Raw genomic sequence first — 57,671 nt, forward strand, 5'->3', positions numbered from 1 at the left:
CACGGCGATCACGGATTTCGTGAACCTCATGCTGGCTAAAATCAATTTCATGCTTCATATCGGCAAAAATTTGCTCAGGATTTTCTGTACGCGGATTATCTGATGTGATGATCACAGGATTGGCTTGTTCCAAAGCTGCTTTGGTCATCAATGGGCGTTTACCGCGATCTCGATCGCCACCACAACCAAAGACAGCCCAAAGCTGATTTTCAACATGACGTTTTAAGGTTTTTAAAACCTGAGTTAAAGCGTCTGGTGTATGTGCATAATCCACCACAAACAGACGATCTTGATCACGAATCACTTGCATACGTCCAGGTGCACCTTTTAGGTTAGGTACAACTGCGATAAGTTGCTTTAAATCAAAACCTGCTTGCTCAGCAACAATTAAACTGGCCACCAAATTTTCAATATTAAAATGCCCAAGTAATGGGCTATTCACAGTAAATTCAGCTTTGGCTGTTTTTAGATGGAATGTTGCTCCATCTAGGCTATATTTAATCCCAAATACTTGGTAATCAGCCGCTTTAGAAGTTGAATAGGTCAATACTTTTGGATGTGACAGATTGCTACTTGCCGCATTCATCATTAGATCTGCATGCGCATCGTCTATATTAATTACCGCAACTTTTAGCGTAGCAAATTTAAACAGTAACGCTTTTGCTTCAGCATAGGCTTCAAGCGTCCCGTGATAATCCAAGTGATCTCGACTCAGATTACTATATGCAGCAATCTCAATATCACAACCATTTAAACGACCTTGTGCCAAACCATGTGAACTTGCCTCAATAGAAGCGAATTCAGCACCTTGCATAGAAAATTCATGCAAAAGACTTTGTAAATGTAAAGCATCTAAAGTGGTATGTGAAGACGCTTCTAGGTTTGGCAAAATCCCATTACCTGTGGTTCCCATTACTGCACATTTTTTATTTTGCAATGCCAGTAATTCAGCAACGAGGCGTGAAATCGTAGTTTTACCATTGGTTCCTGTGACTGCAAGAATTCGCGCAGCTTTTACAGGGGATGTTGCTTGTAAATATTGTTTTTGCCATTGACCCATTAACTGACGAACATCTGGGCAGATCAATGCAGATTCAAAACCTAAATCTGTTTCACTAATAATCGCCAATGCGCCTTTGTCTAAAGCAATTTGAGCGAATTGTGCTGTTTTTTCTGGTTGCGAATAACTGGTTAAAGCAATAAAAATTTGTCCTTGTTGTACATAACGACTATCTAGAGAAAAGCCATTAAATGACTCAGACATCCACGTCTTTGTATTATCAACTTTATAAATATCTTGAAAATTAATCATTATGGTTTACCTATGGCTTGGCCTTAGCCGTTTCAAGAGGTTTATCTAAAGGCACATTCATTAAACGTAAAGATTCTTGCATAATTCGAGCAAATACTGGGGCTGCAACCAAACCACCATAATATTGTCCCCGCGGATTTTCGACTACAACAATAACTGCTAAACGAGGATCGCTAATCGGTGCCACACCAGCAAATAAAGCACGGTATTCAGTATTCGAATAGCCTCTGTGGTCAGGACGCAACTTATGTGCTGTACCTGTTTTACCACCCACGCGATAACCAGGAATATTGGCTTGTTTTGCAGTACCACCGGGCATCGTGACTTGCTCTAACATCAACAAAACTTCATCAGCAATTTTAGGAGCTAAAACCTGTTTACCTTTGGGCTGATCATTTAATTTATAGAGACTTAAAGGATATTCCACACCATGATTGGCCAACATTGCATAGCCTTGCGCCAACTGTAAAATAGTAGCATTTAAACCATAACCATAGGCCATTGTGCCAATTTGTGAAGAATTTAACTTTTCAGGTGGAAGTACTAAACCTCCACTCTCACCTGGGAATTTAACTGCAGAACGCTGACCAAAACCCACTTTTCTAAAGAAACTTGGTAAAGTTTCTTTTGGTAAAGACAAGGCAATCTTTGCCGATCCCACGTTCGAAGATTTGATAATCACACCAGTGACGGTCAACGAACCATAATTATGCGTATCACGAATAGTATGGGAGCCTAAACGCATCGAACCAGGACTAGTACTAACCACAGAGTTAGGCGTATATTTGCCACTTTCTAAGCCTGCGGCAATAGTAAAAGGTTTCATGGTTGAACCAGGTTCAAACATGTCAATTGCACCACGGTTCCGCATAGCATCTTTATTACTTAAGCCATTTTTATCATTGGGATTATAAGAAGGCCAACTCGCCATAGCCAGAATTTCGCCCGTTTTTACATCCACAGCAATTGCAGAAGCGGAACGTGCATTATTGGCAACACCCACCGCAGTCAACTCACGATACATAATATATTGCAAACGTGAATCGATACTTAAGGTGATGTTCTCCCCTGCTTTAACTTCTTTCACCACTTCAGGCGTGGTAATACGGTTACCATGTTTATCACGAGAAATCTTTTGCTCACCATCTTCACCCGCCAGACGTGTGTTCAATTGCATCTCTAAACCCTCAATCCCCGTTCCTTCACTATTGGTGAGACCAATAATTTGCGCATTGGGTTGTGGCTGAGGATAGTAACGTTTGTAGGTTTTCTCTGCATAAACACCAGCAAATTTATGCTGTGTAATAAAATCAGCCTGAGGTGGTGGAACTTCTTTTTTGAGTACCAAATAACGAGAACGAGGACGTTCACTTAATCGCTTTTTTAAATCTGCGCGATCAAGACCAACTGCATCTGCTAACTCATCTAGATTTAAATTTTCATCAGGCAGTTGACGTTTAAGCTTGCGACTATTGGGTGTTTTTTGTAATTCAGCCGTAATAGTATCAAACTGTTTTTTAGTCTCAAAATACTCCCGTGGATCAATCACTACTTTCATGATTGGGGAACTGATTGCCAGAGGCACGCCATGACGATCACTAATCACACCACGCATGGCTTTTAATGTTTCAGAACGTAGGATATTGGCATTGGCTTTATTTTGTAAAAAGTCTTTGTTAATCACTTGCACATAAAATGCGCGACCGACCAAACCCACAAAACATAAAAGAACCACGCCCCACATTAAATAGAAACGCCACATATCTATCGATACAGTACTTTTCTGGGTAATTGAAGGCTGCTTTTTACGCGGCTGCCGGGTTGGTTTAGTTTGCTTATCTGCCATACAGATGCCTTACTTCTTCTGCTCTGATTCAGTTGGTAATGAAATGACAACTGTTTGCGCAGCTGGCGGTGAATACATTCTCAATTGTGTCACTGCACGCGTTCCAATTTGTGCAGTTGCACCAAATGTTTGTTGTTCAATGAGCAAACGTCCCCATTCTGCATTGATATCTTCACGTTCACGCATGTAGCTATTTAGATCACGGAAATCATGACGATAGGCAAAGACTTGCAACACCACCATAAAGGCACTGATCAACACAGCAGCAACCAATACACCATAAACAATGGTTTTTTTAATGGCCAGCTTATGACTTGATTCTTCTATAATTTCTTGTTTCATTCTGCGCCTTTTTGTTCTAAGCGTTCTGCAACTCGAAGCCATGCACTACGTGAACGAGGATTGGCTTTGACTTCTTCCTCGCTGGCACGAATTCTGTCTACTTTTTTCAGTCGACGAGTATCTTGTACTTTTTGAGGTAATCCCCAACCATTATCTTCTGGCAACGTTGATTCTTTTTGAATAAATTGTTTAATAATCCGGTCTTCAAGTGAGTGGAAACTAATGACAGCCAAACGTGCATTTGATTTTAACAAATCTACGGCTTGAGGTAAAAAGGTATGTACGTCATCGAGTTCTTTATTAATTTCAATACGAATAGCTTGGAACGTCCGTGTCGCAGCATGTTTATTCTTTTCCCACTTTGGATGCGCAACTTTAACAATTTCCGCTAATTTTCCAGTGGTTTCGATATAACCTGCTTGCTTAATCGCACGTGCAATACGACGACTATAACGTTCCTCACCATATTGAAAAATCACATTGGCCAAATGTTCTTCATCGACATCCAGTAGCCAATCTGCGGCTGTTTGTCCTTGAGAATTATCCATACGCATATCAAGTGGTCCATCTTTCATAAAACTAAAACCACGATCTGCTTGATCTAGCTGTGGTGATGACACCCCTAAATCTGCCATAACCCCATCGACTTGATAAATATCCAATTGATTTAATTCTTGTTGTAAATCTGCAAAACTGGCATGAATAATTTTAAAACGAGGATCTTCTTTTTCTAACTGATATGCTACTTCTAACGCTTGTGGATCTTTATCAAAAGCATAAACTTTTGAATGTTCATCTAATTTAGATAACAATAAACGCGTGTGTCCACCACGTCCAAATGTCCCATCCACGTAAATTCCTGTATTGCGATCTGCAAGTAAAGCATCGACAGTTTCATGTAGTAATACAGAAATATGAGACATAATTATGGTTTCAGTTTAAGCAAAAAAAGTAACTGCACATTATTACCTTGTTTTGCCAAAGCTCCAAACGACTTTTTGTAGGGAAATATTACTTTTTATAGAGAAAACCGTTTTAAAGTGCATTTTATAAAAGTTCAGTACAAAAAATGGCTCATTCATTCTGCTACAAAGCGTTATTGTGTCTTGACCATTTTCACATCACCCTTGTCAAAATACTCTGAAACACGCCAATCCTGTCGGAGATAAAATTCAAAAGTACGACTTTTTTGATCAGTTTCTAAGCAAATTTCGTGAAAAGATTCAAATAATAAATCTTATGATTTTTTCAAAAGCGCAGTTTCGACACCTTTGGCTTCAAAATCGGGCTGGACAAACATGGCAAATACACTGCTCTCAGTTAAATCTGCGATCGAAAAACCACACGCTTGATGCTGTAGCTCTGTAAGCTAGACAGTCGAAGTATTTTGAATCAAATCTAATATTACCAACTCAGTGATACCAAGTTCAGTCAGTTGTTGTTTTGACAAATGGTTGTCTTTGACTGACGTTCGTATATCAAAAATAATCTCAATATCATCTTCAGTTGCGAGCCTTAGTACAATATCCATAGTTAAATTGATTACTCAGTTTAATATTAGTCTAAATGATTCATAACAGAATGAAAAAACCTCCTAAAAAGGAGGTTGATTCAATCAAAATAGTTGATGTTTAGCGCTTGCTATTATAAATCTGATCAAAAACACCGCCATTGGCAAAGTGAGTTTGTTGCGCTTTTGCCCAACCACCAAAGACTTCATCAATCGTAAAAGTTTTCAGTTCAGGGAATTGATTGGAATATTTAGCTAAGATTTTTGCATTGCGCGGGCGATAGAAATGGCGTGCTGCCATATCTTGACCTATTGGAGAATACAAATAGTTAATATAACCCGTTGCTAACCATTTATTGCCATTCTTCTCTACTGTTTTATCAACAATTGCCACTGATGGTTCAGTCAAAATTGACATTGAGGGGTAGACAATATCAAACTTATTGCCAGATGCTTTCTTACTCACCATGGCTTCATTTTCCCACGTCAGTAAAACATCACCAATCCCACGTTCAGCAAATGTGGTCATCGATGCACGTGCAGCTGGATCCATAACTTTTACGTTATGGTACATCTTAGAAACAAAATCACGTGCTTTAGCATCATTACCACCTGGTTGTTTAAGTGCATAGCCCCAAGCTGAGAGATAGATCCAGCGAGGTAAACCACCTGTTTTAGGGTTAGGCGTAATGATTTGTACCCCAGGTCTGGTCAAATCTGTCCAATCCTTGATACCTTTGGGATTACCTTTGCGTACCAAAAACACAACGGTAGACGTATACGGTGCTGAGTTATTTGGAAATTCTTTTTCCCATCCTGGGTTAATTTGACCTGATTTCACAATTTCGTTGATATCATTCGCCAAAGCTAAGGTCACCACATCACCTTTTAAGCCATCAACCACGGCACGCGCTTGTTTTCCCGAACCACCATGCGATTGTTTAAAATCAACAGTCTTACCTGTACGAGATTTCCAGTAAGCACCAAATGATTTATTAAACTCATCATAAAACTCACGCGTTGCATCATAAGACACATTTAAAAATTCACGGTCAGCAGCATAACTTGCTGTCGTTGCAACAGTTAATCCCGTCACCATAACCACAGCACTCATCAGTGCTTTAAAATTAGTTTTCATATTATGAGTGCTAACATCGCTAAAATTATTCTAAATATATGAAATAAGCGAATAAACTTCAATCAAAAAGCGAAATACCCGCAAACTTAGAACAGATTAAAAATCCATCTATGGTTTTAATTGATGAAAGCGCTCAACATCACTGTGGCTTATATTTTGTCTGTTTTATTTGTTTTATCACAAATATTTCAAGCTAAAAAAGCCCCCCTTTGATCAAAGAGGACTTGTTTGTATTTGATTCAAATTACTTTTCAGCCGTAAATTGATCGTAAATCCCCCCATTGGCAAAATGGGTTTTTTGCGCTTTTGCCCAGCCGCCAAAAACTTGATCTATGGTAAAGAGTTTAATTTTTGGAAATTTTGCCGAATATTTGCCCGCAGCTTTGGCATTACGCGGACGGAAATTATATTTTGCTGCCAAGTCCTGCCCTACTGGTGAATAAAGATAATTTAAATAGCCTTTTGCTAAATTACGATTGCCATCTTTATCAACCACTTTATCGACGATTGCGACTGAAGGCTCGGCTAGAATTGAAATCGATGGATAAATAATTTGATATTTATCTTTATCTGGACCAGACGTCGCCAAAATTGCTTCATTTTCCCAAGACAACAAAACATCGCCAATACCACGATCCGCAAATGTTGTGAGCGAGCCACGAGCGCCTGAATCTAACACTTTGACATTTTTATATATTTGTTTGACTAATTCACGCGCTTTTGCATCATTACCACCCGGTTGTTTTAGTGCGTAACCCCATGCTGATAAATAAATCCAGCGTGGTGCACCGCCTGTTTTAGGGTTTGGTGTAATAATTTCAACTCCTGGTTTTACCAGATCATTCCAATCCTTAATTGCTTTCGGATTGCCCTTACGCACTAAAAAAACAACAGTAGATGTGTAGGGTGCAGAATTATTCGGAAATTCTTTTTGCCAGCCTTTTTCAATCAAACCTGCATTGACAATTTCATCAATATCATTAGCCAAAGCCAGTGTCACCACATCTGCTTGCAAACCATCTACTACTGAACGTGCTTGCTTGCCAGAACCACCATGAGACTGTTTAAATTCAATATCTTGGCCTGTTTTTGATTTCCAAAATTGACCAAAACTTTTGTTATATTCTTGATAAAATTCTCGGGTAGGATCGTAGGATACATTTAAAAATTCTTTCGCTGCATAAGTATTCCCTGTGACGATTAAACTGATCGCACTTAAAAGCAGTAGTTTTTTCATTTCTTTCTCAGTTTCTAATGATTTAGAAGCACTATATTTTTATTATTTTGATTTAACAATCAATTACTTATAAATATTTAAACTAACTTATTCATAATTTAATATATCTAAAAATGTGTATTACTCATGTAAATTATTTAGTATGTTTTTTACACAAATTAACCTAAACTTGAATTCTTCACGATTCATCCACATTTATATGTTATCAATTAAAATATTACATTTCGTTTCAATGATTGTTTTTTAAACATTTTTTGTGTAGTATTATTAAAAAATGTGACGTAGTTATGCTTTTTGTAAGTTGTTTTGCTACAATAAACATGTTCAAGAACAAAAATTTGACCATCAAGGGGAGCCGATGGAATGAATGATTCTTATTTAAAGATCTTGGGCTTAAGTCTAGGACTCGCAGTGATGGCACAGACAGGCCATACTGCTGCAATTAAAGATACAACCAAGCCAATACAATCATTAATTGTTGTGGTAGACAAACAATCACCGATTGAAAAAGCGCTTAATCAGCAAAAGCGTGGCGAGAATAAATTGATCTCAGATAAAGATCAGCTTAAAGTTTTAACCTCAATTAAAACCACAGCCTCACAAAACTTTTTAGCTGAACAACATCAGAAATTCTCCTGTTTTGTACAAGCTTTATTCCAACCACATACTTTGTAAAAATTTGATTTAGAAAAATAAATTCTACGCTCCTCAAAAGAATTTAGAAGCCCAATCGTTTATTGGTGAATTAACCCTTAAGCAGTTGGGCTTTTTCGTTATAATAGTTTCAATTTACATTCTGAATAATATTTAGTTATGAAAGTCCGTACTCGTATCGCACCCTCTCCAACTGGTTTTCCACATGTGGGCACTGCCTATATTGCCTTGTTTAACTTATGTTTTGCACAACAACATGGTGGCGAATTTATTCTTCGTATTGAAGATACCGACCAACTCCGTTCAACACCTGAATCTGAAAAAATGATTTTAGATTCACTGCGTTGGTTAGGTTTAAACTGGTCAGAAGGGCCTGATATCGGCGGACCTCATGCTCCTTATCGCCAATCTGAGCGAATGGGAATCTATAAACAATATGCTTTAGAACTTGTTGAAAAAGGGCATGCCTTTTACTGTTTCGCAACAGCGGAAGAGCTTGATCAAATGCGTGCTGAACAACAAGCCCGTGGTGAAACCCCTGGTTATGATGGTCGTGGCTTAAAGCTTTCTCCAGAAGAGGTACAAAAGCGTTTGGCTGCGGGTGAAGCCCATGTGATCCGTATGAAAGTCCCTGAAGAAGGCGTTTGCCAATTCAATGACTTACTTCGTGGTGAAGTGGAGATTCCTTGGGCGCAAGTCGACATGCAAATTCTACTCAAAACAGATGGTTTGCCAACTTATCATTTAGCCAATGTAGTCGATGACCATTTAATGGAAATCACCCATGTGATTCGTGGTGAAGAATGGATTCCATCTGCACCAAAACACCAGTTGCTCTACCAATATTTTGGTTGGGACATGCCAACATTGTGCCATATGCCATTGTTGCGTAACCCAGACAAGTCAAAATTGTCTAAACGTAAAAATCCAACCTCAATCAACTACTACAAAGACATCGGTGTGCTACCTGAAGCCTTACTGAACTATTTAGGCCGTATGGGTTGGTCAATGCCAGATGAAAGAGAGAAATTCTCTTTGGCTGAAATGATTGAACACTTTGATATCCAGCGTGTGTCTTTGGGTGGTCCAATTTTTGATGTTGAAAAATTAAACTGGCTAAATGGACAATGGATTAAGGCACTCAGCCCTGCTGAACTGTTAAATACACTTCTGGCTTGGAAATCTGATCGCCAAACGCTAGAAGATATTGCTGCTGCCATTCAGCCACGTATTAACTTACTGTCTGAAGCGGTAAATTGGGCTGGTTTTTACTTCAACCAATTCCCAACATTGACCAAAGAACAATTTGACAGCAAAAAGCTGACTGAAGAACAAGTTCGTCAAAGCTTACAATTTGCAATTTGGCGTTTAGAAAGCTTATTTACATGGAACAACGATACTGTGAGCCAAACCTTGATGGATTTGGCGAATCAAATGGAAATCAAACTCCGTGATTTCATGCCAGCATTCTTTATCGCAATTGCAGGTTCAACATCATCTACTCCTGTGATGCAATCGATGGTCACCATTGGCCCTGATTTAACCTTTGCCCGTTTACGTCATGCACTTGAAATCGTGGGCGGTCCGAGCAAAAAAGAAGCAAAAGTTTGGGAAAAACTGAACGAAAGCATCAAATTGCCGAAAAATGATGCAGTTGATGAAGCTTAATTAAATTTTCTGTTGACGTGTGAGTGCAATATCCCTAATATTGCGCTCACACAGACTGGGGGTTATAGCTCAGTTGGTAGAGCGCTACAATGGCATTGTAGAGGTCAGGAGTTCGATCCTCCTTGACTCCACCAAAAGTTTTACCTGTGTTGCCTCACTTGTCCCTATCGTCTAGAGGCCTAGGACATCGCCCTTTCACGGCGGTAACCGGGGTTCGAATCCCCGTAGGGACGCCATATTCAAGATGGCGACATCTTTGTAAAAAACCCAAGCATAGTGACTTGGGTTTTTTATTGTCTAAATTTTGATTTAAGCTGCAATTCAGTCTTTTTTGCATTCTAAAATAGAACGATTAGAATATGCTTAGATTATAAATGTGGAGCCACCATGCAATACCAATGCCCAAAGTGCCAAAGTCGAAAAATCTTGCCTGTTACCCACGGGAATACACCTGCTGTACGTCCTGTTGTTCCAAAAAGCTTGGTATTTTTGATTCCGTTACTTTTTATTTTGTTGTTATTGGTTGTCATTAGTATTGTGATGTGGATTTTCAGCAACGGCGCAGGTCAAACATTGCAAATTGCAACCGTCGTGATCTTCATTGCAGCTGTGATTGCAGGGGTAATGTTTTGGCGTGATCTGCCCGATTTTAAAATATCAATGCAATCATTTATGCAAGCCAATAAAAGCTGGAAGTGCCGTGACTGCAATCATGAGTGGCAAATCTAATCCTTCAGCTTTGCCTCATGTTCAAATTAAACCATTCACCTTAATGTGAATGGTTTTTTGCTTCATCTGTATGTGTTTCATCAGCGTTACTGTAATCATTCCCATCTGATTCATTATGCGAGTGTACCATACACTCATTATCTTCAATTTGTAGCGTCATCTCAGTAATCCCATGTTGATGGCTAAGCATTTCCATAACCTGTTGATACAGTTGATTTCGATCCGCTTCTGGTGCAAATAAATGTACTGTCAGATGCACATTTTTAGATGTAATGGCCCAAACCTTAAGTTGATGAATACTTTCTACACCTTTAACGGATAAAAGATCATTACGTAATTTTTCAATATCAATTTCCTCAGGCACACCTTCCAGTAAAATATTGATACTTTGTTTTAGCAAAATCCATGTTCTTGGTAAGACCCAAAAGCCGATGAGTACAGCAATAATCGTATCCACCCACATCCAGCCAGTGAAATAAATAATTGCGCCCCCGATGATCACCCCCACAGAACCCAGTGCATCACTCAATACTTCCAGATAAGCACCTTTTATATTAAGGCTTTGCTTTGAACTGGAGAATAAAATCTTCATTGAAATAAGGTTAATCACCAACCCAACAACCGCCACAATCATCATACCGACACTCTGAATTTCAGGGGGTTGGCTAAAGCGCCGATACGCCTCGTAGAGAATATAAATTGCAACGACAAACAGCATCATGGCATTAAACAGTGCTGCTAAAATTTCAAAACGCTGATAGCCAAAAGTCCGTTTATCATCTGCGGGTAATTTACCAATTTTGATGGCAACCAATGCAATTGCCAATGCTGCTGCATCAGTAAACATATGTGCTGCATCGGACAACAAAGCCAAGCTTTGTGTTATGAAACCGGCAATCACTTCAACAATTAAAAAGGTACTGGTTAATGCCAATGCAAAAGTTAGTTTTTTTACATTTCCTTCTGTGACGACAGCATGACTATGATCATGCCCTTGTTGTTCACTCATGTTCATACCTCTGATTTTGTTTTATCAAAATATTGAATATTCTTTCTATTTACTATTGATAATAATAATTATTATCAATAGTAAAATTCTTCTATATAATGGCTACTCTATTTTCCACAGTTAAAATACCCCTGTTAATGGAATATCGACAATGAAAAAATACCTCTACCTTTCTGTACTTCTTTGCTCTTATAGTTATGCGCATGAACCCTATGTTGCACCTCTGGGCTATAACACCACAAATACACAAATCCCAGTGATTGCATCCTATGCTGAAGAAGCACTGAATGCAGAACATGCCATGAAACAAACCGCTCTCAACGTAATTCAACCAGATCAGAGCAAGTTACAAGTTGAAGCTGCAAGCACATTAAAATCGGCGACGGTGTTTGACTTAGCCTTACCACAAGCTGGGACCTATCTCATCTTCAGTAAAGCGTCTTTCCCACTCAAATATGTCCAACATAATAAAGAATGGAAAATGCTTTTTGATGTACCTGCTGAAAAAGCAGGTAAGATCGCTGAACGCGAATATGTGATTCCTGCTGACTTTAAGAAACCGCCTGTACCGATCACCATTAACCGAGAATGGTCAATCCAAAGCTATATTTCTAAAGAAAGAACTTCACCAGCCCAAAACAACACTGATGCAGCAATACAAGTTGAATTTAAAACGCATCCCAACAGCATTACTGCGCAGCAACCTGTGCAAATCTTGATTAAAAAATCAGGACAAGCGCTCAAAAATGCTGAACTACTTATCCGGGCTCAAGGGCAAACCGATAAACAAGCACAAAAAGTTCCAGTTGCTCAAGATGGTTCAGCGACAGTCACTTTTCCTTATTCAGGGCAATATCTGGTTGAAGTCAGTGAAGCATTTAACAAAACCATTCAACCTGTGAATCAAAATTACACCATCATCAGTCTAGGTGTATTGCCTACCAGTTAGTAATAAACTGCAAATAGAGTTTCAATACCTCACCGTTCTAAGCGAAGAACGGTGAGGTTATTTTTAAATTAACGATCAAGCATCAGTTTGTGCTTTAACTTTACGTTCATTCATCCAGCGATAAATCACCGGTAAAATCACCAAAGTCAATAAGGTGGATGACATGATGCCGCCAATCACGACAGTTGCCAGTGGGCGCTGAACTTCAGCGCCTGTCCCCGTAGCCAGTGCCATCGGCACAAAACCTAACGATGCTACACAAGCAGTCATCAATACAGGTCTTAATCGTAAAATTGCACCTTGCCATGTGGCCTGATAAATATCGAGTTGTTGACGTAATTCCTTGATAAAGGTCAACATCACCAAACCATTTAATACCGCTACACCCGAGAGCGCGATAAAGCCAACACCTGCAGACATCGACAATGGTATACCCCGAAGCCACAGTGCAATCAAACCACCACACAACGCAAATGGCACACCTGTAAACACCAACAAACTTTCCTTAAAGTTATGGAAAACGGCCATTAACAGCACAAAAATAGTCATCAGTGCCAGTGGAACGACCAGTTGCATACGGGCTTTCGCAGAGGTTAGGTTTTCAAACTGTCCACCATAGCTCAACCAATAACCCGCTGGCATTTGCTCTTTTGCCAGAGTCGATTGTAATTCGGTGACAAATGAGCCCAAATCACGCCCTTCAACATTGGCTGTCACGACTACACGACGTTTACCATTTTCACGACTGACCTGATTAATACCCAAGATATTTTCAACTTTAGCCACATCCTGAAGTTGGATTAGACCACCGTTTGGTGTTTGAATAGGTAAAACGGCCAAATGCTCAGGTGTACGTTGAGCATCATCCAGACGAATCACAAAGTCGAAACGGCGGTCACCTTGTAGTATTTGCCCAACATTCTGACCACCAACGCTAGTCGCCACCAAGTCTTGAATCGCCCTCACTGACAAACCATACTGCGCTGCCGCAGCTTTGTTCACTTCAACATTTAAAAGCGGTAGGCCTGAAGTCTGTTCCACATTGACGGCGGTTGCGCCAATAATACCTTTGATTTGTTGTGCAATTTTAGTGGCTTGTTGATTCAACACCTCCATATCATCGCCAAAAATCTTGATTCCCACATCGCTTCGTACACCAGAAATCAATTCGTTGAAACGAAGCTCAATCGGTTGAGAAAATTCACTATTATTTCCAGGTAATGTACCAAGAAATACAATCATACGTTGACGTAGCTCATCAATTGTTTGCTTTGGATTCTTCCATTCATCACGTGGCTTTAACAGCACCACAGCATCGGAAATATTAGGCGGCATGACATCTGTTGCCACCTCTGCCGTCCCTGTACGGGCAAATATAGCTTTGATTTCTGGAAACGCTTTGAGCAATAACTTTTCAGTATTCTCCTGCATACGTAAAGACTGCTCTAGGCCAGTACTTGGCGAACGCATTTGTTGCACTGCAAAATCGCCCTCACTCAAGGTGGGTGCAAACTCACTACCAATTTGTGTGGCAAGCACGCCCGTTAAAAACAGAATACTCACCGCAAGGGTGACGACTAACATTCGGAAGTTATAGGCTAAATTGAGTAGCTTTTCATATTTTTGCTTTAACCACAGCATCCAGCGACTTTCTGTTTCTTTAACTTCACCATTAACAAATAAAGCCACTGCAGCAGGAACAAAAGTAACTGAAAGAATGATTGCACCCACCAGTGCCAATACCACTGTCATAGCCATCGGGTGAAAAAGCTTTGCTTCAACACCAGACAAGGCGAAAATAGGTAAGTACACCACCAAAATAATTAATTGACCAAAGATTAAAGGGCGACGTGCCTGTTTAGCCGCAAGAAAAACTTCTTTAAAACGCTCTGCCCGTGAAAGTAATCTGCCTTTTGCATGTTGTGCCTCTGCCAGTCGCCGAATACAGTTTTCAACAATAACGACCGCACCATCTACAATGATCCCGAAATCCAGTGCGCCTAAGCTCATTAGATTGGCACTAATTTTCTGCTCAGCCATACCCGCCAAAGTAAATAGCATCGATAATGGAATCACACATGCAGTAATCAACGCTGCACGGAAATTACCAAGAAATAGGAACAGAATAACAATAACCAGAATCGCCCCTTCTACAAGGTTCTTCTGTACTGTACTAATCGCACGCTCAACCAAAGCTGTCCGGTCATATACGGTTTGAATCACAATACCTTTCGGTAAAGATTGCTGAACTTCCTTGATTTTGGCATCCACTGATTTCGCCACAGTACGGCTATTTTCACCCATCATCATCATGGCGATACCAAGTACAGTTTCCTCGCCATTGTAAGTTGCACCACCTGTACGTAAATCATGTCCAATCGATACAGTCGCTACATCTGCAACTCGGATCGGAAAACCATTTTTATTGCCTATACTTACATTTTGAATATCTTCAATATTGTTCAAGGTTCCCGGAACACGTACTGTCAATTGCTGCCCATTGGTTTCAATAAAACCAGCACCACGGTTTTCATTGTTTCCAGTTAAAGCATTTTGTAGGTCACTGACAGGGATTTGTAATTGTTGCAAACGATTTAAATCAGGCGTGACCACATAAGTTTTATTAAAGCCACCAATCGAGTTGACCTCTGCAACACCAGGAACACGTTGTAACTGCGGTCGTACAATCCAGTCCTGAATTTCACGTAAATCCATCGCGGTATAGGGCGTATCATCAGGTTTTTTTGCATTCGGCTCTGCCTTGATCACCCACTGATAAATCTCACCCAATCCTGTCGATACAGGAGACATTGTCGGTGCAATATCATCTGGCAGTTCGGTTTGGGCTTCTTGTAAGCGTTGATTAATCTGTTGTCGTGCCCAATAAATATCCGTCCCATCTTTAAAAATAATGGTCACTTGGGATAAACCATAACGGGAAATGGAACGAGTCAACTCTAGCTTGGGTAAACCTGCCATCGCAGTTTCAATAGGATAGGTAATCCTTTGCTCAACTTCTAATGCGGTAAAACCAGCAGCTTGTGTGTTCACTTGTACTTGGGTATTGGTGATATCGGGTACAGCATCAATTGGTAATTTTTGATAGCCGTAAATCCCCACGCCAATCCACGCCACAATAAACAGCATAACCCAAATGGCATTTTTAATCGAAAATTGAATCAGTCGATCAAACACCCCTTCAGGTTGAGGTAATGCTGAATCCGCATCTCTGTCTAACTTAGAATCAGAAGAATCATTAATGCCCATGGCTCGCCTCTCCTTTTTCCAATTCAGATTTCAGCAAGAAGCTACCCTGACCAGCATATTGCTGGCCTTGGGTCAGACCAGTTTTCACTTCAACCCACAGACCATCTCCTGACACCTGACCCAACACAACAGGCTGCGCAGTAAACTCGATTTTCTTATCATGTTCGCTGGAAATAAACACTACGTCTTTTCCTTCAACTTTCTGTATAGCACTTTTGAGTACACGCAATGCTTGAGAAGTGCCTTGCTGTTGTAGTTGAACGTTGACCATCAAATTCGGACGCAATTCAGCTGCATTCGACAACACTTTGGCACGGACTTGTAAACGTCCTGTCTGCACATCAGCTTCACTGTTTAAACTTTGAATCTGTGCTTTAAACATATTCCCCGTCTGCAGTGACTTAAATTCAAGCTGTTGATTTGGAGCAATCGCTGAAAACTCTGAACTTGGTACAATAAATTCAAGCCATAGCTGATCCAGTTGATCAATGATAAATAGCTGGCTAGCAAGCTGCACATTTTCACCCATAACCAAATCTTTTTTACTGATAATGCCTGCAATTGGTGCTGTGATAACATAACGACCATTACTGCTTGATGAGGCACCAAAAGCAGATAAACGTGATCTGGTGGCTTGCACCTGAATCTGTGCTTGTTTGTAGGCATTATAAGCCCGTTGATAATCCTGCTTGGCAGAAATACCTTGTGACCATAACTGGCGCTCTCGTTCATAGTCCTGACGTGCCAGCTCTAGACTTGTCTGTGCAACCTGTAAGTTTGCCTGCTGATCGACCAAATCAGGCACTACTATAGTGGCCAGCGCTTGCCCTTTTTGCACACGCTGTCCCAATTCAACATTCACGGCAACTACCTGCCCACTAAATGCAGGTGATACATGTGCTTGACGATCTGTATTGACTGTGACTTTTGCAGGATAAGAAGCTGATTTGGTAACAGTACCCATCTCTACTTTAGCTAGTTTAATCCCTTGTTCTGTGATCTGCTGAGCAGTCAAACTAATGGCTTCAGCATTCTCTTTCTCGCCACCCTCTTCTTCACTGTGCTTCGCTTCTTCGGAACCATCTTTGGTGGTTCCCTTAGCATTTTCATCATGTGAATGTCCTTCTTCAGCATGCTCTGCTTCTTTCTCGCCACCTTCTTTGCTCGTGCCTTTTTTGGTTGAAAAGAACAATCCCATGGCAATAAGAGCAGTCATTACAAGCGTAATGATGATCAGTAGGCGTTGAGAAATTTTGCCTTTCTGAAGTTTAAAAGATTTAAATTGATTCAGCATATTAATTTCCCCCGCCCACAATTGGTAAAGCTTGTGTGTCCTGCCATAAACTCTGATTGATCTGCGCTAAAGCATCTTTTGCCATGATTTGACTTGGTTCAATACCGAGGCTCAAACTTTCCGCTTCAATGGCACGTTGCCAGCCATCTTTCAATAATTGCACTTTTCTCAAACGCACTTCTTGCAACTGTAATGTTGCGAGTTGCACATCGTTAACGGCAAATTTACCGACAGTAAACCCCTGCAAAGTTTTACGTTGAACCTGAGCTGCAAGCGGAATCTGAGACTCATCGACTGCTTTAAACTGTACTTCCAGTCCTTGCAATTCAGTCAATAATGTTCCCACCTGCAAAGCATTTTGGCGGAGATAAAACTCCTGTTGTCTACTGAGTAAATCCTGCTTAGCTTGCGCAATTTGCACACCGTATTGCTGGCGGTTGAAAATATTCAATGGGATAGAGACCCCCACAACTAAAGCATTGTCAGTCGAGGTTTCAGGTGATCGAGTACGATTCACGCCTAAATTCACAGTCGGATTAGGCCGTGCCGAAGCTTTTAATTGCGCCACTGTCGCTTTTGCTTGCAACACCTGTAACTGACGTGATTTTTCAAAAAGATTGTCCGCGAGATATTCTTGTACCTGTTGGTGTGTCGAAGACGGCCATAAGGATTGAGGATTTAAACCGATACGAATCGATTTATCAGCATCGCCCCAAAGGTTGGACAATTGCTGCTTGGCAACTTGCACCTGCAAATCGGCTTGACGATATAAGCGAGCATTTTCTGCATGACTCAGTCTGGCACGATCTACATCAACCTGCGCGACACTCCCCGCTTGATAGCGCTTCTGAATCGCATTCAGATTTTCTTCACTGACGTTGAGCTGCTCTTGGACCACGTTGCGTTCTAATTCAAAAATCGCCAGCTGTGACCATTGGTATTTCACAGCCAATTCAAGTTGAGCCTGATAAATTCGCTGATTTAAGTCACTTTGATCTTTTGAAAGTTGTGCCAACCTCTGTGCTGACTTACGTTCACCAAAAATATCCAATCGTTGAGAAACACCAATTGAAAGCTCTTGATCTTGATTGGAACCAAAACCCGTTTGCGATACGGATAACTCTGGATTTGTCCACAGTTTTGCTTGTTTAATGTTCGCTGTTGCAATTTGCTGCTGCGTTTGCCAGACCTTCTGCGTCTGCTGATATTGCTCAGTTTTTGCAATTGCCTGTTGTAACGTTAATGCTTGAGATGTGTTGTCTGCCCAAGTAACAGATGACATCACACTGAACATCAGTGCACCGAGCAAAGACGGCCTAAAACCGAATGCAGTTTTTTGTACTAAATTACGTATTACTTTTGACATGAAAATGCCCCACTAAATTAAACCATTAGCGGTGGGCAAGATTTTCGGCTACCCCACCTTATAGCGGGGATGAAAGAGGGGGAGGATTGGGCAAATATAGATCAGGGGACTGATACAAATTATTCCAGCCAATAAAGATAGATTCAGGATAGCCTACAAATTTAGGCTGTGCTGTGTGTTGCTGATTATCAACCACAATGAAATGCGCAAAAGAAGGCAAATGATCACGATGATCATCATTTATATGATTGAGGAAATCATTGGAACGCACATCTTGGTGTGCTGGTAATTGTTTTGATACAGACTGATCAGAAATCGGTTTATCTATCCCATATATATCTAACAGCTGCGGATGTTGCTGTTGATCCTGGGTACAATCAGGCGCATTATGGTGTCCAAAATGCTGACTAATTATACGTTGTGATGGAAGCTTAGTGCTTTCATGATCACAAAAAGCCGCCGCTACATTCCAAAGACTTTGGAACATAAACAAACTAAGCAAGACTGTGATGAAAACACTTGAGCGTTTCACAGATTCTATCCGAAATCCAAAACAACCTAAATATAGCAAGTTTTCTTCATGTAATAAAATTACAGTGAGTAATTTTATGCTTTAAATAGAATTGATAATTTGTTAAATAATGTGTTTTTTAACAAATATGTAAAAATCGCAATTGACAAATTACATTTAACTATTTGCAAACTCTAAAAAATCAGCTAGATTAATTATATCTAATCATTTTTTTGTGATTAGCAGTCTCTTTTACTTTGTTAATGGATTAGCAAGGAGGTTGTATATGTTGGTACATATTTTTAACCGTTTTTTAGGAGATTCAACATCTCGTCGCGCATTCGAACAGAATGCTTCTGAAGCTGCTCTCGAAAAGGCTCAAGCACATGATTTTGAAGACAAAAATCTAAGCTTAGATGAAATCGCAAATCGTAATGCAATGTGGTGCTATTTAAGGGCTGCTTTACGTGGAGATCAAGAAGCTCAGTATAAAATGGGTCTCAGCTACTTGAATGGACAACTTGGTTTAGACCGAAGTTATAGCCATGCAGAAAAATGGCTTGAACAAGCTGCTCACCAAGGTCATACCCCAGCCAAAGAACAATTAAAAAAAGCATATGATGAACTTGCTTTTTCTTAAAGTAGGTTAAATATATTGTATATATCCTCCTTATAAACAGAGTTGTAAAGCAGCTCTGTTTACTTAAAAATATATTTAATTTTCAAGTAAATTCACTTGATTATATTTTATGCAATAGATTTGTTTTTTGCTTTCAAAACTCAGTTATATATGGTAAAAATCACGAAATAAGTAAAAATATAATAGAGTATTTACTCTAAAAATATTTTATAAATTCAGCCACTTAATGCTAGTATTTTTATTTTTTTGTATATTATTGCCTTCCAACAAAAGTGATCATCTTTTAAACAAAGATCCAATCACCCGAAACAAAAAAATACAGCATCTGTTCATGTCGGTAGGCTCAGGAAAATAGCTATGAATCAAAAATTAGAGCAACTTTTTCAAAAAAAGGTTCAAGGTAAAATTGCACTCATCACAGGTGCCTCTAGTGGCATTGGTTTAACAGTTGCAAAAAAGCTTGCAGCAGCAGGTGCGCATGTACTTTTAGTCTCTCGTACTGAAGAAACACTGAAAGAGGTTCAAGCTGAAATTCAAGCTGAAGGTGGTCGAGCTGATATTTTCCCTTGTGATTTAAATGACATGAACGCAATTGATGAAGTATCTAAACAGATCGTTGCTTCTGTTGATCATATTGATATTTTGATTAATAACGCTGGCCGTTCGATTCGGCGCGCTGTGCATGAGTCTGTTGATCGTTTCCATGATTTTGAACGTACTATGCAACTCAATTACTTTGGTGCAGTTCGTTTAGTATTGAATATTTTGCCAGAAATGATGGTTCGTAAAGACGGCCACATCATTAATATCAGTTCAATTGGTGTATTGGCAAATGCAACTCGCTTCTCCGCTTATGTTGCATCAAAAGCCGCATTGGATGCATTTAGCCGCTGCTTATCGGCGGAAGTACATTCACATAAAATTGCCATTACTTCAGTCTATATGCCTTTAGTACGCACCCCGATGATTGCACCAACTAAGATCTATAAATATGTACCAACACTCTCGCCAGAACAAGCCGCTGATTTAGTTGCATATGCAATTGTAAAACGTCCTAAGAAAGTTGCTACAAATTTAGGTCGTTTAGCCTCTATTACTTACTCAATTGCACCTGGAATCAATAACAAATTAATGTCAATTGGCTTCAATCTGTTCCCAAGCTCAACTGCATCTGTCGGTGAGCAACAAAAATTGAACCTTATTCAAAGAGCATATGCTCGTTTGTTCCCAGGTGAGCATTGGTAAGTTTAAGAGCTAATAGAAAGTTTACGTTTGAGTAGACTTTCTAGCCAATCAATAAAGAATTGAAAATATACTGGTCGATATTTGCTTTCTAAAAAAAGAAAATTGATTGGTATTTTTAAGCATGATTCTTGCTCAAATATTTTAGTTAATCTTTTGCTTTCTATAAAAGGAATTGCATCAAATGCTGGAATCTGAATAACCCCCAATCCTTGCAACCCCGCATGTAAATAACTTTCTGTATCCTCAACTAAAAGTTGGTAAGGAAGTTTTATCTGAGTATCTTCAAATACTAGACTTGCAAAATCTGAATCCATATTTTTCATTTGATAACCAATCATAATATGGTGATTTGAATGCCCTATTTCTAAATTGCTAGTCAATTTATGCAAATATTCTGGAGAGGCAAGTGTATATAAATCAACTTTTGTAATTGGTCTCACAATTAAATTTTCATTCGTCACATTTCCAACACGAACCACACAATCTAGTCGCTGTTCGATTAAATCTGAATAATGATCATGACTATGAATTGAAATTTTAATATTTGGATACTTCTCATAAAATTCATGCAAATAAGGGATCAGATATCCTGTGGCTATTCTTAACGGTAATCCAATTTTGATTTGACCCGTATACTCACGGTTTTTTAATTTGAATTTATCCAACCCTTTAGCCTGAAGAATCAGTTGTTTAACCTCTTGAAAAAATTGAGCCCCTTCATTGGTTAAATTGACCTTTCGTGTTGTTCGATTAAATAACAATACTTGATATTCTGTTTCTAAGCCTTTTATTGCATAGGTAATTGTTGAACGTGGTAAATCCAGCGCTTTAGCAACCTGAGCAAATGAATGCTTTTCCGCAACTAAGCAAAAAATTTTGAGACGTTCAATTTTATCCATCTATTATTCAATTTTTTCAAACAATCTATTCGATTCTAATCACTATCTAGAATAAAAAATAGCATTTAACATTCCATCATCACTTATCAAGATGGGAAAATAAAAATGAAACAGCATAGTTTAAAAGATAAAACCGTCATTATTACAGGTGGAGCAAAAAATTTAGGTGGTCTGATCGCACGTAAGTTTGCAGAACAAGGTGCAAATCTTGTCATTCACTATAACAGCTTAGAAACCCAAAAAGATGCAGAAGAAACACTCAAAGCTATTGAACAATTAGGTGTTAATGCAACTTTGATACAAGCAGACCTCTCCAATATTCAAAATATCGAAACATTGTTCATCAAAGCCAAAGAAATCTTCGGTGGCATCGATATTGCGATTAATACCGTAGGGCGAGTACTTAAAAAACCGTTGATTGAAACAACTGAACAAGAGTTTGATTCAATGAATGACATTAACAATAAAATTGCCTATTTCTTCATCCAATCTGCGGGTAAACATCTTAATAATGGTGGAAAAATTTGTTCTATCGTGACCAGTCTTTTAGCAGCCTACACAGGATTGTATTCAACCTATGAAGGCTTAAAAGCGCCTGTAGAGCACTATACCCGTGCAGCATCGAAAGAGTATGGCGATCGTGGTATTTCCGTCACGGCTGTTGCACCGGGTCCAATGGATACGCCATTTTTTTATGGTCAAGAAGCGCCTGAAGCAGTGGCCTATCATAAATCTGCATCTGCACTAGGTGGTTTAACCAAGATTGAAGATATTGAGCCTTTAGTGCGCTTTTTGGTAACAGAGGGTTGGTGGATTACTGGTCAGACTATTTTTGCCAATGGCGGTTATACAACACGATAATATTGAATGCCCATTTATTGAAATGGGCATTTTTATCGCTAGATCTAATGATTCTGGCTCACCCATTTAGCAGTCAACTCAATGGTCTGCTTAAGATTGGTTTCTGGTATTTTCCATTTTTGATTTAATGTTAAAAACTGATCTATATTTAATTGCTCAGTTCGGATGAAATCCAACATCTCAGCAGATAGATCTAGCTTTTGAGCAAGCCACTTCCATTTTAAAATCAATTTTAAAATGTTCAGTGAGACGAAGTATTGCGGTGCTTTTAGATTTAATCTGTGAGCCGCATTGTGAATAAGAGTTTGTAAAGAAATCTGAGTAGGATTGGCAATCAATATATCTTGATAAATTGTAAGTTGATCCTGTGATGCGTTGCATATCGCATTGACCAACATTGTCACAGAAACCAAAGGTAAATAATGCTGAGGAGTTGCAGGAATAGCGGTCAACTTCCCCTGTTTAAGCTGGGTAATCAGATGAGCAATCGGTTGATTTTCAGCAATCTCACCAGAGTTTTCATCCCCTAACACTGTTGCAGGATGGATCACTGTCCAGTCAACTTTCAACTGTTGAGCATATTTCACCCAAGTAAAATGAGCTTCAATTTTAGAAGCCTCGTAAGCACCCAGTTGTTGGTACACCCGTTTCCAATTTGTTTTCTCAATATTTTCCAAATAGACTCCAACATCTTGTAAGTGCTGAGTGAGTGTTAACATATAGCCAGAAAGATGAATTGCACGTTTCAATTGGCAATGTTCGTTTACGCATTCAAGCAAATTGATTAATCCCTTAACATTGACTTCTCTTGCCTGTTGAGTCGAAAGATTCCATGCAAATAAGGCACTGGTATTAAATAAATAATTCACCTTAGCAAGCCCTTGCCAATCTTCAGCTGAAATACCTAATGCAGGTAAAGTAACATCACCTTGTATACAGAATAATTTTTGATGACTTATTTCTTGTTTTTCTAGCCAATTTCTCAAATTTGACTCTTGCTGATCAAGGTTACGACACAAGGCAAAAACTTGATCATTGCTTTGAAGTAATCGTGCAACAAGAAATTTACCAATAAACCCTGTTGCACCAACCACCAAGGCAATTTTTTCTACGCTTTGATTCTTTTGCATCACTTTATACACCCTTTATATGTTCACACTTAAGCTAAAGGATGGAGTACACTCCACAGTCAAGTATTTCTTGCAAATACATAAAATTTGGAGCAAGTGATGTTAATCGGTGAATTATCAGAGCAATTAAATCTCAGTCGGGATACGATTCGTTTTTATGAAAAGCTTGATCTTATCTGCCCATTGACACGAAATAATGGTTATAAGGATTATTCAAAACAAGACTTACAGCAATTACAACTGATTCAGGTCGCTAAAAATTTAGGCTTTACTTTGGCTGAAATTAAACAGATTTTAGACTTGGTCAACATCAATGAAATTCCAGCAGAACAATTTCATATGATTTTAAAAGACAAACTCAATGTCATTCGTGAAAAAATTATCCAATTACAGAATATTCAGAACCTACTTGAAAATCTTGTGGTTGGGGAAGCATGTCCATTTAAAAAAGATTGTAATCTTTCCGCAATTGTCTAATCCATAAAAAAACCGCCTAACGGCGGTTTCTTTATTGAGAAATTATAGCTTATTTAGACCCTTTAATCCCTGCTTGTAATAACAATGCACCTAAACCACCAATTTTGTTCTCTTGAGGTTTAGTTGCTTGTGGTTTCTTGTCATGACGTGGTGCTTTGTCTTTATTATCATGGTTTGGACGACCTTGCTGTGGACGTTTACCCTGAGGCTTACGCTCACCACGTTGGTCATTGTTATTGAACTCACGCTTTTGACGTGGTGCTTTAGCTGGTGCTTCTGAACCTTCTGGGCGCATCGATAAATTCACACGATTTCGCTCAGCATCTACAGTCAACACACGTACTTGTACAATTTGCCCTGGTTTCACAACTTTATGTGGATCAGAAACAAATTCATTGGCAAGCTCTGAAATATGTATTAGACCATCTTGATGCACACCAACATCGACGAATGCACCGAAGTTAGTCACATTGGTAATCACGCCCTCAAGCTGCATCCCTTCAGTCAATTGACTGACTTCAGTGATATCTTCACGGAATTTTGCTGTACGGAATTCTGGACGAGGGTCACGACCCGGTTTTTCCAACTCGCTTAACACATCTTGAATCGTCGGTAGACCAAATTTGTCGTCGGCAAAATCTTCTGCTTTCACTTGACGAATAATTTCAGTATTACCAATGATATCTTTCACTGTAGTCGCTTTTGCTTCAACAATCTTGTTGACCAAACCATACGATTCAGGGTGAACAGAGGAAGCATCTAGAGGTTCTGAGCCATCTTGAATACGTAAGAAACCCGCAGCTTGCTCAAACGTGCGCTCACCTAAACGTGGTACATTTTTCAATGCTTGACGATTATCAAAACGACCATTTTCTTTCCGGTAATCTACAATTTGCTGTGCAATGGCTTTATTTAAACCTGCGATATAGCCCAAGATTGCTGGAGAGGCCGTATTTACATCTACACCTACCGCATTCACACAATCTTCAACAACAGCATCCAGTGTTTTTGCCAAATTGGTTTGATTCACATCATGCTGATATTGACCTACACCGATAGATTTAGGGTCAATTTTAACCAGTTCAGCCAATGGATCTTGTAAACGGCGGGCAATTGAAACAGCACCACGAATCGCAACATCAAGCTCAGGCAGTTCAGCAGAAGCCAATTCTGATGCTGAATAAACAGATGCGCCCGCTTCACTTACTGAAACACGCGTTAATGTAAGATCCGCATTTGCAGCCATCATTTCTGCAACAACAGCTTCAGTTTCACGACTCGCAGTACCATTGCCAATCGCAATTAAATCGACATTAAATTCACGACAAAGACGTGCAAGTTCAGCAATCGAGCCAGCTTTATCTTCTTTTGGTGCAAATGGGTAAATCGTGCTATGTGCAAGCACATCACCTGAATCAGAAACAACCGCCAGTTTTACCCCTGTACGAATACCAGGGTCAACACCTAAAGTTGTACGTGAACCAGCAGGAGCAGAGAGCAATAAATGACGTAAGTTTTCTGCAAACACGTCCATTGCTTCTGATTCAGCTACAAGGCGTTTTTCAGTCAACAAAGAATGTTCAATCGTTGGGCGAATTTTACCTAACCAAAACAGTTTTGCGATTTGCTTTAAGAAATCTTGACGTGCTCGTGGTTGAACACTTTCAAGCGCGTATTCAGTTTCAATACGTGCAAGTGGTGCATGATCATCACCATCAACTTTAAGACCCAATACATTTTCTTGGCGGCCGCGTAGCATTGCCAATAAACGGTGTGAAGGAACTTTATTTAAATTTTCAGAGAAATCAAAGTAATCACGGAATTTCTTACCGACTTCTTTTTTCTCATCAGATGCCACCAAACTTTTTAACACTGCTGTTTTGGCAAATGTTGATTTAAGTTCTGTGGTTAATGAAATATTTTGTGCCCAGTCATCAATGATGATGTGTTGAATCGCGTCTAATTGACTTTCAACATCTGGGTATTCTTCATGGCTAAAACCAGCCAAAGCTTCAGTCGGATCAATTTGCTCTGCAATAATTTTCTCAGCAAACTCCCCTAATCCCGCTTCTCTAGCTTTAAATGATTTACTGGTACGTTTTGGACGATACGGTGCGTAAAGTTCTTCTAATGCATTTTTTGTTTCAGCGGCATTTACCCGAGCAAGTAAGTCATCAGAGAGCTTATTTTGTTCTTTTAATGATTCGATTACTTTTTCACGGCGTTCAAATAAATCACGTAGATAAACAAGGCGTGTATCAAGTTGGCGTAATTGGATGTCGTCTAAGCCTTGCGTTACTTCTTTACGGTAACGTGCAATAAATGGAACACTAGAGCCTTCATCTATCAGTTTAATGGCAGCTTCTACTTGGTTTGGACGTACGGCAAGTTCACTTGCCAACTGCTGAACTAAGTCAGTCATCGTGTTTAATTCCACAAGGATAAGGACTAAAAGTTAGTGATTATAAAGACCAAGACCATAAAATCCACAATTGTTTTGCAAATTAGCAGTGAAAAAAGTGATAAAAGATCATTTTTCTTGAGTTTTTACAGTGCAATCGTGTATTTCATCCTGCTTAGCTGTATTTAAATTGCTTTGTAAAATAATTTTTCCAACGTCCCACTGCGCACCTTTACGTTGCCCACCGCCATGTGAATTGAAATATTTTAAATAGCATTGCTGATAGCCCTGTTTATTGAGTCGTTCTTGCACCCATATCGGTGGCGCTTCCATATACATGATTTCTTTCAGTAAAAATGCAGAATAGCGCCGTTCTTTGAGTCGAAAGTTGCCTTGCATATCCGTTTGGGCTTCACCGACCTGGACTAGAGCAATTGGTTGGTCAAATTCGTCAATCACTTGTCCTAAGATTTCAGGTCTGGAAAGTCGGCTAATACATGCACTTAAAATAAAACATATTGCCAAAATACATAAAACTTTCATTTGCATATGGTATATCTTTTTATTTATAAACATAGAATCATCTCAATTCGTTATAGATGTTGTTTTTTGGTTTCAAAACAGCCTGAAAATTGTATTTTTGAGCAATTTGATACATAGTCTTAACAAGAGCTTAGGCAGTATACTGAGATTGACGAATATTTATAATTTACAACATTAAGGGAGTACATCATGAGTTTGGTTGTACCTGCTGAAAATACAGATATCGTACAAAACGAAACTGACCGTGTCGAACGCATTTTAGTGGTCGATGATGATGTGCGTTTACGTACCCTTTTACAGCGTTTCCTTGAAGATAAAGGCTTTGTGGTAAAAACGGCCCACGACGCAACGCAGATGGATCGCCTATTACAACGTGAGTTATTCTCACTCATCGTTTTAGACTTTATGCTTCCTGTAGAAGATGGTTTAAGTATTTGTAGACGTTTACGCTCATCAAATATAGATACACCTGTCATCATGCTCACTGCACGAGGCAGTGACTCTGACCGTATTGCTGGTTTAGAAGCTGGTGCGGATGATTATTTGCCAAAACCATTTAATCCAAATGAGTTATTAGCACGTATTCGTGCTGTACTGCGTCGTCAGGTTCGTGAAGTGCCAGGTGCGCCAAGTCAAAATGTAGAAGTTGTATCTTTCGGGCCTTGGTCTCTAGATTTATCAACACGCACCCTGACACGTGAAGGGCAAGTGGTCACATTAACCACAGGTGAGTTTGCAGTCTTAAAAGCATTAGTCCAGCATCCACGTGAACCATTGACACGTGACAAGTTAATGAACCTAGCACGTGGTCGTGAATGGGGTGCTATGGAGCGTTCAATCGATGTTCAAGTGTCTCGCTTACGTCGTTTGATTGAAGAAAACCCTGCACGTGCACGTTATATTCAAACAGTTTGGGGCGTAGGTTATGTGTTCGTTCCAGATGGTGCCGAATAATAGATTTTGATTCGATAGAATGAATCTAGCTTGAAAAATACTGGTCACATGCTCGGTTTTAAATGTGCCAGTATTTTTTTATCCATTTTTATAGAATTACAGCCGTGATAGCTTTTCCATAGCCCTGAGCTTTACTTATGACTTGGCTACTGTTTTATTGTTTGGATATCCTGCAAAAAGATATGTGATCTCAACATAGTAATAATCCTTATCGTATTAAGTATAAATATCAAATATTTATACTAACTAACAAGTTAAACCAAGACAGCCTAACACTTATAATATTGCTATAAATCTACCATCCTTTAAACTGAAATCAATAGATTAAGAATATCGCACAGATTGGAATGCTCCTGTGAAATTAGAACCCATAGATCCACAAGAATTTACCGACTTTGTTACCTACAAAGAACGGAAACGTACACATTGGGAACGCTTCCTCGATAAAGTCAAACCTCGCTCGGCAGCCATGCGGACCACCGTATTGGTCGTATTTGTAGTGTTCTTTAGCCTGTTTATGTCATTATGGTTTTTCTGGAAAACGCTTTATTTACCTGAAATTCAGCAACATGCACGTTTTTTAGCAGTTGAACTTGAAATGGTTAACAATCCACGTTTGCAGATTTATCATGACGAAATACAACTTGATATTGACGAGTGGTTAAAGCAACGGGTAGGTGTAGAATATGTTACTGATCCCAAAGAATATCCAAATGTAAAAGATAAAATTATTGCCGATTTTTTTACCAATCGTATTGAGAACCAGCTTGCAGAAGAATTAAAAATCAAAGACGTGACGGTTTATTTCCAGTTTAAACCCAGTCCACGTATTTGGGTTCAAACACCTGAAATGAATGGCAATTGGGTGCGTGAACCTCTGAATACTTATGCCAACTATAGCCCTGAACTGATTTTAGGTTGGTTACTCGGTATTCCACTGATTGCCGCAGTGATCATCTTGACATTGGTAAGGCAGCTCAATCGTCCATTGCGTCGTTTACAACATGCAGCAAATAACTACAGTAAAACAGGAAAAGCGCCTTATTTAGAAACCAATCATGGTCCTCAAGAAATTCGTGAGGTGAACCAAGCCTTTAACCATATGGTCTATACACTGGAACAAACTGAACGTGATCGTCAAATCATGTTGGCAGGTATCTCTCATGATTTAAGAACACCGCTGACACGGATCCGTTTAAGCGCAGAAATGATGTCTGATGATGACTTTTTAAAAGAAGGTTTGATTTATGATGTCGATGATATGGATGCCATTTTAAGCCAGTTTATTTCATATATGCGTGATGGCTCAGATGAAGAGCTTCAAGACACCAATATCAATGCTTTGCTACAAGAACTGATCATTCAGTTTAAACCTTTAGATATTCAGTTCACGCCGCAAGAACTACCTGTCATTACTGCTCGCTCACTGTCGTTAAAACGTTTGATTGGTAATCTCATCAACAATTCAAAACGCTATGGTGCAGAACCAATTGAACTCAGTGCTTTTGTAGAAGATGAGCATATTAAAATCTGTGTAGCAGACAATGGGGAAGGAATTCCCGAAGACCAAATTGAAGGGCTTATGCAACCTTTTGTGCGTGGTGATGCTGCACGTACGGTGCAAGGGAGTGGTTTAGGTTTGGCCATTGTCAAACGAATTGTCGATATTCATCAAGGTGAACTGTTGATTTCCAACCGTCCTGAAGGCGGGCTACAAGCCATCATTTCACTACCAACGTCAATAAAAGTTGAGGAAGAACCGACACCTACAAATCCAATTCAAAAAATCAAACAAAGTTTGAGTGATCACTTTTAGTGATTGCTCAATAAACCAACACTTAACTTTGTTTATTTAACAAACAGCTATCATTATTTTATTAATAAATAATAACTTAAAAACCATCACCAAAATTTATACCTACATTTATTGAAAAAATTAGACCTTAGCATTAGAGGCATGCACAATTCAGTTTGAGGGCGGTACAATCCGTCTAGTTTTGAACAAGAATTGAGCGTAAACCATGTCTTTAGATCGTATTCGTTTAGCATCTCTCCATGACAAAGTCATGAGCGCAGAACAAGCTGCAACTTTTATCCAAGATGGGATGACTGTGGGGATGAGTGGATTTACTCGTGCAGGTGAAGCAAAAGCTGTACCTTTAGCGCTGGTAAAACAAGCCAAAGTGAATCCGTTGAAGATTACTTTAATCACAGGTGCAAGTTTAGGTAATGACCTAGACAAACAATTAACTGAAGCTGGTGTCCTTGCGCGTCGTTTACCATTCCAAGTCGATAACACTTTACGTAAAGCCATCAATAATGGTGAAGTGATGTTCATTGATCAACATTTGTCTGAAACTGTTGAGCAAATGCGTAACCTTCAGTTGAAAAAACCTGATGTTGCGGTGATTGAAGCGATTGCGATTACTGAAGATGGTGGCATCATTCCAACAACATCTGTGGGTAATTCTGCAAGCTTTGCAATTTTCGCTGAAAAAGTGATTGTTGAAATCAACACCAACTTAAGCCCTGCTTTTGAAGGCTTACATGATATTTACATCCCAACCTATCGCCCAACACGTCAAGCTATTCCATTGACGCATGTTGAGCAACGTATTGGTACACCTGCAATCAATATTGATCCTGCAAAAATCGTGGGTATCGTGATTAATAGCGAATATCATGACTCTCCATCAACTGTAACACTACCAGATGACGAAACTCAGGGTATTGCGAACCACTTAATCGCATTCTTCGAAAAAGAAGTTGAAGAAGGCCGCTTACCTTCGAATCTTGGTCCTTTACAAGCAGGCATCGGTTCAATCGCCAATGCTGTATTGACAGGTCTTAAAGATTCTAACTTTGAAGATTTAGTGATGTATTCAGAAGTACTTCAAGACTGTACTTTCGAGTTGATTGATGCGGGTAAAATGAAGTTTGCTTCAGGTTCTTCAATTACTCTTTCTGCTAAATATGGTGAAAAAGTATTTAACAACCTTGAACAGTACAAAGACAAATTGGTTCTCCGTCCACAAGAAATTTCAAACCATCCTGAATTGGTTCGTCGCTTAGGCATCATTGGTATCAATACCGCGCTTGAGTTCGATATTTATGGCAACGTAAATTCGACACATGTTTGCGGTACCAAGATGATGAATGGTATTGGGGGTTCTGGTGATTTCGCACGTAATGCACATTTAGCAATCTTCGTGACCAAATCGATTGCAAAAGGTGGCGACATCTCTTCTGTTGTCCCATTTGCTTCACATATCGACCATGCTGAGCATGATGTAGATATTCTTGTGACTGAGCAAGGTCTTGCTGACTTACGTGGATTAGCACCCCGTGAACGTGCTCGTGCAGTCATCAACAACTGTGCTCACCCAATGTATCGTGATGCATTGAATGATTACTTTGATCGTGCATGTGAAAAGGGTGGTCAAACACCTCATATTCTTCGTGAAGCACTTTCTTGGCACTATAACTTTGAAGAAACAGGCCATATGCTTGCTTCTGTAGATCAAGCTAAAAAATCTGCATAAGATTTTAAACCTGATGTAAAAATAAAAACGCCCTGAATGAGGGGCGTTTTTTATTGAGCTATTTTTGCTTGAATGCTCATTTCCCCATTTTTAAATTCACGCTATATCTACTGTTCTATAAAAAGTATCTTTAAGTTTATTTGAAATTTCAATAATGAGTTCTCTTCATTTTTAAATATCTAAAGACTTAAATTGCGACACGCACTTTGTCTTTCTTTTGAATAAACGCCACACTGGCTTGATCCTGATTAATCATCTCAACCGCTTTCTCTGCAATCATAATTGCAGGGGCATTGGTATTGCCATTCACCACTTTTGGCATGATTGACGCATCGACCACACGCAAGTTTTGAATACCATAAACTCGCAAACGTGGATCAACCACAGCCATCTCATCCACTCCCATTTTACAACTTCCTACAGGGTGATAAACGGTATCTGAGCGATCTCTTAAAACTTGTCGAATCTCCTCATCTGTTTTTACAGTGGCTGTAAATAAATCTTCTTTAATCATGCTTTTAAAAGCATCAGATTGCATTAATTTCTGAGTGAGTTTAAAGCCTTTGACCATTTCCTCTAAATCAGACTCTTCCCCATAGAAATTAGGGTCAATCAATAAAGGATCATCGATACTTGGTCCACTCATCTTAATGGAACCACGACTGACTGGATTGAGCAGGCAGACATGACAGGAAATACCATGTCCTGTATGCATTGTTCGTGCATGATTATCCACGAGCGCAATGACGAAATGTAACTGTAAATTCGGTAGGCTTTGTTCGTTTGAACTTTTAATAAATCCGCCACATTCAGCAAAATTCGTAGTCATCAAACCACGGCGTTCTTTACGGTAACGCCCAATTTGTTTAAATAGATCAATCGAACCTGGCAAGGATAATCCAAATGTCCCTTGAATTTCACTGACTTTATAACCAAAAATAAAATCAGGATGATCATGAAAATTTTTACCCACACCAGGTAAATGCTGTTTCACTGCAATTCCATGTTCAGCAAGTTCTTGTTGGTCACCAATACCTGAGAGCATCAGAATCTGTGGCGACTGCATCGCTCCCGCACTCAATAACACTTCTCGACGTGCAAAAATTTGTTTGAGCTGCCCACTCTGCTTATATTCCACCCCCACAGCCACCCCATTTTCAATCAAAATCCGCTGAGTCTGTGCATGGGTTTCGACCGTTAAATTTTTACGATCTCGATGTGGAAACAAATAAGCCCGCGCGGAGCTGCACCGCTCCCCATTGATATGGGTCACTTGATAAACCCCTAAACCTTCCTGCTCTTCACCATTGAAGTCATCCAGAATTCGATAACCTTGTTCTTTAGCGGCTGCGATATATTTTTGCTGTAATGGGTTATCACTGCGTAAATCAATAACTGAAAGTGGGCCAGCATTACCATGATATTTGTTTTTAATTCTTTGGTTATTTTCAGATTTAATAAAATAAGGCAAGACCTCATCATATGACCAACCAGTATTGCCTAAGGCTGCCCAATCGTCATAATCTTGTCGATGTCCACGGATATACACCATGGCATTAATTGCCGATGAGCCACCCAAGCATTTTCCACGAGGCTGGTAGCCTTTACGACCATTTAAGCCCTTTTGCGGTACAGTTTCAAAGGCCCAGTTATTGATCTTGGTTGGAATACTAATCACCGCTGCACAAGGAACTTCTACTTTCCAGCCCTCTCCAGCCCCTCCTGCTTCAAGTAGACAAACAGAAACTTGCGGGTTTTCTGATAAACGCCCAGCCAACACACAGCCCGAGCTTCCGCCACCGATAATAATATAATCAAATTCCTGTTTATTCACGTGAAGTTCCTTTTTTGTTTTAAATTATGCCTCCATTATTATGCACACTTTCAATCAATAAAAAATCACTATTCTCAGCCTATAACGTTTTTATAAGTTAACAAACTCAGCAAAAAGCATTTACGCATTGTCTAAAAAATAAACTTATCAACTGCGGTTTTTTATATTAATCTGCTGTAAAGATTGTTTTAAAAAACAAGAGATAAAAATTCTATGTTTATTATCAGACAGTTTCAGGAAACCGATTTAGACGAAGTCATCGCACTGTGGGAAGTCTGCGATTTAACCCGTCCTTGGAACAACCCAGAAATTGATATCTTCCGTAAAGTCGCACAAAAAGACGGATTGTTTCTATTGGCGGTCAAAGATGAACAATTGATCGCTACGGTTATGGGGGGGTATGATGGGCATCGGGGCTGGGTCAACTATCTTGCCGTGCACCCTCATGATCAACGTAATGGTGTTGCGACCGCACTGATACAACAACTTGAAAAGCGCTTAGTTGCATTAGGCTGCCCAAAACTGCAACTCCTGATCCGCAAAGATAACATTGATGTACAAAGCTTTTATGAGCAACTTGGCTATGAAGAAATTGAAGTCGTGTGTTTAGGTAAACGCCTTATCCCAGATTAAAATAAGCCCAATAGAATTAATCTCATAGTTATTTACAAAAAATTTTAGAATTTATAGCCATATGATAGACCTAGAATATCCTGACTCATTTTGAGTTTCGCTTCACCACTACCAAACGCAGGGGAAATTTTTCCTTTTACCTCATCTTCTAAAGCACGTGTATAGGCAATATTGATTTCTTGATGTTGATCGAAATTCCAAGTTGCACCTACGCTGAGGTGGTCTTGAATCACCCCTGGAGCAAGAATATTTAAAAAGACTTCACTGTCTGGAATCGGTTGATCATTATGACTATAACCGGCTCTTAGTGTGAGCTTTGGATGTGCTTGATAAGACACACCCAGTTTATAGATATTGATATCGTTCCAGCCAAATCCAGGCCCTTGTAGTGTACCAAAAGCATGACCTTGTTGTAATTGTGCAAGATCAAAAGGATTTCCTACCGATTTCACATCCGAATAGTTAATCCGTTGCACATCCGCAGCTACTGTTAATAAAGGTGTGATTTTGACAGCTACACCAACACCATAACTTTCAGGAACATCAAAGTCACCTCGTTCAGCAAATAACCCACGATATCGATCAAAGCGATCTGCATTAATTTTTGAAGAATAATTTGCACCAAAAGTTAAGCGTTGATCAAAGAATTTTCCAGCCCAACCAATACGTGCACCAAAGCCAGTCGCAGAATCCTTACCACGATTGCTTAAATTTAAACTATCGGCTGAAAATGCGCTAAACCCACCAATTCCCTGCGCTTCAAAACGTTGATAGAGAATATTGGTTGCAATTCCAATAGATTGATTTTCTGAATATTTCCAAGCAACTGCTGGAGTAATGAAAACCTGTGTTAAATCCACTCCTGCTGTTCCAGTGTTGCCAAATGCTGCAAATGGATTATTTTTATACCCCGTATTCATTCCGCCATTCCCATATATTGCTAAACCTAAAGCTACTTGGTGACTAATTTGGTGATTGAAGGCAAGCTCTGGTAGTACAAAATATTTGCGTCCATTGCCGTCGTATGTACCATTGGCATTAGGATAATCTTGTGGTATTTGATTAGCCACAAACTCAGCTGAACGATCAGGTGAAAACACAGTTGCACCAACATCAATACGATCACCAACCCAGCTTAACCCTGCTGGGTTATTAGCAATCGTTAATGCATCTTGAAATTGAGCAATGGAAGTTCCTGCATTGCCTTGGGCCTTTACCCCATAGCCATGCATAAAATAACCTGTCGTTGCAAAAGATGTAGAGCTGAATACCGATACCCATACAGTAAGGGATAATATTTTAACAGGAGTTTTCATCAATTATCTTACTTTTAAATAATATATAAGTAAGTATATTGTTAGCAATATTTGTTGTAATCAAAGATAAAATGCGATCCTTATTTTATTTGTGCATAAAGCATTTTTTCTTTGATTTTTTAATTTTGCCCACTCTTAAAAAAACCGGGAATGTGATGGTCAAATCTGCAAGCTCGTTGGTTAATGCTTCAGCTAAATCAAGTAATGGATGATCCTGATTTCTTTCGCAATAGTGTTTAATTGCAGACCAAGTGGATAAGTACTTTAATAATTGCGCAGACGACCACTGGTACTGCATCTTAAACTCAGCAACATTTATTTCTTCAAAAGGAAATGGAATGGTTTTATATTCTTCATCGATATAACGGCGCTCTGTATCCCAATAGCCTTCTAGTTTTTCAGTATATAAGTTTTGAATCATTGTATTGATGGCTGAATTTTCGACATGAATTAAGCCGTAACCGATCACCGCAAGAATACCTTGGGGTTTTAGTGTGCGTTCAACTTCTTTATAAAATTCTACAAAATCAAACCAATGAATGGCCTGAGCAACAGAAATCAAATCAAAACTCTGTGCTATAAATGAGGTTTTTTCGGCAGATTGGACTTGATAGCTCACATTATCAAAATAAGGTGCAAGACTTAATTGTTTTTCGCTCATATCTGTTGCAACAATATGATCGAAATAAGGGCTGAGCAGTTGAGTAAATTGGCCTGAACCTGCACCACAATCCCAAGCAAAACCACGTTCTGGAACATGATTTAAAATTTCCTGAACCACTTCAGGAGGATAACTCGGTCGGGCTTGCTGATAAAGCTGGCTACCTGATGAAAATAAATCTTTCATTGTTCTTATAACAATCTATTTCACTTACCTAAGATTTATCTTACGACATTTATAAGTCATGACAAGATATTTTGTAAGACAATGGCTTCAATTTACAACTTCTCAGTGACATTTTTTAATGATGAGAATCAATTTTTGAATTCCCAAAAAGTAAACAGACAATAAAAAACCTCAAACAAGGTTTGAGGTTTTTCAAATATGGTGGCGAGACCCAGGATCGAACTGGGGACACACGGATTTTCAATCCGTTGCTCTACCTACTGAGCTATCACGCCGATGCGGTGTATTAAGCCGTATCTCAGTTCAATAGTCAATAAAAATCATGACTTTTTTATTCAACCGAATATTTTTCATCCAAAAAAAATCCCTGATGGGATCAGGGATTGAAATCTCAAAGATTTTTAAATATGGTGGCGAGACCCAGGATCGAACTGGGGACACACGGATTTTCAATCCGTTGCTCTACCTACTGAGCTATCACGCCGATGGGGCGTATTAAACAATTTAATGGTTTAGCCGTCAAGCATTGAAATCACAAAAATCATTCAATAGTTTATTTTTACAACAAAAACCACTCATTCACGCTGAATAAGGTTGTTTTCCATACACTTTTAAGTGATGGGGTGCCAATTTCTGCATTTTCTATTTAGAGACCAAGGTATTCATCCAAAATTTAATTTGTCTAAAGTGTTTCTCTGAAAACTAGAATATTCTGCTTCAAGATTAGCCCAAACTTATTTTTCCTAAAATATCCAAATAAAAAAAGCAACCTAATCAGGTTGCTTCAATTGATTAAAGACTCTTGATCATCTTAGATTTTGCCTAAGTGAGCTAAACAACGGTGGATTGCTCCACAGCCCGGTTCAAAATTTTTAACGCCCTTTTCTTCCTCGATCCGACAAACTTCTTCGACTAAACGTTCTGCAACGCCTCGTCCTCGGTTAGCAGGATGCACCACAATATTTTCTAGAGTCCGACTTTCACCTTGCCCTGTACACCATAATGCACCAATAATCTTTGTATTAAATTCTGCGACATAAAGTAAGGTATAATGAGCCAAGTTTTGCTCAAGTTGTTCTATGGCATCATGACCATCCCCAAATTCAGGACTGGTGTCATATAATCGCTCAAGCTGATCGCGAACTTCTTCATTTTCGAGTGAAGTTTTAGCATGTACGGTAATAGGCATTGATTAACCCTCCTGAGCAATCTAATATGCTGTGACTTTCGTCACAGCGAAATATCTTTACATCAAACTTTTAATTTTTGACGTTTTTTGAGGAACGTGTCTATGGCGCAACGTATCAGTGAAGTGGTAAGAAACACCAACGAAACTAAAATTCGAGTTCGTGTGAATCTTGATGGTACTGGTCAAGGCACGCTCAATACAGGTGTTCCCTTTTTAGACCATATGGTTGATCAAATCAAGCGTCATGGTTTATTTGACATCGATATTCATTGTGATGGTGACTTAGAAATCGATGATCACCATACTGTAGAAGACTGTGGAATCACACTAGGCCAAGCATTTGCGCAAGCACTAGGTGATAAAAAAGGCTTAAAACGTTATGGTCACTTCTATGCGCCGCTTGATGAAGCTTTAAGCCGTGTCGTAGTGGATTTATCAGGTCGTCCGGGCTTATGGATGGATATCCCTTTTACACGTGCTCGTATCGGCAGCTTTGATGTGGATTTATTTTCCGAGTTTTTTCAGGGCTTTGTAAATCACGCTTTAATGACTTTGCATATTGACAATTTAAAAGGCAAAAATAGCCATCATCAAATTGAAAGTGTGTTCAAAGCATTTGCACGTGCACTTCGTATGGCATGTGAAGTTGATCCTCGTGCAGAAAATACTGTTGCATCGACCAAAGGAACCTTGTAATGACCCGTATTGCCCTTCTTGACTATGGCATGGGAAATCTTCATTCAGCAGCCAAAGCACTCGAACATGTTGGCGCAACTGTAGATGTCACAAATGATCCAAAATTAATCGCTCAAGCAGATAAAATCGTATTTCCTGGTGTAGGTGCAATGCGTGATTGTATGCAGGGTATGCATGAAGCTGGTATTGATGAAGTTGTACGCCATGCGGCGTTTAATAAACCTGTACTTGCGATTTGTGTCGGTATGCAAGCTTTGCTTGAATCATCAGAGGAAAATGCAGGTACTCCAGCACTGGGGATTTTTGATGGAGTTGTAAAACATTTCCCAGATATGAAAGACTTAAAAGTCCCACATATGGGATGGAACCAAGTTCATCAAATAGATCCGAATCATCCTATGTGGAAAGATATTAATCAAGATACCCGTTTCTACTTTGTACATAGCTATTATGTCGAACCACAAGAGCAGTCTCTTGTTGCTGCAACATGTGATTATGGTTTGCAGTTCTGCACAGCCATTCATAAAGAAAATTTGTTTGCGACACAATTCCATCCAGAAAAGAGCCATACAGCAGGTTTGCAGTTACTGAAAAACTTTGTGGAATGGAAAATCTAATTCATTCGTCAGTTTCATCTTGATTTATATCTCTAAAAATCAAGCCAATTGCAGTTGGCTTGATTTTTTATTCTATTAAGACTTTATTTTTTATCCTCTGTTTATTATGATTCATTCAAATTGAATAAAAATCCAACAATTCATTTTAAAAACTGATTTAAACCTTAATTCATTCTAGGAAAACAAAAATGCCCTCTAATTTTCAAACCCATGATTCAGCTCTAAGCGCCGGTGGCCGTTTCGGCAGATTATCCTATTTAGGATGGAATATGCTATTGGGCCTATCTATGTGCGTAGTGGGTATTATCGCTGCATTATTCATCCCTGCTTTAAGTAATTCACCTTCTATGGCACTCTTATTTATATTAGGTGCAGTTGCAATTATTATCTACATTGCTCTGATTTACTTCAGTTTTATTTTTATAATCCGCCGCTTACATGACAAAAATCAAAGTGGATGGCTATCTCTTCTCATGTTTATACCTTTGGTTAACTTATTCTTTTTTATTTATTTAAGTTGTGCAAAAGGAGATACAGGGGCAAATAACTATGGCGCACCTCGTATTACTCAGGGTTGGGAAAAAGTACTCGGCTGGATTTATATTGTAGTATTACCAATCAGTATTCTAATTCTTGCAATTACAGCAATTCCAGCATATCAAAGTTATATAGAGCAAGCACAACAACTACAACAATATCAACAGCAAATTAATCAATCTGAATAAAGCATCTGGAATAACCACCCTATGTTTATAAGGTGGTTATTTTACTCTTTGGTGACAAAACCACCTTCCAACGGTTCAACACTAATTTTAATATCCGCCTTTAAATTTAAAGCTGCGTACCGGTCTTTAATTTCATTGATCAATTGTTCCATTGTGACATGACTTAAATCCAATTCAGACTCAGCATACGCTTTGGTCACCAGATCTGCTTTATCTTGGTGTTTAGATTCCATATTCCAGCGTTCAGTCATCCCAACTAAACGCGCCAATTCAATTAAGCTTTGCGCACTCGACGGTGTTGAGTTTTGCAACCATTTGGTCATGGTTCCTTTTGAAGTCTCGAGTACGTTAACAATATCACTGGCTTTTATATTTTTATCCTGAATTAATTGCTTTAAACGCTTGGCGCCTTCTATAAAAAGATCATCATCTTTTTCAACCATACAATTTATTCCTGTGTTTTTGACCCACAAAACTATCATCTTTTATTCAAAGTTTGTTATAACACAATATGGTTAATATTTTTAATGCTTAAACTGGTCGACTAAAATTTGTGAGCTTTAATTTGTGAATATTCAAACTCAGCAACTTCCTAGTAAAGAACAAATTCAGAGCTTTCCCCGTTTTCAAAATTTGCCTTTGAGTAACATCGTTGTGGTCAATAGCTTACAACAATGCCAAGCAATTGAAGCAGAATTAAAAACGGCGCACATTTTTGGTTTCGATACTGAGTCAAAACCTACCTTTAATAAAGGTGAAATACAAACTGGTCCACATCTTATTCAACTGGCGACATTTGAAAAAGCCTATTTATTTCAAGTTTCAGCAGATATTTTGGCTTTTCTAGCGCCCTTTTTTGAAAATCCTGATCAAATTAAAGTCGGTTTTGGCTTAAAAAATGATGCACATCTATTTCGTAAAAAAGGCATACAACTCAACAGTGTTATCGAACTTTCAAAATGCTTTTCGAGTTTTGGTTTCAACAATCCTTTGGGGATTAAAAATGCGATGGCATTGTTATTCAAGGTCAACTTCCCTAAAAGTAAATCAATTAGCACTTCAAATTGGTCACGTAAAATCCTCACAACACCTCAAATTGAATATGCGGCAGCCGATGCTTATGCTGCTATATTAATTTTCAAAGCCTTACTGGATTTAGGCTTAATACCTGACACGATCGCGCATACTCAGCTTAAATTGAGCATTCAGCCCAATAAAAGCCTAAACTGACACTTAGAAATTGATCAAGTTTTTGCTAATATGAAGATCAATAAATTCTTAATTGAGATTAAGCAAGGAGCGAAAGCATGCTGATCATCCCGGCAATTGATCTGAAAGATGGTAAATGTGTTCGTTTAAAACAAGGTCGTATGGAAGACGATACCGTATTTTCTGATGATCCTGTCGCAACAGCACAGCATTGGGTGAATGAAGGCGCTCGTCGTTTACATTTGGTTGATTTGAATGGGGCTTTTGCGGGAACACCAATTCATAAACCAGTAGTTGAGGCAATTGCTAGAGCACAACCTGAACTTCCTATTCAAATTGGTGGTGGTATTCGCTCTTTGGAAACAATTGAACATTACCTAGATGCAGGTGTTTCTTTTGTAATCATTGGAACTAAAGCAGTTCAAAATCCTGAATTTGTTGAAGAAGCATGCAAGAAGTTTGCAGGACACATAATCGTTGGTATTGATGCAATAAATGGTATGGTTGCAACAGATGGTTGGGCAAATGTCACAGATGTAAAAGCCACTGATCTTGCAAAACGTTTTGCAGATGCTGGGGTTTCGAGCATTGTTTATACCGATATCGCGCGTGATGGTATGATGCAAGGCGTAAATGTTGAACAGACTGTAAATCTTGCGCAATACTCAGGTCTTCCAGTGATCGCGTCAGGCGGTGTAACCAATCTAGACGATGTACGTAATTTAAAAGGGAAACCAGGTATTTTAGGTGCGATCACAGGTCGTGCAATTTACGAAGGCACACTCAACCTACGTGAAGCTCAATTGTTATTGGATGAACAAGGGTTTTAATGTCCAAATCAAGATCTGATTAAAAAAGAGAACCTAAGAGGTTCTCTTTTTTTATATGTGAAAAATAGTGTTTGAATTGCTATATTTTTATTTAAACCAATGTATTTTCAAAATGTTGCATTTCAATTTTACTGGCTAAAAAGGGTTTCATTGACATAAACCACTGTTTGAATTCATCCGTTTTCATAAAAATATCTGTATGGGTTTGAAGGTCAATCCAATGAATTTGAAGAATATATTTTTGATTATCTTCTATACATCGGATCAATTTAAATTTTTCACAACCTTGAGCACTTCTAAAGGTATCCGATAGTTCATAAAATTTCTTTTCAAAAGCCATTTGTTGACCATCAACAATATGAAATAAAGCCTGTTCGATCACCATGATTTATTTCTCTTTATCAAAATTTTGATTCAATAGGCTATCACTATTGCATGACAATTGAATGATTTAAATACCCGATTACTCAGCTTAACATCTGCACAATCCTGTGCTTTCACGTAAAATAGCCCTGCCCTTCCACATTACTCTATTTTATGTCTTCCTCTCCCCTCGCTTTATTTTTAAAGTCCAGAACACCTCAAATTGCGTTGATACTTATGACCATGATTTGGGGTGGTACATTTGTCATTGTACATTGTGCCCTAAACTATAGTTCCCCTATGTTTTTTGTCGGTTGTCGTTTTGCTGCGGCCACCATTGCTGTTGGATTATTATCTTATAAATATCTAAAAGGTATAAATCTAAAAGAGCTAATCGCAGGTGCGCTCATTGGTGGCATGATTGCTGCAGGTTATGGCTCACAAACGGTAGGTATGCAAACTATTAGTAGCAGTGAGTCTGCATTTTTAACTGCTTTATATGTGCCACTTGTTCCGATTCTTATCTGGGTGATTTTTCGTAAGAGACCACAAATCATGATCTGGCTTGGTATTTTTTTAGCATTTATCGGTTTAATTTTTCTGACAGGAAATGGTTTTGATCAAATTGATTTAAATACAGGGCAAATCGTCACATTAGTTGGCTCATTTGCAATTGCTATGGAGATCATTCTCATCGGGTACTTTGCTGGGAGCGTCAATATTCAGCGTGTAACGGTGATTCAGCTTGCCTTTGCTTCATTGATTTCATTTGCCAGTATGCCTTTTGTGGATGAGTTGCATATTCCACCCTTTTCGTGGCAATTGGTGATGCTTTCAGTTGGGCTAGGCTTAACCAGTGCTCTATTACAATTGACAATGAATTGGGCACAACGTTCTGTCGATCCTTCTCAAGCTGCCCTGATTTATGCTGGCGAACCAGTTTGGGCAGCTTTATTTGGGAGAATTGCAGGTGAGCGCTTACCATTGCTGGCTCTTTTTGGCGGTTTACTTGTAGTATTGGGGGTTATCATCAGTGAATGGAAACCCAAATTTTTATACAAACGACAGCTTGAAGAAAATTCGGCTGAGATAGAAAAACAGCGTTCTTAATCAGAACGCTGTTTTTACTAAAATTACCGTTTGATCAAGCTGTATTGCTCAAGAACAAGACTTACCAAACATTGTTCATTCAGTTATATCGGTAAGGCTTGATCATCATTCAGCGCAATAATGCCTCGAATGGCCCGATAGACAATCCATATCCAAGAAATAAATAAAGTGGCAGCACAAAAGATCGTAGCACCCACCGCAACACCAGCAAAGGCATTGACATTATCCATGGTAAAAAATAGAAAAATAAACGGAATAAATGCAATTACCGTCCAGACTAAATACCACCAAAAAGTGCGGATTTGCCATCTAAAATGACTTTCGAAAATCGTACCACGGACCGAATTCAATTTTACATAATTGATAATCAATGCAATGATTGCAAGAATTCCCGCAGAAAAAATTGCAACAATATAAAGGATATATAAAATTAAAGTCAGAGATTTACTATTATTTGGATCAACATAATTATTCATTGTAAGCCCTTTTAAATTTGCTAACGCCCGTTTAAATCTTAAACATATTCAAAGGCGAAATTAACCATAAAATCAATAAAATATTAAAGAATATGGTACACAAATAAATCTTTTTAAAGGGTTGTTTTTGTGTTTTATGTCGTAAGCGTTGCTGGGCTAGCCAAGCTGCGGGCCAACCGCCTAAAAAAGCTAAAATATGCAGGGTATTTTCAGGAACACGACGCTGATTGCTCTGCGCAGCCTCTTTATCTTGTGCATAAAACCAATAGGTCATCACATTGATGATACTGACAAAAAGAATAAACATGCCATTGAGCAAACCACTTATGCTCATGATTGCCAAAACAATAATATAAACAGCGCACAGAATTTGCATCGGCTGTAATTTAGCCTGCTTTGTTGCATGTAAATGTTTGGCTTTAGCCGCTTGCGGGCTTGTCACTTTCGCCATTTGTGTAGCTTTTAAATACGTGACTTGTTTTGCTTTATAACGCCCTTGACCATCTAATTGCACCACATATTCAAGTGCACAGCCAACGATTGGGCGTGGCCCTTTTTGTGCAAAATCTTTGATGTGTAAAAATACGCGATCTTTTACACCATCATTTGGTTGAATAAAGCCATAGCCTTTATCATCAAACCATTCAACTAAACGACCTTGATCACGCATTTTATTTCCTAAAAAAACTATTAAGCAGTAACAAACTTTAATCTTTCGATCAACATATTACGCATTTCTTGCGGATTTTTCTGCAAAATATCATCACCTGTACGTGCTTCAGCAGCATTCATCTGAGCAATTTGTAAACGCATCATCCAAAAGCGACCTGCGGCCATAGCCAAATATAACTCTAAACAAGCTCTTTCATCTTCAGTCAAAGGACGAATCGAGGTATATGCACTTAAGAAAGCCATTGCTTTGGCTTCATTCAAAGTAACACTCGGATATTCTGTACAAAAATCATTTAACGTAATCGCAATATCAAAAAGCAATTCATCTTGATTCATTTCATAAAAATCAAGAATGCCTTTTAACTCATCGCCTTCAAACAAAGTATTGTCACAGAACAAATCCGAATGAATAAAACCTTTAGGTCGATTTGGATACATCATTGTCAGTGCTTCATACAAACCTAAAAGATTATTCAGCAAAGCACTATCAGCTACATCTAAAGTCGGTTTAATTTGTTGAGCAACGTTGTACCAATAAGCATGATCACGCACCACTTGACGCTGTAATGGGAAGTCTTGTAACGCCACATGCATTTTGGCCTGTGCCACAGCAATTTGCTCAACTTGAGCGGTTGTAGAGGGCATCGGATGTTTACCTGACATCCGTGGCGCAATTTGTGCAGGTTTATCTTTTAAACTATGAATCGACTGACCGCTATGTTTTAACGGAACAGGAACTGGCAAACCTTGTTGACCCAAGTGTTCTAAAACAGGAATTAATTCCCCTGCTGCTTGCGCATCCATATTTTCAAATAATGTTAATACGAACTGTGTTCCATCAGCACAAATGATAAAATAGTTGGTATTTTGCACACCGCCTTGAATTGGTTTAAGTTCAACCACCTCTAATCCATAAGGTGCTGCAAAGTGTTGAACTTCTTTTAAACTCAAAGTGGTATAAACCGACATAGAAAACCTGCGAAAAAACTTACATAAGTTTGATAGAATAACCGCTTCGACTATCGAGGTGTAGCACCTAAGTCACGAACTTTCATAATCGCCTGTTATTTTTGGAAAAAATTATGCTCGCTAAACGTATTATTCCTTGCCTGGACGTAGATAATGGTCGTGTGGTGAAAGGTGTCCAGTTTTTAGATATCCGTGACGCAGGAGATCCTGTAGAAGTTGCCCGTCGTTATAATGAGCAAGGTGCAGATGAAATCACCTTTTTAGACATTACCGCAACATCGAATGGCCGTGATACCACTTATCGTACTGTTGAACGTATGGCTGAAAGTGTGTTTGTCCCCCTTACAGTTGGTGGTGGTGTTCGTAAAGTTGAAGATATCCGTTTGTTATTAAATGCAGGTGCAGATAAAGTCAGCATCAACTCTGCTGCAGTATTTAATCCTGAATTCGTTCAAGAAGCTTCTCAGCGCTTTGGTGCACAATGTATTGTTGTAGCAATCGATGCAAAAAGAACTGGTGAAAATAAATGGGAAATTTTCACCCATGGCGGCCGCAAACCGACAGGCATAGATGCGATTGAATGGGCTGTGAAAATGGCACAATTCGGTGCAGGTGAGTTATTGGTTACCTCTATGGATGCAGATGGGACTAAAGCGGGTTATGACATTGGTTTAATGCGTCAAATTAATGATCGTGTCACCATTCCGACCATTGCATCAGGTGGTGTGGGTAATTTACAACATTTAGCAGATGGTATTTTAAAAGGTGGTGCCGATGCTGTATTGGCAGCCTCTATATTCCATTTTGGTCAATACTCTATCCCTGAGGCGAAAAAATATCTTGCTGAGCAAGGAATTGAAATGCGTCTTTAATTGATAATGAGTACATATATAGAAGAATGTTATTTTGCATTCTTTTATATATTATTTATTAAACCCTATTAAAACACCTAGATAGAATACATAAATAATAGGTATTATTTTAAATAACGACTAACAACTCATTTTATATAAATTATCAATTATTAAACTCACTGATATCAAACTGAATAAGAATTAAAACTGAATAAATTATTTATTTATCTTGAATCACTTTTTAAATACTTTTATATGGAAAAATCCTGATCACTGGGTATTTCTTATTCTATTTATTTCCTTTAATCTTATGATAGGAACTTTATAAAAAATAAGCGTGAGTCATTATGGATTTAATAAAAACAATACGAAAATTAAAGGAAATCTTCAGTTATAAATACCATTATTCCAACCCATATCAATCATTTAATATCTCTGAATCAATACACATTTACCATCGCGCAACCAGTTATGAACATTTAGCGCTGAATCAGCAGTATAAACTTGATATTGATTACCATCACAATGAAAAAATATATAAATATCAACGTAATGCGATTTGGTATTTTTTACATTCAGCACTCAAAGGGTATAGCTCAGCACAATATAAATTAGGCATGATTTACTTACAGGGGCAACTTGGATTATCTCCAGATAAAGTCAATGCATACAAATGGTTATTACTTGCTGCAAATCAGGGTCATCTCGAAGCACGAGACCAACTATGTCATTTCTATCAGCAATAAAAAACCAGCTCGAAAGCTGGTTTTTTATCAACAAAATGAGGAGTTAACCCCCAATTTTTTTGTATTTGGTCCGTTTTTGCACAGCAGCATCACCCAAACGAGCTAAGCGATATGCTTCATATTCAGCATAGTTACCTTCGTAAAATTCAGGCTGTTCATTTTCAAATGACAAGATATGTGTCGCAATACGGTCGAGGAACCAACGGTCATGCGATACCACCATAACAGTACCAGGGAATACAAGAATTGCATCCTCTAGTGCACGTAAAGTTTCAATATCCAAATCATTCGACGGTTCATCGAGCAAAATCACGTTTGCGCCCATCTGAAGAATCTTCGCAAGTTGTAAACGGTTACGTTCACCACCAGACAATTCACCTACACGCTTTTGCTGATCTTGACCTTTGAAGTTAAAACGACCGATATAGGCACGAGATGCGATCTCATATTCGCCAATTCTTAAGATATCTAAACCGCCAGAAACTTCTTCCCAAACGGTTTTATTGTTATCTAAAGTGTCACGAATCTGACCAACATAAGCAACTTTTACAGATTCACCTAATACAACGCTACCCGTATCCGGTTGCTGTTCGCCTGTCATCATACGGAATAATGTAGTTTTACCCGCACCGTTTGGACCAACAATACCAACAATTGCCGTTGGTGGCACCGTGAAAGATAGGTTTTCATAAAGTAGACGACCATCAAACGATTTACTGATGCCCTCAACTTCTACAACCTTATTCCCTAGGCGTGGACCAGGTGGAATATAGATTTCAGACGTTTCATTACGTTGTTGGAACTCACGTGAGTTAAGCTCTTCAAAGCGCTCCATACGTGCTTTGTTTTTCTTTTGCTGACCTTTAGCATTTGAACGAACCCATTCCAATTCTTTTTTCAATGCTTTAGCAAAAGATTCTTCTTGTTTATTTTCCTGCTCTAAACGAGCATTCTTTTGTTCCAACCAAGAAGAATAGTTACCTTGATAAGGAATACCATGTCCACGGTCAAGCTCAAGAATCCACTCTGCAACGTTATCCAAGAAATAACGGTCATGGGTAATTGCAACAATTGTACCGGCAAAGTCTTTCAAGAAGCGTTCTAACCAAGATACAGATTCTGCATCCAAATGGTTCGTCGGTTCGTCAAGCAGTAGCATGTCTGGTTTAGACAATAACAAACGACATAATGCAACACGACGACGTTCACCACCTGAAAGTAAGCTTACGTCAGAATCCCATGCTGGGAGATTCAATGCTGCCGCAGCCTGATCCATTTGGTTACTTAGGTTATGCGCATCCCAAGCATGGATAATTGCTTCTAATTTCTCTTGCTCTTTTGCAAGCGCATCAAAGTCAGCATCTTCAGCTGCATATTCAGCAAAAACTTCATCTAAACGTGCCAATGCATCCAATGGTTCCCGTAAACCATCTTCAACGTTACCACGAACATCTTTATTTGGATCTAATGGTGGTTCTTGCTCAAGATAACCGATTTTAATACCTGGTTGCGCACGAGCTTCACCTGAGAAATCTTTATCTACGCCAGCCATAATACGGAGTAGGGTAGATTTACCTGCACCGTTTAAACCAAGTACACCAATTTTTGCACCTGGGAAAAATGATAAAGAGATGTCTTTTAAGATTTCGCGTTTAGGCGGAACCATCTTCGACACACGGTTCATCGTGTAAATATATTGGGCCACGTAGGACTCCTCTATAATGAATAGAAATTCGCAAAATGCGAATAAATAAATACCGTCAATTATACGCTGAATTTATCTATTTTTGTTCAGATTTGTCCAATTGATTGAGATATTTTAAAAGCATCAAGAAAACATTTTCAACACCAATAATCTCAATCAAATTGCAATCTCAAACATTATCACCAACAAAAATTCGACTGATAATGATATACAAATTGTGTCTTGGTCTGAGTTGAACTTGGTGCATTGTAGTTTGACAATGATTACACAAGCGTCAGCACCAAACGCCAATGTTATATTTTTGGTTAAGGTCATCTGTGTTGTTGAATTTTGTTCATCATCAGAACATGCGGTCAAACCCAGTAAACTACAGCGTACTAAAGTTAAAGTTGTTTTATGGCGAGTTAGTTTATTTATTACTGCTTATTTATTGTGTTTTTTAATAACAGAATTTATAGAAGTGTCTATGCTAGTTTGAGCAAATGACAGCTTAATGAACTCAGCGATATTCGGTCTCTATTTACTCGTTCAAACTGAATTCAACTCGGGCTACAATGTTGGCTTTATCTATTTTTATGATTTTAAAATATATAAACCCTTGTTTACTTCATATATTTATTTGTTACACTCTATTGAAATTTAATAAAAAGTTGACGGAAGAACATGACATATAAAGATGAAACTCTTGCGATACATGCAGGCTATGAACCAGAAGCAACGACTAAAGCCGTAGCCGTTCCCATTTATCAAACAACCTCTTATGCCTTTGATAATACGCAGCACGGCGCAGATCTATTTGATCTTAAAGTTCAAGGGAATATTTATACACGTATCATGAACCCAACCACAGCTGTGCTTGAGCAACGCCTGAGCGCACTTGAGGGCGGTATCGGTGCTTTAGCATTGGCTTCTGGTATGTCTGCGATTACTTACTCAATCCAGACTATTGCAGAAGCAGGTGACAATATTGCATCGGTTTCAACGCTGTATGGCGGCACCTATAATTTATTTGCCCATACGTTACCTAAACAAGGCATTGAAGTACGTTTCTTTGATTACCAAGATCCTGAAGCATTGCGCGGCTTGATTGATGAAAAAACCAAATTGGTTTTCGTTGAGTCGATTGGCAATCCGTTGGGTAATATTATTGACCTAGATGCCATTGCTAAAATCGCACATGAATATGGTGTACCCGTCATTGTGGATAATACTGTTGCAACACCTGCCCTACTGAAACCTTTTGAACATGGTGCAGATATCGTGGTGCATTCATTGACTAAATATATTGGAGGTCATGGCAACTCGATTGGTGGTGCGATTGTCGATAGTGGTAAATTTCCTTGGGGCAAATATCCCGAGCGCTTCAAAGTCTTAAATACCCCCGATCCAAGTTATCATGGGGTGAACTATGTAGAAGCTTTGGGTGCTGCAGCATATATTGCCCGTGCACGTGTTGTCCCATTAAGAAATACAGGCGCAGCGATTAGCCCACTCAGCGTATTCTTAATTTTACAAGGTTTAGAAACACTAAATTTGCGTATGGAACGCCATACTGAAAATGCACAAAAAGTCGCTGAATATTTACAGGCGCATCCAAAAGTGCAATGGGTTAACTATGCAGGTTTAAAAGATCATCCACAGCATGCTTTGGCACAAAAGTATGTTAAAGGTAAACCCTCTGCAATTCTGTCTTTTGGGGTAAAAGATGGACGTGAAGGTGGTACCCGTTTTATCGACGCACTACAGCTGTTTACTCGCCTAGTGAATATTGGTGATGCAAAAAGTTTAGCCTGTCATCCAGCAACCACCACTCATCGTCAACTTAATGAAACAGAGCTAAAAGCAGCTGGTGTGAGTATTGATATGGTGCGTTTATCTGTGGGTATTGAACATATCGAGGATTTGATTGCGGACTTAGAACAAGCACTTGCTCAGGTGTAATTTTATTTTTGTAATCTTAAATATTACAAATAAAAAGACCTGAATGATTCAGGTCTTTTTATTGATCATAAATTCAATTACTTGCCTTGTACTTTTTGCTCAATTTCTTCAACGCTGGTATGACGAACATCAAAACCTTTTGCAATATAAATGACTTGTTCTGAGATATTACGCGCATGATCACCAATCCGCTCAAGTGAACGCAATACCCACATCACATTGATTACACGGCTAATATGACGTGGATCTTCGATCATGTAGGTCATTAGTGTGCGCGTCGCAGATTGGTATTCACGGTCAATATCTGCATCTGCCAACAAAACTTTTAAAGCCTGTTCTGCATCTACACGCGCAAAAGCATCTAAAGCATCATGAATCATTACACGCACTTGATTACCAATATGCCGTGTTTCCATATAACCACGCGGCGATTCACCCTCTTCACATAAAGTCTGTGCTATGCGGGCAATTTTTGCAGCTTCATCACCAATACGCTCTAAATCGGTATTGGCTTTACTCATGGCAATTACCATGCGTAAGTCGATTGCAGCTGGATGACGACGCGCCAGAATCAAAGTCAGTGCTTCATCAATTTCTCGTTCATAACGATTGACTGTATTGTCTTGAAATTGAACATCAATCGCCATATTGGCATTGGTATCCAATAAAGCGTGCACTGCATTTGCGACTTGTTGTTCTACCAAACCACCCATGGTCATAAATTTGGTATTCACATCCTGTAAGTCCTCATTAAATTGAGAAGATATGTGATGGTTTAATACAGGATTACTTGGGCTCAAGGTTAGATGCTCCACACGCAACAAAACTATTTTTATGGATTAATATTAAAGCACATTCATCATGAATATTTTATGACAAGTATTTTTCTTTCAAATAAATTTCTCAATATAGCTCATTTTGCTTCCAATCAAAGTGATTAGAGTAAATATACTACTACAATCTACTGAATTTAAATATGTAACTTTGCTATGAAAATCCATATAAACCCAATTCTTGATTATTTATCGAATGCTAATTTTTACCAACCTTAAGTTAGACACACGCCTCAGTTTCTTGCAAAAATTAACGTTTTATTATCACAAAACTACAAAATATTTCATTTATTTAGCCTCGATTCAGCGACAATGGCACCGAACAAAATTGAGCTTCTTTTAAATGCTGGTCGAATGAAATTTCCTCGCAATATCCTTCATTTTCTCATTTCAGGCATACTCGTTATATTGAGTTGCATGATGGTTATCGCATGCCAAAAACCAACGACTGACATTGTTAAAGAGTCTAAAGAGACTCCACCAAAAGAAAATCCAATACCTGATTTAACTCAAATTTGTCAAAATCTCAAAAATGAAATGCTTGCAATCAACGAAAAAAGAACCACACTTGCAATAGAGCAAGTCAATCAAGATATTCGTATGTGTTTGCCATTGATGAAACCTGCGGAACAAATGGTATTGATGCATCAGTCAAAACGTATGTATCAACAATTTTTACAGATCGAACGTACTTCAGAACAACAGCAAGCATTTGAAAATTATGCTTTAGATCAAGCTGCATACCCCACCATTCAACAAAGTAAATTTGAACAACTTAATCTTCGTGATCAATATTTATTACGTCACAAAGGGCAAGCTTATATTGAGCTGACCGAACAAACAGATGATAAAATTGTCTATCGTAGAAGCCCGCAATATCTAGCAAAAGTTTTCGCGCCGTATCTAACTGCGCCTGAACAAGTTTTTATCGAAAATCTTGCAGAACAAAATACTCACCCACTTTTTAAAAATCATAAACTCGATATTGATGCTGAAGAAACTGCCAAAAGAGCTAAATTTTGGCAAGATTACCTGCAAACCTACCCCAATAGCCCTTTTTTAAATGATGCGCAGTTCCTAAAAAATGCATATAGCAGTCTATTATTTTTAGGTACTGAAGAAGCACCTATTTCGATAAGTTTTGAAAATCAAACCGATATAGATACTTTAAGTTGGTTGGTGATTGAACGATTGGCAAAATCTAATGATGGTGAGCTTTCAGCACAGGCGAAAAAGTTTGTTTATTTTTTAAACATGAGCAAAGAGCAAAGACAACAAAAAATTCAAATTAGTGAAAAAGAACGCACTAAACTAGAAAATATTCCTCAATTATTGGCACTTTCCCAACTCAATCAATATCTAAATCTAAGCCCAATCGACTTTAAGCGTGTTAAAAAAGATTGCTTTAGCGATGCGATTTGTTCTGACAGTTAGATGTTATTTCAGTTCAATTTTTATTATTCTTGTGGCATTCAATAACTCACAACAACAGTCATTCTATGAAAGTTTTAAAACAACATTTGTCACTCACAACACTTTTCATTTGTGTCCTATTCAGCGCTTGCCAAAAACATGAGAATAATCAAAAAAATGAAACAACCGAAGCAGCTGCTTCTGAAGTGGCTCAGACCCGTACAATTGAAATTCCAGCTGTTCCACAAAACTGTAACGAGATAGCTACAAGCATCAAAAAATTAGAAAAAAATGTTATCGTTGAAGATTTAAATGACCTCAATCAATTATTTAAAAAATGTCTCGCATCTACTCCATTAAAAACACGCTATCAATGGCAAGCAAAAATTGAAAACATTTATCAAAAACTCATCGCAGATGCCTCGCCTGAAGTATTTCAATATATGACCGACACACTTGCAGACAGTCAGTCGATGACAGCTCAACAAAAACAAGAACTGTATAAAAAGTTAAAACCACGTGAGAAATATTTAGTTGATCACGCAAAAGACTTATATTTAGCAAAATTTTATATCGGCGAAGGTGAGTACACCTTTGTACAGCATCCACAATATGATCTGGATACTTTTGCACCCTATTTAGAAAAATCAGATCAGGTCTACTTTAAACAGATCCGTAAAGAGTATACAGGTGCCAACTATATTATGGACGCAGGGTTAGCAATTAGTTTTGATGAAGTGGCCAATCGACTGTTATATTGGGAAAAATTCAATAAAGACTACCCCAACAACCATTTTAAACATCAAGTCGTAGAGAACATTGAACAATACCGTAGTGCACTTTTTCAAGGCGAGGACAACACTCGCACGCTCTGGTTCGATGACGATAAAATTGCAGATGAACAAGCAATCAAAGCGATTGAAAAAATTGCAGGAAGTAAAACTGCAAGTAGCCCAACTGCACAGAAATTTGTGAATTTAATCAATGCAAGTGAAACGCTTTGGCAACAAATGCCAAAACCATCTAGCCAGTATCCTGAAGATAATTCAGCTGAACAGCAAGATATCCGAGCACAACGTGAAGCATTTGAACAAAAAATTAGAAAATCTGTCGAGGTAATTCTGGCCCAAGAAAATAATTGAAATTGATATCTGTATGCCAGCATATTTTCAATAAGAACATGCTAAGATTTGAACATCGCTTGACGGAGCGCGAGTAATACCTCGCTGAGATTTAGTCAGTTTTGCATCTCCTTGCCAAAACTTAAACTAAAGTACCGTTGAACCTGATCAGGTTAAGACCTGCGTAGGAATCAAGCATCTAAAAACTGACAGCCCATAGTTTATCTATTTTTGTCGCAATAGCGCTTTATTCTGATGATGAATTTAGCAGATAAAATAGACTAGATTTGCCACCGTTTTTGGTCGTGCTTGATTCGTTGATGTCATTCATAAGGATCATTGTAATGAACCAATTAACGAATCTATCCCCTGCTGATCAATTGGCTCAACACGAGCAAGAAGCCAAAGATCTGACTCGAATTTTACCCGCATCTAAAAAAGTTTATATTCAAGGTTCACGCCCAGATATTCAAGTACCGATGCGTGAAATTGAACTCACGGATACCCCAACAGGCCTTGGTGGTGAAAAAAATCCACCAATTATGGTCTACGACACTTCAGGTGTTTATACCGATCCCAACGTACACATTGATTTGAATAAAGGCTTACCCAATGTACGTGAATCTTGGATTGAAGAACGTGCGGATACTGAGCATTTAGCCAGCTTAACCTCTAAATTTGGTCAAGAACGTCTGAAAGATATTCGTACTGCTGAAATACGTTTTGCCCATATTCAAAAACCACGTCGTGCAAAAACAGGCAATAATGTCACTCAAATGCATTATGCCAAGCAAGGTATTATTACGCCTGAAATGGAATACATTGCCATTCGTGAAAATCAACGCCAGCATGAGGGTGTAGATATGCGCCAACATGCAGGACAAAATTTTGGCGCCCACAATCTTATGCAAATCACCCCTGAATTTGTGCGTAAGGAAGTCGCTGAAGGGCGTGCCATCATTCCAGCCAATATTAACCATCCTGAATGCGAACCCATGATTATTGGACGTAATTTCTTGGTGAAAATTAATGCCAATATCGGAAACTCAGCTTTGGGTTCATCAATAGATGAAGAAGTGTCGAAAATGACATGGGCAACCCGTTGGGGTGCAGACACCATCATGGACTTATCGACAGGTAAAAATATCCACGAAACTCGTGAATGGATTATCCGTAACTCGCCTGTTCCAATTGGTACAGTTCCTATTTATCAAGCACTTGAAAAAGTCGATGGTGTTGCAGAAAACCTCACATGGGAAATTTTTAAAGATACTTTAATTGAACAAGCTGAACAAGGTGTCGATTATTTCACCATTCATGCTGGGGTCTTATTGCGATATGTGCCAATGACAGCCAATCGTTTGACTGGAATCGTATCACGTGGCGGTTCGATCATGGCGCAATGGTGTTTGGCACATCATGAAGAAAATTTCCTCTATACACATTTTGATGAAATCTGCGAAATCATGAAAGCCTATGATGTGTCTTTCAGCTTAGGTGATGGTTTACGCCCAGGTTGTATTCAAGATGCCAATGATGAAGCGCAATTTTCAGAATTACGCACTTTAGGTGAACTGACCCATCGAGCATGGAAACATGATGTTCAAGTCATGATCGAAGGGCCAGGCCATGTTCCAATGCATATGGTGAAAGAAAATATGGACCTGCAACTTGAAGTCTGTCAAGAAGCACCGTTCTATACCCTTGGGCCACTCACCACAGATATTGCTCCAGGCTATGACCACATTACTTCTGCGATTGGCGCAGCAATGATTGGTTGGTATGGCACGGCCATGCTGTGTTATGTGACCCCAAAAGAGCATTTGGGCCTGCCCAATAAGAAAGATGTTAAAGACGGGATTATCACCTATAAAATCGCAGCACATGCTGCTGATTTAGCTAAAGGACATCCGGGTGCACAAGTCCGTGACAATGCTTTATCTAAGGCACGCTTTGAATTCCGTTGGGAAGATCAGTTCAATCTCAGCCTCGATCCAGATACAGCAAGATCGATGCATGATGAGACTATGCCTAAAGAGGCACATAAGTCCGCACACTTCTGTTCAATGTGCGGACCTAAGTTCTGCTCGATGAAAATCACTCAAAACGTGCGAGATTATGCACAAAATCAACAAAATGCAGCACACTCTGTAAATAACAAAACGGTTATAGAAGATGGTCTCAAAACCATGAAATCCGTTTATCAAGAACAAGGGCAAAAGTTGTACCATAAAGTGTAAAGTTTAAAAAAAACTTTTGTCTTTCACTATTTCTCAGTTAGGATGAAATGAATATGTTTCATCCTAACTGTGCACATGAACATCATTCAGCAAGCAACCTACACACATAATGATGTAGAAATACAATCTCGTGAATATGCCTTTAAAGGTTTTGTTCAAGTCGAAAAAGTGAGCTTGCGACACCGATTATTTAATCAAACTGAATATACCACAACCATCCAACGTGAATTGATTCGCCGTAAAGAGGCTGCTGGCGTACTGATTTATAATGATCAGCAACAGAAATTTGCATTGATTGAACAGTTTCGTGTGGGGGCGATTGATGATGTTGTTTCACCTTGGCAACTTGAAATCATCGCAGGTGTACTCGATGGAGATGAATCTCCAGAAAGTTGCATTCGGCGAGAAAGCGTTGAAGAATCTGGATGTGAATTAAATCAAATCAGACACTTGTTTAGCTTCTATCCATCTGCTGGTGCATGTGATGAAATCTTCCATCTCTATGTTGCTCAAGCAGCGTTACCCGCTGAAGGTGGGGTGTTTGGTATGCCTGATGAAAGTGAAAATATCAAACTTCATATCATTGATTATTCAGATCTGTGCATCTTATTACAAAGTAATCGTTTAAAAAATGCGCCTGTGATTATGGCTTTGCAATGGCTACAACAGCACTTGCATACATTTGAAAATGTCTAGGGGAAAGGCATGCAATCAGAGATATTGCCGCAAACTGATAAAGATAGAGTAATTATCCAAATCACAGATACACATCTGATGGATAGACCTGAGGCTGAATTTGTCGGGATTAATCCTGAAGAAAGCTTTCATGCCGTTATGGATGATATTCAGCAACGCTATAAAAATATCGATTTAATTTTACATACAGGTGATTTGGCTCAAGCTGCGTTTCCAGAAACCTATGCGCGCTATTTAGATTATATGCAGCGTTTTGGTATCAATTTTTATCAAATTCCAGGAAATCACGACAATCTGAACTTGTTTCCCTTCCATGCGCCAGAACCGATTCCCGCAGTTATTGAGTTAGATCAATGGCGTATCATTTTGCTGAATAGTGCTGTGAGCGGGCGTACTGATGGAAACATTCAAACAGAACAATTGGCACATCTAAAACTGTTATTGGAAAAAATGAGCGACAAATTCATACTCATCGCTTGTCATCACAATCCTTTTGATATGCATTCGAAATGGCTCGATCAGCACAAGTTAAAAAATGCAGATGAATTAAAAGCTGTACTTGAACCATTTGATAACATCAAAGCTGTTTTACATGGTCATGTTCATCAAGAGTCCTATAATATATGGAATGGAATACATTTTATTTCTACGCCTGCGACTTGTGTGCAATTTAAACCACTCAGCCAAGAGTTTTCATTTGATCCGATTGCACCTGGTTACCGTTGCTTACATTTAAAAGCCAATGGTGAATTTGATACCTTTGTACACCGCTTGGATCACTTCAAAGTTACAATTAATGAAGAAATTTCAGGTTACTAGCTTTTCATTTTTGTTTTTTTCTATTAAGTTATTCGTCCAACGAGATATGCAGAAAGTCTAATTCAGGGTTAGGTGACTTTCATCTTGGTAAAAAAATCTATATGATGACGCCCCCGATAGATTCATTCTGTTGGTAGTGATAAAAAATACTTGCATATCACCATATTTTTTGCGTATAGATAATACGTATATGATGAGGAATGCCCTTTATGGCGAATGACAACCAAAATCAAGTCTTGGAAGAACAAACAGCAGCAGATGATAAGTCTGTAAAGCGAGTGCGTAAAACCAAG

General features: G+C 38.8%; 54 protein-coding genes, 4 tRNA genes and 1 riboswitch (2 of these 59 cut by a window edge). Of the genes, 29 read left to right on the top strand and 29 right to left on the bottom strand.

Annotated elements, in window-relative coordinates:
- From ACG916_RS07415 to ACG916_RS07445, 7 genes are all read right to left on the bottom strand, one after another.
- On the bottom strand, positions 1-1,315 hold the 5' portion of the coding sequence (locus ACG916_RS07415) for a UDP-N-acetylmuramoyl-L-alanyl-D-glutamate--2,6-diaminopimelate ligase (protein ID WP_336953738.1). It extends 182 nt beyond the left edge of the window; the window shows 1,315 of its 1,497 coding nt (coding positions 1-1,315); its start codon is at positions 1,313-1,315; the stop codon falls past the left edge of the window.
- A gap of 7 nt (positions 1,316-1,322) precedes the next feature.
- On the bottom strand, positions 1,323-3,158 hold the full coding sequence (gene ftsI, locus ACG916_RS07420; protein ID WP_336953687.1) for a penicillin-binding protein PBP3: 1,836 nt from the start codon (positions 3,156-3,158) through the stop codon (positions 1,323-1,325).
- 9 nt (positions 3,159-3,167) lie between these two features.
- Complete coding sequence (ftsL, locus tag ACG916_RS07425) at positions 3,168-3,500, bottom strand: cell division protein FtsL (protein ID WP_336953686.1); 333 nt, start codon at positions 3,498-3,500, stop codon at positions 3,168-3,170.
- Complete coding sequence (rsmH, locus tag ACG916_RS07430) at positions 3,497-4,423, bottom strand: 16S rRNA (cytosine(1402)-N(4))-methyltransferase RsmH (protein WP_336953685.1); 927 nt, start codon at positions 4,421-4,423, stop codon at positions 3,497-3,499. Before rsmH ends, ftsL begins: the two co-directional genes overlap by 4 nt.
- A 446-nt stretch (positions 4,424-4,869) precedes the next feature.
- A complete protein-coding gene (locus ACG916_RS07435; protein WP_336953683.1) occupies positions 4,870-5,031 on the bottom strand; it encodes a hypothetical protein in 162 nt (53 codons plus the stop codon).
- 100 nt (positions 5,032-5,131) lie between these two features.
- Positions 5,132-6,148, bottom strand: a complete 1,017-nt coding sequence (locus tag ACG916_RS07440) for a sulfate ABC transporter substrate-binding protein (RefSeq protein ID WP_336953682.1) — start codon at positions 6,146-6,148, stop codon at positions 5,132-5,134.
- 244 nt (positions 6,149-6,392) lie between these two features.
- On the bottom strand, positions 6,393-7,385 hold the full coding sequence (locus ACG916_RS07445) for a sulfate ABC transporter substrate-binding protein (protein ID WP_336953681.1): 993 nt from the start codon (positions 7,383-7,385) through the stop codon (positions 6,393-6,395).
- A 363-nt stretch (positions 7,386-7,748) separates the two neighbouring features.
- On the opposite strand from ACG916_RS07445, the gene ACG916_RS07450 reads away from it, so the two are divergent.
- From ACG916_RS07450 to ACG916_RS07470, 5 genes are all read left to right on the top strand, one after another.
- Entirely contained in the window at positions 7,749-8,060 is a 312-nt protein-coding gene (locus ACG916_RS07450) for a hypothetical protein (RefSeq protein ID WP_004725398.1), read from the top strand.
- A 138-nt stretch (positions 8,061-8,198) separates the two neighbouring features.
- A complete protein-coding gene (gltX, locus tag ACG916_RS07455; protein ID WP_419327980.1) occupies positions 8,199-9,707 on the top strand; it encodes a glutamate--tRNA ligase in 1,509 nt (502 codons plus the stop codon).
- Between the two features lie 58 nt (positions 9,708-9,765).
- A tRNA-Ala gene (locus ACG916_RS07460) sits at positions 9,766-9,841 on the top strand.
- 26 nt (positions 9,842-9,867) lie between these two features.
- A tRNA-Glu gene (locus ACG916_RS07465) sits at positions 9,868-9,943 on the top strand.
- Positions 9,944-10,094: 151 nt separating this feature from the next.
- Positions 10,095-10,436, top strand: a complete 342-nt coding sequence (locus tag ACG916_RS07470) for a hypothetical protein (protein WP_419327981.1) — start codon at positions 10,095-10,097, stop codon at positions 10,434-10,436.
- 40 nt (positions 10,437-10,476) lie between these two features.
- Here ACG916_RS07470 and ACG916_RS07475 read toward each other — a convergent pair whose 3' ends face one another.
- Entirely contained in the window at positions 10,477-11,445 is a 969-nt protein-coding gene (locus ACG916_RS07475) for a cation diffusion facilitator family transporter (protein WP_419327982.1), read from the bottom strand.
- 151 nt (positions 11,446-11,596) lie between these two features.
- On the opposite strand from ACG916_RS07475, the gene ACG916_RS07480 reads away from it, so the two are divergent.
- Positions 11,597-12,394: a DUF4198 domain-containing protein gene (locus ACG916_RS07480; protein WP_336953678.1), complete on the top strand. Its 798-nt coding sequence runs from the start codon at positions 11,597-11,599 to the stop codon at positions 12,392-12,394.
- Positions 12,395-12,469: 75 nt separating this feature from the next.
- Here ACG916_RS07480 and ACG916_RS07485 read toward each other — a convergent pair whose 3' ends face one another.
- The 4 genes from ACG916_RS07485 to ACG916_RS07500 are packed head-to-tail and all read right to left on the bottom strand — an operon-like array spanning position 12,470 to position 18,853.
- The gene (locus ACG916_RS07485; RefSeq protein WP_419327983.1) at positions 12,470-15,661 is read right to left on the bottom strand and encodes an efflux RND transporter permease subunit; all 3,192 of its coding nucleotides are present in this window, start codon (positions 15,659-15,661) and stop codon (positions 12,470-12,472) included.
- Positions 15,651-16,955: an efflux RND transporter periplasmic adaptor subunit gene (locus tag ACG916_RS07490; protein ID WP_419327984.1), complete on the bottom strand. Its 1,305-nt coding sequence runs from the start codon at positions 16,953-16,955 to the stop codon at positions 15,651-15,653. Before ACG916_RS07490 ends, ACG916_RS07485 begins: the two co-directional genes overlap by 11 nt.
- 1 nt (position 16,956) lies before the next feature.
- Positions 16,957-18,321 carry a TolC family protein gene (locus tag ACG916_RS07495; protein WP_336953675.1) on the bottom strand — a complete coding sequence of 455 codons (1,365 nt, stop codon included), beginning with the start codon at positions 18,319-18,321 and terminating at the stop codon, positions 16,957-16,959.
- A 58-nt stretch (positions 18,322-18,379) separates the two neighbouring features.
- The gene (locus tag ACG916_RS07500; RefSeq protein WP_336953674.1) at positions 18,380-18,853 is read right to left on the bottom strand and encodes a cation transporter; all 474 of its coding nucleotides are present in this window, start codon (positions 18,851-18,853) and stop codon (positions 18,380-18,382) included.
- 265 nt (positions 18,854-19,118) lie between these two features.
- Between ACG916_RS07500 and ACG916_RS07505 the strand changes: the two genes are divergently transcribed.
- Together ACG916_RS07505 and ACG916_RS07510 are read left to right on the top strand one after the other, a co-directional pair.
- Positions 19,119-19,472, top strand: coding sequence for an SEL1-like repeat protein (locus ACG916_RS07505; RefSeq protein ID WP_336953673.1), 354 nt, complete (start codon positions 19,119-19,121; stop codon positions 19,470-19,472).
- A 357-nt stretch (positions 19,473-19,829) separates the two neighbouring features.
- On the top strand, positions 19,830-20,717 hold the full coding sequence (locus ACG916_RS07510) for an SDR family NAD(P)-dependent oxidoreductase (protein WP_419327985.1): 888 nt from the start codon (positions 19,830-19,832) through the stop codon (positions 20,715-20,717).
- 2 nt (positions 20,718-20,719) lie between these two features.
- Here ACG916_RS07510 and ACG916_RS07515 read toward each other — a convergent pair whose 3' ends face one another.
- Positions 20,720-21,616, bottom strand: a complete 897-nt coding sequence (locus ACG916_RS07515; protein WP_419330336.1) for a LysR family transcriptional regulator — start codon at positions 21,614-21,616, stop codon at positions 20,720-20,722.
- 105 nt (positions 21,617-21,721) lie between these two features.
- Here ACG916_RS07515 and ACG916_RS07520 point away from each other — a divergent pair, with 105 nt between their 5' ends.
- Entirely contained in the window at positions 21,722-22,477 is a 756-nt protein-coding gene (locus ACG916_RS07520) for an SDR family oxidoreductase (RefSeq protein WP_419327988.1), read from the top strand.
- A gap of 44 nt (positions 22,478-22,521) precedes the next feature.
- On the opposite strand, the gene ACG916_RS07525 is transcribed toward ACG916_RS07520, so the two are convergent.
- On the bottom strand, positions 22,522-23,607 hold the full coding sequence (locus tag ACG916_RS07525; RefSeq protein ID WP_419327989.1) for an SDR family oxidoreductase: 1,086 nt from the start codon (positions 23,605-23,607) through the stop codon (positions 22,522-22,524).
- 99 nt (positions 23,608-23,706) lie between these two features.
- Here ACG916_RS07525 and ACG916_RS07530 point away from each other — a divergent pair, with 99 nt between their 5' ends.
- Positions 23,707-24,084 carry a MerR family transcriptional regulator gene (locus ACG916_RS07530; protein ID WP_419330335.1) on the top strand — a complete coding sequence of 126 codons (378 nt, stop codon included), beginning with the start codon at positions 23,707-23,709 and terminating at the stop codon, positions 24,082-24,084.
- A gap of 49 nt (positions 24,085-24,133) precedes the next feature.
- On the opposite strand, the gene ACG916_RS07535 is transcribed toward ACG916_RS07530, so the two are convergent.
- Both ACG916_RS07535 and ACG916_RS07540 read right to left on the bottom strand, forming a co-directional pair.
- Entirely contained in the window at positions 24,134-26,506 is a 2,373-nt protein-coding gene (locus tag ACG916_RS07535) for a Tex family protein (RefSeq protein ID WP_419327991.1), read from the bottom strand.
- A gap of 108 nt (positions 26,507-26,614) precedes the next feature.
- Complete coding sequence (locus ACG916_RS07540) at positions 26,615-27,034, bottom strand: carboxypeptidase regulatory-like domain-containing protein (RefSeq protein ID WP_336953666.1); 420 nt, start codon at positions 27,032-27,034, stop codon at positions 26,615-26,617.
- A gap of 183 nt (positions 27,035-27,217) precedes the next feature.
- On the opposite strand from ACG916_RS07540, the gene ompR reads away from it, so the two are divergent.
- The 3 genes from ompR (at position 27,218) to scpC (ending at position 31,524) form a co-directional block, all read left to right on the top strand.
- The gene (gene ompR, locus ACG916_RS07545; protein ID WP_004816610.1) at positions 27,218-27,982 is read left to right on the top strand and encodes an osmolarity response regulator transcription factor OmpR; all 765 of its coding nucleotides are present in this window, start codon (positions 27,218-27,220) and stop codon (positions 27,980-27,982) included.
- Positions 27,983-28,337: 355 nt separating this feature from the next.
- Entirely contained in the window at positions 28,338-29,798 is a 1,461-nt protein-coding gene (locus tag ACG916_RS07550; RefSeq protein WP_419327992.1) for an ATP-binding protein, read from the top strand.
- A 205-nt stretch (positions 29,799-30,003) separates the two neighbouring features.
- On the top strand, positions 30,004-31,524 hold the full coding sequence (gene scpC / locus ACG916_RS07555; protein ID WP_336953664.1) for a succinyl-CoA:acetate CoA-transferase ScpC: 1,521 nt from the start codon (positions 30,004-30,006) through the stop codon (positions 31,522-31,524).
- Between the two features lie 187 nt (positions 31,525-31,711).
- Here scpC and ACG916_RS07560 read toward each other — a convergent pair whose 3' ends face one another.
- Complete coding sequence (locus tag ACG916_RS07560; RefSeq protein WP_419327993.1) at positions 31,712-33,358, bottom strand: GMC family oxidoreductase; 1,647 nt, start codon at positions 33,356-33,358, stop codon at positions 31,712-31,714.
- Positions 33,359-33,571: 213 nt separating this feature from the next.
- Between ACG916_RS07560 and ACG916_RS07565 the strand changes: the two genes are divergently transcribed.
- On the top strand, positions 33,572-33,991 hold the full coding sequence (locus ACG916_RS07565) for a GNAT family acetyltransferase (protein ID WP_336953662.1): 420 nt from the start codon (positions 33,572-33,574) through the stop codon (positions 33,989-33,991).
- A gap of 44 nt (positions 33,992-34,035) precedes the next feature.
- On the opposite strand, the gene ACG916_RS07570 is transcribed toward ACG916_RS07565, so the two are convergent.
- The 5 genes from ACG916_RS07570 to ACG916_RS07590 all read right to left on the bottom strand — a co-directional run bounded on the left by ACG916_RS07570 (position 34,036) and on the right by ACG916_RS07590 (position 37,343).
- Positions 34,036-35,307, bottom strand: coding sequence for an OmpP1/FadL family transporter (locus ACG916_RS07570; protein WP_419327994.1), 1,272 nt, complete (start codon positions 35,305-35,307; stop codon positions 34,036-34,038).
- 85 nt (positions 35,308-35,392) lie between these two features.
- Entirely contained in the window at positions 35,393-36,154 is a 762-nt protein-coding gene (locus ACG916_RS07575) for a class I SAM-dependent methyltransferase (protein WP_336953660.1), read from the bottom strand.
- A gap of 199 nt (positions 36,155-36,353) precedes the next feature.
- Positions 36,354-36,429 (bottom strand) — tRNA-Phe (locus ACG916_RS07580).
- Positions 36,430-36,562: 133 nt separating this feature from the next.
- A tRNA-Phe gene (locus ACG916_RS07585) sits at positions 36,563-36,638 on the bottom strand.
- A 327-nt stretch (positions 36,639-36,965) separates the two neighbouring features.
- Positions 36,966-37,343, bottom strand: coding sequence for a GNAT family N-acetyltransferase (locus tag ACG916_RS07590; RefSeq protein WP_005034402.1), 378 nt, complete (start codon positions 37,341-37,343; stop codon positions 36,966-36,968).
- A 102-nt stretch (positions 37,344-37,445) separates the two neighbouring features.
- On the opposite strand from ACG916_RS07590, the gene hisB reads away from it, so the two are divergent.
- The 3 genes from hisB (at position 37,446) to ACG916_RS07605 (ending at position 39,381) form a co-directional block, all read left to right on the top strand.
- Positions 37,446-38,039: an imidazoleglycerol-phosphate dehydratase HisB gene (gene hisB, locus ACG916_RS07595; protein WP_004725347.1), complete on the top strand. Its 594-nt coding sequence runs from the start codon at positions 37,446-37,448 to the stop codon at positions 38,037-38,039.
- Positions 38,039-38,656, top strand: coding sequence for an imidazole glycerol phosphate synthase subunit HisH (gene hisH / locus ACG916_RS07600; RefSeq protein WP_336953659.1), 618 nt, complete (start codon positions 38,039-38,041; stop codon positions 38,654-38,656). Before hisB ends, hisH begins: the two co-directional genes overlap by 1 nt.
- A gap of 188 nt (positions 38,657-38,844) precedes the next feature.
- Positions 38,845-39,381 (top strand): DUF805 domain-containing protein, encoded by a 537-nt coding sequence (locus ACG916_RS07605; protein WP_419327995.1) that lies wholly within the window; start codon positions 38,845-38,847, stop codon positions 39,379-39,381.
- Between the two features lie 41 nt (positions 39,382-39,422).
- Here ACG916_RS07605 and ACG916_RS07610 read toward each other — a convergent pair whose 3' ends face one another.
- Entirely contained in the window at positions 39,423-39,824 is a 402-nt protein-coding gene (locus ACG916_RS07610) for a transcriptional regulator (RefSeq protein ID WP_336953657.1), read from the bottom strand.
- A gap of 124 nt (positions 39,825-39,948) precedes the next feature.
- Here ACG916_RS07610 and ACG916_RS07615 point away from each other — a divergent pair, with 124 nt between their 5' ends.
- On the top strand, positions 39,949-40,611 hold the full coding sequence (locus ACG916_RS07615; protein ID WP_419327996.1) for a 3'-5' exonuclease: 663 nt from the start codon (positions 39,949-39,951) through the stop codon (positions 40,609-40,611).
- A 77-nt stretch (positions 40,612-40,688) separates the two neighbouring features.
- Positions 40,689-41,420, top strand: a complete 732-nt coding sequence (gene hisA, locus ACG916_RS07620; RefSeq protein WP_419327997.1) for a 1-(5-phosphoribosyl)-5-[(5-phosphoribosylamino)methylideneamino]imidazole-4-carboxamide isomerase — start codon at positions 40,689-40,691, stop codon at positions 41,418-41,420.
- 91 nt (positions 41,421-41,511) lie between these two features.
- Here the strand turns inward: hisA and ACG916_RS07625 are convergent, their stop codons facing one another.
- Positions 41,512-41,805 carry an antibiotic biosynthesis monooxygenase family protein gene (locus ACG916_RS07625; RefSeq protein ID WP_336953654.1) on the bottom strand — a complete coding sequence of 98 codons (294 nt, stop codon included), beginning with the start codon at positions 41,803-41,805 and terminating at the stop codon, positions 41,512-41,514.
- A gap of 152 nt (positions 41,806-41,957) precedes the next feature.
- Here ACG916_RS07625 and ACG916_RS07630 point away from each other — a divergent pair, with 152 nt between their 5' ends.
- A complete protein-coding gene (locus ACG916_RS07630) occupies positions 41,958-42,893 on the top strand; it encodes a DMT family transporter (RefSeq protein WP_419327998.1) in 936 nt (311 codons plus the stop codon).
- Positions 42,894-42,976: 83 nt separating this feature from the next.
- Here ACG916_RS07630 and ACG916_RS07635 read toward each other — a convergent pair whose 3' ends face one another.
- From ACG916_RS07635 to ACG916_RS07645, 3 genes are read right to left on the bottom strand one after another with little or no spacing between them, the layout of a single operon-like run.
- The gene (locus ACG916_RS07635) at positions 42,977-43,369 is read right to left on the bottom strand and encodes a DUF4870 family protein (RefSeq protein ID WP_004725331.1); all 393 of its coding nucleotides are present in this window, start codon (positions 43,367-43,369) and stop codon (positions 42,977-42,979) included.
- A gap of 31 nt (positions 43,370-43,400) precedes the next feature.
- Entirely contained in the window at positions 43,401-44,039 is a 639-nt protein-coding gene (locus ACG916_RS07640; RefSeq protein WP_419327999.1) for a DUF1294 domain-containing protein, read from the bottom strand.
- Between the two features lie 20 nt (positions 44,040-44,059).
- The gene (locus tag ACG916_RS07645; RefSeq protein WP_419328000.1) at positions 44,060-45,010 is read right to left on the bottom strand and encodes a homoserine kinase; all 951 of its coding nucleotides are present in this window, start codon (positions 45,008-45,010) and stop codon (positions 44,060-44,062) included.
- Between the two features lie 113 nt (positions 45,011-45,123).
- On the opposite strand from ACG916_RS07645, the gene hisF reads away from it, so the two are divergent.
- Both hisF and ACG916_RS07655 read left to right on the top strand, forming a co-directional pair.
- Complete coding sequence (gene hisF, locus ACG916_RS07650; RefSeq protein WP_427927399.1) at positions 45,124-45,882, top strand: imidazole glycerol phosphate synthase subunit HisF; 759 nt, start codon at positions 45,124-45,126, stop codon at positions 45,880-45,882.
- Between the two features lie 329 nt (positions 45,883-46,211).
- A complete protein-coding gene (locus ACG916_RS07655) occupies positions 46,212-46,610 on the top strand; it encodes a tetratricopeptide repeat protein (protein ID WP_419328001.1) in 399 nt (132 codons plus the stop codon).
- A 43-nt stretch (positions 46,611-46,653) separates the two neighbouring features.
- Here ACG916_RS07655 and ettA read toward each other — a convergent pair whose 3' ends face one another.
- Entirely contained in the window at positions 46,654-48,315 is a 1,662-nt protein-coding gene (gene ettA / locus ACG916_RS07660; RefSeq protein ID WP_336953649.1) for an energy-dependent translational throttle protein EttA, read from the bottom strand.
- Positions 48,316-48,978: 663 nt separating this feature from the next.
- On the opposite strand from ettA, the gene ACG916_RS07665 reads away from it, so the two are divergent.
- Positions 48,979-50,256: an O-acetylhomoserine aminocarboxypropyltransferase/cysteine synthase family protein gene (locus ACG916_RS07665; RefSeq protein WP_336953648.1), complete on the top strand. Its 1,278-nt coding sequence runs from the start codon at positions 48,979-48,981 to the stop codon at positions 50,254-50,256.
- Positions 50,257-50,333: 77 nt separating this feature from the next.
- Here ACG916_RS07665 and phoU read toward each other — a convergent pair whose 3' ends face one another.
- Positions 50,334-51,056, bottom strand: a complete 723-nt coding sequence (gene phoU, locus ACG916_RS07670) for a phosphate signaling complex protein PhoU (protein ID WP_336953647.1) — start codon at positions 51,054-51,056, stop codon at positions 50,334-50,336.
- Positions 51,057-51,506: 450 nt separating this feature from the next.
- Here phoU and ACG916_RS07675 point away from each other — a divergent pair, with 450 nt between their 5' ends.
- The 6 genes from ACG916_RS07675 to dksA form a co-directional block, all read left to right on the top strand.
- Positions 51,507-52,523, top strand: coding sequence for a hypothetical protein (locus ACG916_RS07675; RefSeq protein ID WP_419328002.1), 1,017 nt, complete (start codon positions 51,507-51,509; stop codon positions 52,521-52,523).
- 65 nt (positions 52,524-52,588) lie between these two features.
- Complete coding sequence (locus tag ACG916_RS07680; RefSeq protein ID WP_419328003.1) at positions 52,589-53,644, top strand: hypothetical protein; 1,056 nt, start codon at positions 52,589-52,591, stop codon at positions 53,642-53,644.
- A gap of 53 nt (positions 53,645-53,697) precedes the next feature.
- Positions 53,698-53,831: riboswitch (TPP riboswitch) on the top strand.
- Positions 53,832-53,967: 136 nt separating this feature from the next.
- On the top strand, positions 53,968-55,863 hold the full coding sequence (gene thiC, locus ACG916_RS07685; protein WP_336953644.1) for a phosphomethylpyrimidine synthase ThiC: 1,896 nt from the start codon (positions 53,968-53,970) through the stop codon (positions 55,861-55,863).
- Positions 55,864-55,938: 75 nt separating this feature from the next.
- Entirely contained in the window at positions 55,939-56,559 is a 621-nt protein-coding gene (locus ACG916_RS07690) for an NUDIX domain-containing protein (protein WP_336953643.1), read from the top strand.
- Positions 56,560-56,568: 9 nt separating this feature from the next.
- On the top strand, positions 56,569-57,378 hold the full coding sequence (gene cpdA / locus ACG916_RS07695) for a 3',5'-cyclic-AMP phosphodiesterase (RefSeq protein WP_419328004.1): 810 nt from the start codon (positions 56,569-56,571) through the stop codon (positions 57,376-57,378).
- A gap of 209 nt (positions 57,379-57,587) precedes the next feature.
- Positions 57,588-57,671: the 5' end (the start) of an RNA polymerase-binding protein DksA gene (dksA, locus tag ACG916_RS07700; protein ID WP_336953641.1), read on the top strand. 441 nt of this gene lie beyond the right edge of the window; the window shows 84 of its 525 coding nt (coding positions 1-84); the start codon lies at positions 57,588-57,590; its stop codon lies beyond the right edge, outside the window.

Source organism: Acinetobacter legionensis (genome assembly GCF_048552295.1).
Taxonomy (GTDB): Bacteria; Pseudomonadota; Gammaproteobacteria; order Pseudomonadales; family Moraxellaceae; genus Acinetobacter.

What these genes read in the sequence shown, in the direction of transcription:
- ompR (WP_004816610.1), top strand. Translation starts at nt 27,218, where the DNA reads ATGAGTTTGGTTGTACCTGCTGAAAATACAGATATCGTACAAAACGAA.
- scpC (WP_336953664.1), top strand. Translation starts at nt 30,004, where the DNA reads ATGTCTTTAGATCGTATTCGTTTAGCATCTCTCCATGACAAAGTCATG.
- ACG916_RS07485 (WP_419327983.1), bottom strand. Translation starts at nt 15,661, where the DNA reads ATGGGCATTAATGATTCTTCTGATTCTAAGTTAGACAGAGATGCGGAT.
- ACG916_RS07440 (WP_336953682.1), bottom strand. Translation starts at nt 6,148, where the DNA reads ATGAAAACTAATTTTAAAGCACTGATGAGTGCTGTGGTTATGGTGACG.
- thiC (WP_336953644.1), top strand. Translation starts at nt 53,968, where the DNA reads ATGAACCAATTAACGAATCTATCCCCTGCTGATCAATTGGCTCAACAC.
- ACG916_RS07625 (WP_336953654.1), bottom strand. Translation starts at nt 41,805, where the DNA reads ATGGTGATCGAACAGGCTTTATTTCATATTGTTGATGGTCAACAAATG.
- ACG916_RS07645 (WP_419328000.1), bottom strand. Translation starts at nt 45,010, where the DNA reads ATGTCGGTTTATACCACTTTGAGTTTAAAAGAAGTTCAACACTTTGCA.
- ACG916_RS07495 (WP_336953675.1), bottom strand. Translation starts at nt 18,321, where the DNA reads ATGTCAAAAGTAATACGTAATTTAGTACAAAAAACTGCATTCGGTTTT.
- ACG916_RS07445 (WP_336953681.1), bottom strand. Translation starts at nt 7,385, where the DNA reads ATGAAAAAACTACTGCTTTTAAGTGCGATCAGTTTAATCGTCACAGGG.
- ACG916_RS07475 (WP_419327982.1), bottom strand. Translation starts at nt 11,445, where the DNA reads ATGAGTGAACAACAAGGGCATGATCATAGTCATGCTGTCGTCACAGAA.
- ACG916_RS07575 (WP_336953660.1), bottom strand. Translation starts at nt 36,154, where the DNA reads ATGAAAGATTTATTTTCATCAGGTAGCCAGCTTTATCAGCAAGCCCGA.
- ACG916_RS07530 (WP_419330335.1), top strand. Translation starts at nt 23,707, where the DNA reads ATGTTAATCGGTGAATTATCAGAGCAATTAAATCTCAGTCGGGATACG.
- ACG916_RS07635 (WP_004725331.1), bottom strand. Translation starts at nt 43,369, where the DNA reads ATGAATAATTATGTTGATCCAAATAATAGTAAATCTCTGACTTTAATT.
- ACG916_RS07665 (WP_336953648.1), top strand. Translation starts at nt 48,979, where the DNA reads ATGACATATAAAGATGAAACTCTTGCGATACATGCAGGCTATGAACCA.
- ACG916_RS07510 (WP_419327985.1), top strand. Translation starts at nt 19,830, where the DNA reads ATGAATCAAAAATTAGAGCAACTTTTTCAAAAAAAGGTTCAAGGTAAA.
- hisB (WP_004725347.1), top strand. Translation starts at nt 37,446, where the DNA reads ATGGCGCAACGTATCAGTGAAGTGGTAAGAAACACCAACGAAACTAAA.
- cpdA (WP_419328004.1), top strand. Translation starts at nt 56,569, where the DNA reads ATGCAATCAGAGATATTGCCGCAAACTGATAAAGATAGAGTAATTATC.
- ACG916_RS07470 (WP_419327981.1), top strand. Translation starts at nt 10,095, where the DNA reads ATGCAATACCAATGCCCAAAGTGCCAAAGTCGAAAAATCTTGCCTGTT.
- ACG916_RS07675 (WP_419328002.1), top strand. Translation starts at nt 51,507, where the DNA reads ATGATGGTTATCGCATGCCAAAAACCAACGACTGACATTGTTAAAGAG.
- ACG916_RS07680 (WP_419328003.1), top strand. Translation starts at nt 52,589, where the DNA reads ATGAAAGTTTTAAAACAACATTTGTCACTCACAACACTTTTCATTTGT.
- ACG916_RS07515 (WP_419330336.1), bottom strand. Translation starts at nt 21,616, where the DNA reads ATGGATAAAATTGAACGTCTCAAAATTTTTTGCTTAGTTGCGGAAAAG.
- ACG916_RS07490 (WP_419327984.1), bottom strand. Translation starts at nt 16,955, where the DNA reads ATGCTGAATCAATTTAAATCTTTTAAACTTCAGAAAGGCAAAATTTCT.
- ACG916_RS07450 (WP_004725398.1), top strand. Translation starts at nt 7,749, where the DNA reads ATGAATGATTCTTATTTAAAGATCTTGGGCTTAAGTCTAGGACTCGCA.
- ACG916_RS07640 (WP_419327999.1), bottom strand. Translation starts at nt 44,039, where the DNA reads ATGCGTGATCAAGGTCGTTTAGTTGAATGGTTTGATGATAAAGGCTAT.
- ftsI (WP_336953687.1), bottom strand. Translation starts at nt 3,158, where the DNA reads ATGGCAGATAAGCAAACTAAACCAACCCGGCAGCCGCGTAAAAAGCAG.
- ACG916_RS07520 (WP_419327988.1), top strand. Translation starts at nt 21,722, where the DNA reads ATGAAACAGCATAGTTTAAAAGATAAAACCGTCATTATTACAGGTGGA.
- rsmH (WP_336953685.1), bottom strand. Translation starts at nt 4,423, where the DNA reads ATGTCTCATATTTCTGTATTACTACATGAAACTGTCGATGCTTTACTT.
- ACG916_RS07590 (WP_005034402.1), bottom strand. Translation starts at nt 37,343, where the DNA reads ATGCCTATTACCGTACATGCTAAAACTTCACTCGAAAATGAAGAAGTT.
- gltX (WP_419327980.1), top strand. Translation starts at nt 8,199, where the DNA reads ATGAAAGTCCGTACTCGTATCGCACCCTCTCCAACTGGTTTTCCACAT.
- ACG916_RS07535 (WP_419327991.1), bottom strand. Translation starts at nt 26,506, where the DNA reads ATGACTGACTTAGTTCAGCAGTTGGCAAGTGAACTTGCCGTACGTCCA.
- hisA (WP_419327997.1), top strand. Translation starts at nt 40,689, where the DNA reads ATGCTGATCATCCCGGCAATTGATCTGAAAGATGGTAAATGTGTTCGT.
- ACG916_RS07605 (WP_419327995.1), top strand. Translation starts at nt 38,845, where the DNA reads ATGCCCTCTAATTTTCAAACCCATGATTCAGCTCTAAGCGCCGGTGGC.
- ACG916_RS07570 (WP_419327994.1), bottom strand. Translation starts at nt 35,307, where the DNA reads ATGAAAACTCCTGTTAAAATATTATCCCTTACTGTATGGGTATCGGTA.
- ACG916_RS07525 (WP_419327989.1), bottom strand. Translation starts at nt 23,607, where the DNA reads ATGCAAAAGAATCAAAGCGTAGAAAAAATTGCCTTGGTGGTTGGTGCA.
- ACG916_RS07540 (WP_336953666.1), bottom strand. Translation starts at nt 27,034, where the DNA reads ATGCAAATGAAAGTTTTATGTATTTTGGCAATATGTTTTATTTTAAGT.
- hisH (WP_336953659.1), top strand. Translation starts at nt 38,039, where the DNA reads ATGACCCGTATTGCCCTTCTTGACTATGGCATGGGAAATCTTCATTCA.
- ftsL (WP_336953686.1), bottom strand. Translation starts at nt 3,500, where the DNA reads ATGAAACAAGAAATTATAGAAGAATCAAGTCATAAGCTGGCCATTAAA.
- ACG916_RS07610 (WP_336953657.1), bottom strand. Translation starts at nt 39,824, where the DNA reads ATGGTTGAAAAAGATGATGATCTTTTTATAGAAGGCGCCAAGCGTTTA.
- ACG916_RS07435 (WP_336953683.1), bottom strand. Translation starts at nt 5,031, where the DNA reads ATGGATATTGTACTAAGGCTCGCAACTGAAGATGATATTGAGATTATT.
- ACG916_RS07565 (WP_336953662.1), top strand. Translation starts at nt 33,572, where the DNA reads ATGTTTATTATCAGACAGTTTCAGGAAACCGATTTAGACGAAGTCATC.
- ACG916_RS07480 (WP_336953678.1), top strand. Translation starts at nt 11,597, where the DNA reads ATGAAAAAATACCTCTACCTTTCTGTACTTCTTTGCTCTTATAGTTAT.
- ACG916_RS07505 (WP_336953673.1), top strand. Translation starts at nt 19,119, where the DNA reads ATGTTGGTACATATTTTTAACCGTTTTTTAGGAGATTCAACATCTCGT.
- hisF (WP_427927399.1), top strand. Translation starts at nt 45,124, where the DNA reads ATGCTCGCTAAACGTATTATTCCTTGCCTGGACGTAGATAATGGTCGT.
- ACG916_RS07630 (WP_419327998.1), top strand. Translation starts at nt 41,958, where the DNA reads ATGTCTTCCTCTCCCCTCGCTTTATTTTTAAAGTCCAGAACACCTCAA.
- ACG916_RS07655 (WP_419328001.1), top strand. Translation starts at nt 46,212, where the DNA reads ATGGATTTAATAAAAACAATACGAAAATTAAAGGAAATCTTCAGTTAT.
- ACG916_RS07690 (WP_336953643.1), top strand. Translation starts at nt 55,939, where the DNA reads ATGAACATCATTCAGCAAGCAACCTACACACATAATGATGTAGAAATA.